The organism is Planktotalea sp., from assembly GCF_018607965.1.
Lineage (GTDB): Bacteria > Pseudomonadota > Alphaproteobacteria > Rhodobacterales > Rhodobacteraceae > Planktotalea.
In genome coordinates this window covers 1-55078 of sequence record NZ_JABBAM010000065.1, presented here as the reverse complement: position 1 = coordinate 55078, position 55078 = coordinate 1, and the positions used below count along the sequence as shown (strand labels likewise).

Annotated in this window: 62 protein-coding genes, 1 tRNA gene and 2 pseudogenes (1 of these 65 cut by a window edge); 34 read left to right on the top strand and 31 right to left on the bottom strand. The window is 52.5% G+C overall.

The genetic code is table 11. The features are described 5' to 3' along the window. Nucleotides 1–343 carry the final stretch of a glutamate-5-semialdehyde dehydrogenase gene (locus tag QZ279_RS06630; RefSeq protein WP_293449410.1) on the top strand. Its footprint begins 923 nt before the window's first position, so the window shows 343 of its 1266 coding nt (coding positions 924–1266); its start codon lies off the left edge, out of view; the stop codon is at nucleotides 341–343. A gap of 2 nt (nucleotides 344–345) precedes the next feature. Here the strand turns inward: QZ279_RS06630 and QZ279_RS06625 are convergent, their stop codons facing one another. Next, entirely contained in the window at nucleotides 346–615 is a 270-nt protein-coding gene (locus QZ279_RS06625; RefSeq protein WP_293449466.1) for a histidine phosphotransferase family protein, read from the bottom strand. Between the two features lie 54 nt (nucleotides 616–669). Beyond that, a complete protein-coding gene (locus QZ279_RS06620) occupies nucleotides 670–954 on the bottom strand; it encodes a hypothetical protein (RefSeq protein ID WP_293449409.1) in 285 nt (94 codons plus the stop codon). A 26-nt stretch (nucleotides 955–980) separates the two neighbouring features. On the opposite strand from QZ279_RS06620, the gene QZ279_RS06615 reads away from it, so the two are divergent. From QZ279_RS06615 to QZ279_RS06605, 3 genes are all read left to right on the top strand, one after another. Beyond that, nucleotides 981–1166 carry a DUF3553 domain-containing protein gene (locus QZ279_RS06615; RefSeq protein ID WP_293449407.1) on the top strand — a complete coding sequence of 62 codons (186 nt, stop codon included), beginning with the start codon at nucleotides 981–983 and terminating at the stop codon, nucleotides 1164–1166. Between the two features lie 128 nt (nucleotides 1167–1294). Continuing rightward, the gene (locus QZ279_RS06610) at nucleotides 1295–2065 is read left to right on the top strand and encodes a GNAT family N-acyltransferase (RefSeq protein WP_293449405.1); all 771 of its coding nucleotides are present in this window, start codon (nucleotides 1295–1297) and stop codon (nucleotides 2063–2065) included. Next, entirely contained in the window at nucleotides 2062–2907 is an 846-nt protein-coding gene (locus QZ279_RS06605) for a lysophospholipid acyltransferase family protein (protein WP_293449404.1), read from the top strand. Before QZ279_RS06610 ends, QZ279_RS06605 begins: the two co-directional genes overlap by 4 nt. Here the strand turns inward: QZ279_RS06605 and grxD are convergent. The 3 genes from grxD to purL all read right to left on the bottom strand — a co-directional run bounded on the left by grxD (nucleotide 2904) and on the right by purL (nucleotide 5764). After that, complete coding sequence (gene grxD, locus QZ279_RS06600) at nucleotides 2904–3266, bottom strand: Grx4 family monothiol glutaredoxin (protein ID WP_293449403.1); 363 nt, start codon at nucleotides 3264–3266, stop codon at nucleotides 2904–2906. The two genes, QZ279_RS06605 and grxD, sit on opposite strands and share 4 nt — an antisense overlap. Before the next feature lie 33 nt (nucleotides 3267–3299). Then, nucleotides 3300–3536 (bottom strand): BolA/IbaG family iron-sulfur metabolism protein, encoded by a 237-nt coding sequence (locus QZ279_RS06595; RefSeq protein ID WP_293449402.1) that lies wholly within the window; start codon nucleotides 3534–3536, stop codon nucleotides 3300–3302. 68 nt (nucleotides 3537–3604) lie between these two features. Next, nucleotides 3605–5764 (bottom strand): phosphoribosylformylglycinamidine synthase subunit PurL, encoded by a 2160-nt coding sequence (gene purL, locus QZ279_RS06590; RefSeq protein WP_293449401.1) that lies wholly within the window; start codon nucleotides 5762–5764, stop codon nucleotides 3605–3607. A 139-nt stretch (nucleotides 5765–5903) separates the two neighbouring features. Here purL and QZ279_RS06585 point away from each other — a divergent pair, with 139 nt between their 5' ends. The 13 genes from QZ279_RS06585 (at nucleotide 5904) to QZ279_RS06525 (ending at nucleotide 16154) form a co-directional block, all read left to right on the top strand. Next, nucleotides 5904–6890 carry a pyridoxal-phosphate dependent enzyme gene (locus tag QZ279_RS06585; RefSeq protein ID WP_293449400.1) on the top strand — a complete coding sequence of 329 codons (987 nt, stop codon included), beginning with the start codon at nucleotides 5904–5906 and terminating at the stop codon, nucleotides 6888–6890. Continuing rightward, nucleotides 6890–8029, top strand: coding sequence for a Xaa-Pro peptidase family protein (locus QZ279_RS06580; protein WP_293449464.1), 1140 nt, complete (start codon nucleotides 6890–6892; stop codon nucleotides 8027–8029). The genes QZ279_RS06585 and QZ279_RS06580 overlap by 1 nt, the downstream gene beginning before the upstream one ends. Then, on the top strand, nucleotides 8026–8796 hold the full coding sequence (locus QZ279_RS06575; RefSeq protein ID WP_293449399.1) for an Asp/Glu racemase: 771 nt from the start codon (nucleotides 8026–8028) through the stop codon (nucleotides 8794–8796). The genes QZ279_RS06580 and QZ279_RS06575 overlap by 4 nt, the downstream gene beginning before the upstream one ends. Continuing rightward, nucleotides 8786–9475 carry a nitroreductase family protein gene (locus tag QZ279_RS06570; RefSeq protein WP_293449398.1) on the top strand — a complete coding sequence of 230 codons (690 nt, stop codon included), beginning with the start codon at nucleotides 8786–8788 and terminating at the stop codon, nucleotides 9473–9475. Before QZ279_RS06575 ends, QZ279_RS06570 begins: the two co-directional genes overlap by 11 nt. A gap of 324 nt (nucleotides 9476–9799) precedes the next feature. Next, nucleotides 9800–10087 carry a preprotein translocase subunit YajC gene (yajC, locus tag QZ279_RS06565; RefSeq protein ID WP_293449397.1) on the top strand — a complete coding sequence of 96 codons (288 nt, stop codon included), beginning with the start codon at nucleotides 9800–9802 and terminating at the stop codon, nucleotides 10085–10087. A gap of 36 nt (nucleotides 10088–10123) precedes the next feature. Continuing rightward, complete coding sequence (gene secD / locus QZ279_RS06560) at nucleotides 10124–11785, top strand: protein translocase subunit SecD (protein WP_293449396.1); 1662 nt, start codon at nucleotides 10124–10126, stop codon at nucleotides 11783–11785. Nucleotide 11786: 1 nt separating this feature from the next. Further along, complete coding sequence (gene secF / locus QZ279_RS06555; protein ID WP_293449395.1) at nucleotides 11787–12758, top strand: protein translocase subunit SecF; 972 nt, start codon at nucleotides 11787–11789, stop codon at nucleotides 12756–12758. Nucleotides 12759–13066: 308 nt separating this feature from the next. Then, nucleotides 13067–13429: an Mth938-like domain-containing protein gene (locus tag QZ279_RS06550; protein WP_293449394.1), complete on the top strand. Its 363-nt coding sequence runs from the start codon at nucleotides 13067–13069 to the stop codon at nucleotides 13427–13429. A gap of 3 nt (nucleotides 13430–13432) precedes the next feature. Next, the gene (ccmA, locus tag QZ279_RS06545) at nucleotides 13433–14050 is read left to right on the top strand and encodes a heme ABC exporter ATP-binding protein CcmA (protein WP_293449393.1); all 618 of its coding nucleotides are present in this window, start codon (nucleotides 13433–13435) and stop codon (nucleotides 14048–14050) included. Then, nucleotides 14047–14703, top strand: coding sequence for a heme exporter protein CcmB (ccmB, locus tag QZ279_RS06540; RefSeq protein WP_293449392.1), 657 nt, complete (start codon nucleotides 14047–14049; stop codon nucleotides 14701–14703). The genes ccmA and ccmB overlap by 4 nt, the downstream gene beginning before the upstream one ends. Before the next feature lie 41 nt (nucleotides 14704–14744). Next, entirely contained in the window at nucleotides 14745–15473 is a 729-nt protein-coding gene (locus QZ279_RS06535) for a heme ABC transporter permease (RefSeq protein ID WP_293449391.1), read from the top strand. Then, the gene (ccmD, locus tag QZ279_RS06530) at nucleotides 15470–15622 is read left to right on the top strand and encodes a heme exporter protein CcmD (protein ID WP_293449390.1); all 153 of its coding nucleotides are present in this window, start codon (nucleotides 15470–15472) and stop codon (nucleotides 15620–15622) included. Before QZ279_RS06535 ends, ccmD begins: the two co-directional genes overlap by 4 nt. Then, nucleotides 15615–16154 carry a DsbE family thiol:disulfide interchange protein gene (locus QZ279_RS06525; RefSeq protein WP_293449389.1) on the top strand — a complete coding sequence of 180 codons (540 nt, stop codon included), beginning with the start codon at nucleotides 15615–15617 and terminating at the stop codon, nucleotides 16152–16154. Before ccmD ends, QZ279_RS06525 begins: the two co-directional genes overlap by 8 nt. 199 nt (nucleotides 16155–16353) lie before the next feature. On the opposite strand, the gene acnA is transcribed toward QZ279_RS06525, so the two are convergent. Next, nucleotides 16354–19038 (bottom strand): aconitate hydratase AcnA, encoded by a 2685-nt coding sequence (gene acnA, locus QZ279_RS06520; protein WP_293449388.1) that lies wholly within the window; start codon nucleotides 19036–19038, stop codon nucleotides 16354–16356. 140 nt (nucleotides 19039–19178) lie between these two features. Between acnA and QZ279_RS06515 the strand changes: the two genes are divergently transcribed. After that, a complete protein-coding gene (locus tag QZ279_RS06515; protein ID WP_293449387.1) occupies nucleotides 19179–19979 on the top strand; it encodes a thioredoxin family protein in 801 nt (266 codons plus the stop codon). A 2-nt stretch (nucleotides 19980–19981) separates the two neighbouring features. Here the strand turns inward: QZ279_RS06515 and QZ279_RS06510 are convergent, their stop codons facing one another. The 6 genes from QZ279_RS06510 to purB all read right to left on the bottom strand — a co-directional run bounded on the left by QZ279_RS06510 (nucleotide 19982) and on the right by purB (nucleotide 24658). Then, complete coding sequence (locus tag QZ279_RS06510; protein WP_293449386.1) at nucleotides 19982–20842, bottom strand: lysophospholipid acyltransferase family protein; 861 nt, start codon at nucleotides 20840–20842, stop codon at nucleotides 19982–19984. Between the two features lie 31 nt (nucleotides 20843–20873). Further along, on the bottom strand, nucleotides 20874–21515 hold the full coding sequence (gene nthA, locus QZ279_RS06505; RefSeq protein WP_293449385.1) for a nitrile hydratase subunit alpha: 642 nt from the start codon (nucleotides 21513–21515) through the stop codon (nucleotides 20874–20876). Next, nucleotides 21505–21822, bottom strand: coding sequence for an SH3-like domain-containing protein (locus QZ279_RS15710; protein WP_366513896.1), 318 nt, complete (start codon nucleotides 21820–21822; stop codon nucleotides 21505–21507). Before QZ279_RS15710 ends, nthA begins: the two co-directional genes overlap by 11 nt. After that, nucleotides 21800–22141 (bottom strand): ScnB-like protein, encoded by a 342-nt coding sequence (locus QZ279_RS15705; RefSeq protein WP_366513895.1) that lies wholly within the window; start codon nucleotides 22139–22141, stop codon nucleotides 21800–21802. The genes QZ279_RS15710 and QZ279_RS15705 overlap by 23 nt, the downstream gene beginning before the upstream one ends. Nucleotides 22142–22192: 51 nt before the next feature. Further along, nucleotides 22193–23197, bottom strand: coding sequence for a FliG C-terminal domain-containing protein (locus tag QZ279_RS06495; RefSeq protein ID WP_366513894.1), 1005 nt, complete (start codon nucleotides 23195–23197; stop codon nucleotides 22193–22195). Between the two features lie 159 nt (nucleotides 23198–23356). Continuing rightward, on the bottom strand, nucleotides 23357–24658 hold the full coding sequence (gene purB / locus QZ279_RS06490) for an adenylosuccinate lyase (protein WP_293449383.1): 1302 nt from the start codon (nucleotides 24656–24658) through the stop codon (nucleotides 23357–23359). Nucleotides 24659–24829: 171 nt separating this feature from the next. Between purB and QZ279_RS06485 the strand changes: the two genes are divergently transcribed. Together QZ279_RS06485 and QZ279_RS06480 are read left to right on the top strand one after the other, a co-directional pair. Then, nucleotides 24830–25243 carry a DUF6314 family protein gene (locus QZ279_RS06485; protein WP_293449382.1) on the top strand — a complete coding sequence of 138 codons (414 nt, stop codon included), beginning with the start codon at nucleotides 24830–24832 and terminating at the stop codon, nucleotides 25241–25243. A gap of 105 nt (nucleotides 25244–25348) precedes the next feature. Next, complete coding sequence (locus tag QZ279_RS06480; protein WP_293449380.1) at nucleotides 25349–25948, top strand: biotin transporter BioY; 600 nt, start codon at nucleotides 25349–25351, stop codon at nucleotides 25946–25948. Between the two features lie 81 nt (nucleotides 25949–26029). On the opposite strand, the gene QZ279_RS06475 is transcribed toward QZ279_RS06480, so the two are convergent. Both QZ279_RS06475 and dddP read right to left on the bottom strand, forming a co-directional pair. Further along, nucleotides 26030–27235 (bottom strand): alpha/beta fold hydrolase, encoded by a 1206-nt coding sequence (locus QZ279_RS06475; protein ID WP_293449378.1) that lies wholly within the window; start codon nucleotides 27233–27235, stop codon nucleotides 26030–26032. An 85-nt stretch (nucleotides 27236–27320) separates the two neighbouring features. Beyond that, nucleotides 27321–28661, bottom strand: a complete 1341-nt coding sequence (dddP, locus tag QZ279_RS06470; protein ID WP_293449377.1) for a dimethylsulfonioproprionate lyase DddP — start codon at nucleotides 28659–28661, stop codon at nucleotides 27321–27323. Nucleotides 28662–28820: 159 nt separating this feature from the next. Between dddP and QZ279_RS06465 the strand changes: the two genes are divergently transcribed. Further along, the gene (locus QZ279_RS06465) at nucleotides 28821–29561 is read left to right on the top strand and encodes a DUF3445 domain-containing protein (protein WP_293449376.1); all 741 of its coding nucleotides are present in this window, start codon (nucleotides 28821–28823) and stop codon (nucleotides 29559–29561) included. 70 nt (nucleotides 29562–29631) lie between these two features. Here the strand turns inward: QZ279_RS06465 and QZ279_RS06460 are convergent, their stop codons facing one another. Beyond that, nucleotides 29632–30201 (bottom strand): DUF882 domain-containing protein, encoded by a 570-nt coding sequence (locus QZ279_RS06460; protein WP_293449375.1) that lies wholly within the window; start codon nucleotides 30199–30201, stop codon nucleotides 29632–29634. A 409-nt stretch (nucleotides 30202–30610) separates the two neighbouring features. Here QZ279_RS06460 and QZ279_RS06455 point away from each other — a divergent pair, with 409 nt between their 5' ends. The 4 genes from QZ279_RS06455 (at nucleotide 30611) to QZ279_RS06440 (ending at nucleotide 34905) form a co-directional block, all read left to right on the top strand. Then, a complete protein-coding gene (locus QZ279_RS06455) occupies nucleotides 30611–32176 on the top strand; it encodes a L,D-transpeptidase family protein (RefSeq protein ID WP_293449374.1) in 1566 nt (521 codons plus the stop codon). 138 nt (nucleotides 32177–32314) lie between these two features. Next, nucleotides 32315–33406 (top strand): UDP-3-O-(3-hydroxymyristoyl)glucosamine N-acyltransferase, encoded by a 1092-nt coding sequence (gene lpxD, locus QZ279_RS06450; RefSeq protein WP_293449373.1) that lies wholly within the window; start codon nucleotides 32315–32317, stop codon nucleotides 33404–33406. Nucleotides 33407–33442: 36 nt separating this feature from the next. Beyond that, the gene (locus QZ279_RS06445; protein ID WP_293449372.1) at nucleotides 33443–33700 is read left to right on the top strand and encodes a phosphopantetheine-binding protein; all 258 of its coding nucleotides are present in this window, start codon (nucleotides 33443–33445) and stop codon (nucleotides 33698–33700) included. Further along, complete coding sequence (locus QZ279_RS06440) at nucleotides 33697–34905, top strand: beta-ketoacyl-[acyl-carrier-protein] synthase family protein (RefSeq protein WP_293449371.1); 1209 nt, start codon at nucleotides 33697–33699, stop codon at nucleotides 34903–34905. Before QZ279_RS06445 ends, QZ279_RS06440 begins: the two co-directional genes overlap by 4 nt. A gap of 60 nt (nucleotides 34906–34965) precedes the next feature. Here QZ279_RS06440 and QZ279_RS06435 read toward each other — a convergent pair whose 3' ends face one another. After that, nucleotides 34966–35574, bottom strand: a complete 609-nt coding sequence (locus QZ279_RS06435) for an invasion associated locus B family protein (RefSeq protein ID WP_293449369.1) — start codon at nucleotides 35572–35574, stop codon at nucleotides 34966–34968. Nucleotides 35575–36123: 549 nt separating this feature from the next. Here QZ279_RS06435 and QZ279_RS06430 point away from each other — a divergent pair. After that, nucleotides 36124–37665: pseudogene (locus QZ279_RS06430) on the top strand (helicase HerA-like domain-containing protein). 6 nt (nucleotides 37666–37671) lie between these two features. Then, nucleotides 37672–38693: pseudogene (locus QZ279_RS06425) on the top strand (patatin-like phospholipase family protein). Between the two features lie 2 nt (nucleotides 38694–38695). Here QZ279_RS06425 and QZ279_RS06420 read toward each other — a convergent pair. From QZ279_RS06420 to QZ279_RS06405, 4 genes are all read right to left on the bottom strand, one after another. Beyond that, nucleotides 38696–39373, bottom strand: a complete 678-nt coding sequence (locus QZ279_RS06420) for a DUF502 domain-containing protein (RefSeq protein ID WP_293449367.1) — start codon at nucleotides 39371–39373, stop codon at nucleotides 38696–38698. A 68-nt stretch (nucleotides 39374–39441) separates the two neighbouring features. Further along, the gene (locus QZ279_RS06415; RefSeq protein ID WP_293449366.1) at nucleotides 39442–40362 is read right to left on the bottom strand and encodes a pseudouridine-5'-phosphate glycosidase; all 921 of its coding nucleotides are present in this window, start codon (nucleotides 40360–40362) and stop codon (nucleotides 39442–39444) included. After that, a complete protein-coding gene (locus QZ279_RS06410; RefSeq protein ID WP_293449364.1) occupies nucleotides 40359–41252 on the bottom strand; it encodes a PfkB family carbohydrate kinase in 894 nt (297 codons plus the stop codon). Before QZ279_RS06410 ends, QZ279_RS06415 begins: the two co-directional genes overlap by 4 nt. Before the next feature lie 39 nt (nucleotides 41253–41291). Beyond that, entirely contained in the window at nucleotides 41292–42101 is an 810-nt protein-coding gene (locus tag QZ279_RS06405) for a DUF4198 domain-containing protein (protein WP_293449362.1), read from the bottom strand. Nucleotides 42102–42129: 28 nt separating this feature from the next. Between QZ279_RS06405 and QZ279_RS06400 the strand changes: the two genes are divergently transcribed. Next, nucleotides 42130–43245 (top strand): HupE/UreJ family protein, encoded by a 1116-nt coding sequence (locus QZ279_RS06400; RefSeq protein WP_293449462.1) that lies wholly within the window; start codon nucleotides 42130–42132, stop codon nucleotides 43243–43245. Here the strand turns inward: QZ279_RS06400 and QZ279_RS06395 are convergent. The 9 genes from QZ279_RS06395 to QZ279_RS06365 all read right to left on the bottom strand — a co-directional run bounded on the left by QZ279_RS06395 (nucleotide 43242) and on the right by QZ279_RS06365 (nucleotide 48203). Further along, nucleotides 43242–43874: a DUF1638 domain-containing protein gene (locus QZ279_RS06395; RefSeq protein ID WP_293449360.1), complete on the bottom strand. Its 633-nt coding sequence runs from the start codon at nucleotides 43872–43874 to the stop codon at nucleotides 43242–43244. The two genes, QZ279_RS06400 and QZ279_RS06395, sit on opposite strands and share 4 nt — an antisense overlap. Nucleotides 43875–43946: 72 nt before the next feature. Continuing rightward, the gene (locus QZ279_RS06390; protein ID WP_293449358.1) at nucleotides 43947–44648 is read right to left on the bottom strand and encodes a B12-binding domain-containing protein; all 702 of its coding nucleotides are present in this window, start codon (nucleotides 44646–44648) and stop codon (nucleotides 43947–43949) included. A 176-nt stretch (nucleotides 44649–44824) separates the two neighbouring features. Then, nucleotides 44825–45847, bottom strand: a complete 1023-nt coding sequence (gene bmt / locus QZ279_RS06385; RefSeq protein WP_293449356.1) for a betaine--homocysteine S-methyltransferase — start codon at nucleotides 45845–45847, stop codon at nucleotides 44825–44827. Nucleotides 45848–45942: 95 nt separating this feature from the next. Next, nucleotides 45943–46281: a phosphatidylglycerol lysyltransferase domain-containing protein gene (locus QZ279_RS15700; protein ID WP_366513893.1), complete on the bottom strand. Its 339-nt coding sequence runs from the start codon at nucleotides 46279–46281 to the stop codon at nucleotides 45943–45945. Between the two features lie 29 nt (nucleotides 46282–46310). Then, nucleotides 46311–46454, bottom strand: a complete 144-nt coding sequence (locus QZ279_RS06380) for a hypothetical protein (protein ID WP_293449354.1) — start codon at nucleotides 46452–46454, stop codon at nucleotides 46311–46313. Nucleotides 46455–46481: 27 nt separating this feature from the next. Continuing rightward, complete coding sequence (locus QZ279_RS15695; RefSeq protein WP_366513899.1) at nucleotides 46482–46736, bottom strand: phosphatidylglycerol lysyltransferase domain-containing protein; 255 nt, start codon at nucleotides 46734–46736, stop codon at nucleotides 46482–46484. Continuing rightward, the gene (locus tag QZ279_RS06375; protein ID WP_293449352.1) at nucleotides 46729–47118 is read right to left on the bottom strand and encodes a hypothetical protein; all 390 of its coding nucleotides are present in this window, start codon (nucleotides 47116–47118) and stop codon (nucleotides 46729–46731) included. Before QZ279_RS06375 ends, QZ279_RS15695 begins: the two co-directional genes overlap by 8 nt. Before the next feature lie 167 nt (nucleotides 47119–47285). Then, complete coding sequence (locus tag QZ279_RS06370) at nucleotides 47286–47777, bottom strand: hypothetical protein (protein WP_293449350.1); 492 nt, start codon at nucleotides 47775–47777, stop codon at nucleotides 47286–47288. 111 nt (nucleotides 47778–47888) lie between these two features. After that, nucleotides 47889–48203: a DUF1476 domain-containing protein gene (locus tag QZ279_RS06365; RefSeq protein ID WP_293449461.1), complete on the bottom strand. Its 315-nt coding sequence runs from the start codon at nucleotides 48201–48203 to the stop codon at nucleotides 47889–47891. A 203-nt stretch (nucleotides 48204–48406) separates the two neighbouring features. On the opposite strand from QZ279_RS06365, the gene purC reads away from it, so the two are divergent. The 5 genes from purC to QZ279_RS06340 all read left to right on the top strand — a co-directional run bounded on the left by purC (nucleotide 48407) and on the right by QZ279_RS06340 (nucleotide 53285). After that, nucleotides 48407–49168: a phosphoribosylaminoimidazolesuccinocarboxamide synthase gene (gene purC, locus QZ279_RS06360; protein WP_293449348.1), complete on the top strand. Its 762-nt coding sequence runs from the start codon at nucleotides 48407–48409 to the stop codon at nucleotides 49166–49168. Between the two features lie 20 nt (nucleotides 49169–49188). Next, on the top strand, nucleotides 49189–49419 hold the full coding sequence (gene purS, locus QZ279_RS06355; RefSeq protein ID WP_293449346.1) for a phosphoribosylformylglycinamidine synthase subunit PurS: 231 nt from the start codon (nucleotides 49189–49191) through the stop codon (nucleotides 49417–49419). Continuing rightward, the gene (gene purQ / locus QZ279_RS06350; protein WP_293449345.1) at nucleotides 49419–50087 is read left to right on the top strand and encodes a phosphoribosylformylglycinamidine synthase subunit PurQ; all 669 of its coding nucleotides are present in this window, start codon (nucleotides 49419–49421) and stop codon (nucleotides 50085–50087) included. The genes purS and purQ overlap by 1 nt, the downstream gene beginning before the upstream one ends. 190 nt (nucleotides 50088–50277) lie before the next feature. Then, nucleotides 50278–51945 (top strand): ATP-binding protein, encoded by a 1668-nt coding sequence (locus tag QZ279_RS06345; RefSeq protein WP_293449460.1) that lies wholly within the window; start codon nucleotides 50278–50280, stop codon nucleotides 51943–51945. Between the two features lie 5 nt (nucleotides 51946–51950). Continuing rightward, a complete protein-coding gene (locus QZ279_RS06340) occupies nucleotides 51951–53285 on the top strand; it encodes a sigma-54 dependent transcriptional regulator (protein WP_293449344.1) in 1335 nt (444 codons plus the stop codon). Between the two features lie 45 nt (nucleotides 53286–53330). Here the strand turns inward: QZ279_RS06340 and QZ279_RS06335 are convergent, their stop codons facing one another. Both QZ279_RS06335 and QZ279_RS06330 read right to left on the bottom strand, forming a co-directional pair. Next, entirely contained in the window at nucleotides 53331–53777 is a 447-nt protein-coding gene (locus QZ279_RS06335) for a disulfide bond formation protein B (protein ID WP_293449342.1), read from the bottom strand. 8 nt (nucleotides 53778–53785) lie between these two features. After that, entirely contained in the window at nucleotides 53786–54364 is a 579-nt protein-coding gene (locus tag QZ279_RS06330) for a VTT domain-containing protein (protein ID WP_293449340.1), read from the bottom strand. A 137-nt stretch (nucleotides 54365–54501) separates the two neighbouring features. Here QZ279_RS06330 and QZ279_RS06325 point away from each other — a divergent pair. Continuing rightward, nucleotides 54502–54587 (top strand) — tRNA-Leu (locus tag QZ279_RS06325). Nucleotides 54588–55078: the final 491 nt, after the last annotated feature.

Genomic DNA, 55078 nt, shown 5'->3' with positions numbered 1-55078 from the left:
CCAAGAATCTGATTTTGGTCACGAATTTCTTGATATGATCATCGCGGCGAAGGTTGTTGATGATATTGATGGCGCGATTTCCCACATTCGCGAATTCGGATCGAACCACACGGATTGTATCATGACCGAAGATGACCGCGCCGCCGCTCAGTTCTTTGCGCAGCTCGATAGTGCAATTTTGATGCGCAATGCGTCCACCCAATTTGCGGACGGGGGCGAGTTCGGCATGGGCGCTGAGATCGGGATTGCCACGGGAAAAATGCACGCGCGCGGCCCTGTTGGAGCAAGCCAATTGACCAGCTTCAAATATCTTGTTGAGGGCGATGGCACGACCCGACAGTAAGGTTACACCAGCAAGTTAACCGATGCATCGTTCTGGGAAAATGCGACACGTCGACCTTGTGCGTTGGCGTGCATTGGAAGCAAGAGAAATTGCACATGTGCGGGGATCGTGTCTGCGTGGTTTTTTTGGTCTTTTGAACCAGCTTCAAAATAGCTCCAAAGATCGGGATCGATCAAGAAGCGCTCACTCACAAGGTCTAATTGCCACCGCCCGTTTGTGTGACTGATGGTGACTTGACCACCGTAGGGCAGGGCTTGTTCGACGCATTGAATAGCAAGGAAGGTGATGAATTTCGCTGCGTGTCAGGTCTTCTAGAGGCTGCCATATCAGCGACAGGCGCGAGCCACGTGTGGTATCGCGCAAGATCGATGAACCTCAGAGCGTCCCAAAAATTGGGTTTCGCTCGGCGCGCCGTATGCGATGCGAAAGAAGCGGATGCGCGCATTAGTGGCGTCGACGCTTTCAGAAATCAATGCCATTTCGGGACTGCTGGCCATGCCTGACATGGACAGCAGCTCCATCCCATTGTTTATCGCGCCAATTGGGCTAATGAGGTCATGGCAGATACGTGACCCTACCAACGCTGCAAATTCCAAGCTATGTTCGTTCATCTGATCCTCCTGAAAGAATGAAGGCAATGACTGACATGAATGCGTTTCTTGAACCCGGAATGTTGGTGCGTAACCCAAGCGCACCAGAATGGGGCATTGGCCAAGTGCAATCCGTGATTGATGGACGCATCACGGTTAACTTTCGTGAAATGGGAAAAATGGTCATTGAGGGCTCTCGCGTTTCTTTGGATCCTGTCTTTGATGCGGGTTGAAGGTTAAGATTGTGTAAACACCTAAAAGTTGAGCTAACACACGTCAAGATAGGTGCACGCAAGTGCTTGTATTCAGACGAGGCATTGCCTAAATCTGCGGCAGCAGAGGTGAAGGATTGCTTGGGCACATGGCGCAACCAGATTTTAAAGTGATCTTTGCCAACTCCAAGGCCGATGTGCGCGTGGCGCAAACCTTGCGTTATGATGTATTTGTTGAAGAACTTGGGGCCGTTGGTACATGCGTTGATCACGCGCAACGTCTTGAACAAGATCACTGGGACCCACATTCCAAGCATCTGCTCTTGCTAGATTGCGCGCGTGGTGGCGATGTCGCGACCCAAGCTGTGGGTGTATATCGTCTGCTTGATACGGTCGGTGCTAAAGCGGCAGGGGGCTTTTACGCAACGCGTGAGTTTGATCTGACACCGTTGCTAACGACACAAGGCAGGGTGCTAGAGCTTGGCCGATCCTGCTTGCATCGTGATTATCGTGGCGGAACCGCGATGTTTCACCTTTGGTCCGCGCTCGCGGCGCATGTTTTGGATGAAAAATACGATGTGCTGTTCGGCTCTGCCAGCTTTCGTGGCACTGATATGAACGCATTATCTGCGCCTTTGTCGCTGTTACATCACCGCCATTTAGCCGTGGCGCACCTGTGTCCAACCGCGCGAATGCCGTTTATGGAAATGGGGCTGATTGCCGAGGGCGCGCTTGATCGAAAAGCCTGCATGACGCAAATCCCCGCATTGATAAAAGCCTACTTGCGGCTTGGCGGGTGCGTCGGTGCGGGGGCTTACTTGGATTTCGATTTCAATACGACGGATGTGTGTATGATTTTGGATGTCGCACAGATGAATGTGAAACAACGCAGTCTTTACACGCAGGAGCGCGCGCAATGACCCCAACGTGGCAAACGGATGACGCGGGCACAGTGGATCTAAGTCAGATTGGCGTGATGGGCTGGCTGCGCTTTGGCGCGCGCGCCGTTCCAATTATTGTGTTGATCTTTGTGTGCCTGATTGCGCTTTTGGCGTTGCGCCTGATCGAAGTCCCGTTTTTTGGGATGCGCCGTCCGGTGACGCCCTTCATTGCCCAGTTTGTGTGCCGTAACGCGTTTCGCATCATGGGCATGAAATTCACCACGAAAGGCGCGCAGATGACGCAAGCGGGCGCGGTTGTAGCCAATCACAGTTCGTGGCTTGATATCTTTTCGCTGAACGCTGCGGCACGTGTTTATTTCGTGTCCAAGTCAGAGGTCGCCAAATGGCCTGGAATTGGTCTGCTGGCGCGCGCGACGGGCACCGTTTTCATTGCGCGCGACCCACGCCAAGCGCGCGCGCAGAAAGAGGTGTTTGAAGACCGCTTGAAAGCGGGTCACAAGCTGCTGTTCTTTCCAGAGGGAACATCGACGGATGGTCAGCGCGTTCTGCCGTTCAAATCGACACTGTTTGCGGCCTTCTTCACGCCAGAGCTAAAGGAAATTCTTTGGGTTCAGCCAGTTACAGTTAACTACGTGCACCCCGACGGCGAAGAGAACCGGTTTTATGGGTGGTGGGGCGACATGGATTTTTTCCCGCATCTGATCAAAACGCTGGCTGTGCGTCGATCTGGAACGGTGGAAGTAATCTATCATCCACCATTGCGTGTGGCAGAGGCGGAAAGCCGTAAATCAATGGCCCTCGCGAGCGAGAAAATCGTGCGCAGCGGTCATCATATCGCCGCGCACGAAATTTCTGATTAAGCGTTGGATTCGCGAATTTTGTTCGCAGCATCCTTGTCATACGTCACGGCTTGTTCGTCGAACAACGTGTCCAATTCGCCTGACAAAGTCATCTCAGTGATAATATCGCAGCCGCCAACAAATTCGCCTTTGACATACAACTGTGGAACCGTTGGCCAATCAGAGAAATCTTTGATGCCTTGGCGGATGTTTTCATCAGCCAATACGTTCACGTCTTGAAAGTCCACGCCCATGTAGTTCAAAACACCAGCCACACGGGATGAAAATCCGCACTGTGGCATCTCTTTGGTGCCCTTCATGAACAACACGACAGAGTTGTCAGTGACGGTCTTTTGGATGGTTTCTTTAACGTCGCTCATTGTGATCTCCAGTTGCGCATGTGCGCGTAAAACTTAGCTAGGGGCTTTTGTCGTCAGGGCCAGCGCGTGCAATTCACCTGCGCTGCCGTCCATTTTACCCTTTAGGGCAGCATAAACAGCGCGTTGTTGTTGAACGCGGTTCTTGCCTTTGAAGGAAGCATCGATGACTTCAGCCGCGTAGTGCTGGCCGTCGTTGCCTTGCACGGTGACTTGTCCGTCGGGAAAGCCTTCGCGCAGAAGTGCTTCAATCTCTTGTGCGGTGATCGCCATGGATCGTAACCTTTCTTAATTTCGTTGCTCCGAATGTACGAGCGGGGCAGGCCGCAAGCAAGTGGTGCTTATGAAAAGAGCGTTGGAAATACGCTCTCTGACATTGCTTTCAACTCGGCCAAAGGCGCAGATGATCCACCCATCGTGACGTCCTCGCCGCCGAACTTGCCAACAAACGCCAATGTGACGCCTGCTTGACCCGCTGCAATCATCAGCGCTTCGGCTTGGTCGAAATTGCAGGCAATCAAGTAGCGCGCTTGGTCTTCGCCGAACAAGTCTGGCGTATCGCCGCTATCAAGTGTGACACCTACGTCAGCGGTTGCTGCCATTTCGTAGGCTGCCAGCGCAAGACCACCGTCAGACAAATCTGTACAGGCTTTGATCCAGTCGCGGTTGGCGCGGATGAAATCGCCGTTCTTTACTTCTGCTGCCAGATCCACATGTGGCGCGTCACCGTCAGTGCGGTTGAACACTTCGTTAAGCAAAGCGGATTGGCCAAGATGGCCCTCGGTCACACCCACAAGGATCGCAACATGACCCTCGCGTACATCTGCGTTAATCAATTCGTCTTCCGAGTTCAGCAACCCAACGGCACCAATTGTCGGCGTTGGCAAAATGCCTGTGCCATCGGTTTCATTGTAAAGCGACACGTTGCCCGACACGATAGGCATATCTAGCGCAGTTACCGCTTCGCCGATGCCTTGGATTGCGCCAACGAACTGGCCCATGATTTCTGGCTTTTCAGGATTGCCGAAATTCATATTGTCTGTTGTCGCCAAGGGCTTCGCGCCCACAGCTGTGAGGTTACGGTACGCTTCGGCAACGGCCTGTTTCCCACCCTCAACAGGGTTCGCCATCACATAGCGCGGGGTCACATCGGATGTGAATGCCAGCGCCTTAGGTGTACCGTGCACACGCACGATACCAGCGCCAGCACCGGGAATACGGATCGTGTCACCCATAACTTGCGCATCATATTGTTCGAACACCCAGCGTTTTGACGCATAGTTGGCCGTTGAAAGCAGCGCCTTCAATCCGTCAATTGGGTCAATCTGTGGGACATCTTCCAGTGGATCAGCCGCAGGTGTTGCCACCCATGGGCGATCATACTCAGGTGCGGAAGACGCGAGTTTGCTCAAGGGCAAATCAGCCTTCATTTTGCCGTTGTGCATGATGAGAAAGCGATCTTCTTCAATTGTTTCACCCACGATTGCGAAATCAAGGTCCCATTTGTCGAACACGGCTTTCGCTTCTGCTTCCAGCTCGGGTTTCAGAACCATCAACATGCGTTCCTGAGACTCAGACAGCATCATTTCATAGGCAGTCATGTTGGTTTCACGCACGGGTACGCGTTCCAGATCAAGGCGCACACCAAGGCCACCCTTGTCGCCCATTTCAACCGCAGAACAGGTCAGACCAGCCGCGCCCATGTCCTGAATAGAAATCACAGCGCCCGTTTGCATCAGCGCTAGCGTGGCTTCCATCAGGCGCTTTTCGGTGAATGGATCACCGACCTGAACAGTGGGGCGCTTTTCTTCAATCGTGTCATCAAATTCCGCAGACGCCATCGTCGCGCCGCCAACACCGTCACGACCCGTTTTCGCACCCAGATAAACAACAGGCATGCCAATACCTGAGGCCGCCGAGTAAAAAATCTTGTCCGTATCCGCGAGACCCGCCGCGAACGCGTTCACAAGGCAGTTGCCATTGTAGGCCGGATCAAAGCGCACTTCACCTCCCACCGTGGGAACACCAAAGCAGTTGCCGTAACCACCAACGCCCTCAACGACGCCGTTCACAAGCTGGCGCGTTTTGTGGTGGGATACCTCGCCAAAGCTAAGCGAATTCATCGCCGCAATTGGACGCGCGCCCATCGTGAAGACATCGCGCAAGATGCCTCCAACGCCCGTCGCCGCACCTTGATAGGGTTCGATATAAGAGGGGTGGTTGTGGCTTTCCATTTTGAAAACAACCGCTTGACCGTCGCCAATATCAACAATACCTGCGTTTTCGCCGGGGCCGCAAATGACCTGAGGGCCCTGCGTAGGAAGTGTGCGCAGCCATTTTTTGGAGGACTTATAAGAGCAATGTTCGTTCCACATGGCCGAAAAAATGCCAAGTTCTGTGTAGGATGGCTCGCGGCCAATCAGCCCTAGAATAACTTGATATTCGTCAGCGCTTAGCCCGTGCGAGGCGATCAGATCAGTGGTAATGGCAGGTTCTTGCATCCAGTTTGGTCCCCAAAACGTGAAGTTGCGCGTCTCATACTGACAAAGCGTCCTAGGGGCAATGCGACAGGATGTTCATTTCCCGCGTTGACCTGTCTTGGGTTTTGGATTGATGTGGGCGCAAATTGGGAGATTTAATATGCGCACCATCGTTAACCCTTATCGCGGCACTGGATTTAAGACTGGATTTGAAGCCGTGCCTGCGCCCTCTGTGGATGCCGCAGCGCCACGTGCCTTGTTGGATCGTTGTCCGTCGCATGGGGTCACGCCAATGGTTCAAGCGCTTGCACTGCACATCAAAGACGAACGCGGACGCATGGGTTTGGGTAGTTTCAAAGCGCTTGGCGCGGCCTATGTGATCGCGCATGAGGCACAGCTGGGTTCATTGGAAGGGCGCACATATATCACTGCGAGTGCTGGCAATCATGGGATGTCGGTCGCGGCGGGCGCTAAAGTGTTCGGCGCAAAGGCGGTGATCTATTTGGCCAAGACTGTACCGAGTGATTTCGCAGATCGACTGCGTGAAAAAGGCGCAGACGTGGTTATCGAGGGTGATGATTATGAGGCCAGCATGGCGGGTGCCCAAGCTGCGGCGGCTGCGAATGGCTGGACCTTATTGTCAGACAGTTCTTGGGATGGATATTTCGATTTGCCGCACCGTTTGATGGAGGGATACCTCGCAATGGCAGCTGAGTGCACTGAACAGATGGACGCGCCCACGCATATATTCTTGCAAGCGGGTGTTGGTGGGTTGGCTGGGGCATGCGCTGCCTTGTTCCGTGATGTTTGGGGGGATGAACCTCATATTACGGTGGTTGAACCCGAATTCGCCCCCGCGATTTTCGAGTCCATTCAGGCAGGTGGTTTTGCTGTGTCCACTGGGCCCGTCTCGGACATGGGTCGCCTTGATTGTAAAGAAGCGTCTTTGATTGCCTTGAAAGGTCTGTCTCGTGATACAGATTCCATTACGCTGATAACCGAGGAAGAAGCATTCGCGACCTTGCCGAAACTCGCAGCACTTGGCTTGGCGTCCAGCACGTCAGGGTCCGCTGGTATTACGGCTGCTTTATTGAGCGACTTACCTGAGGGCGCAAAAGTTCTCTGCATCCTCAGCGAGGGTGAATGATGTTCGAACGCTGCGAGTACCTGACGCGTATCAAAGGCGTGCAGACCCGCATGGCCGCACACGGGCTTGGCGCACTTTTGCTGACGCAAGAGGCCGACATCCGCTATCTGACGGGCTATCTGACGCGGTTCTGGGAAAGCCCGACGCGCCCTTGGTTTCTGGTGTTGCCAGCAAAGGGTCTGCCAATTGCAGTGATCCCCTCGATCGGCGCTGCTTTGATGGCGCAAACCGTGGTGGAGGATATCCGCACATGGTCTGCACCAAACTATTCTGACGATGGGGTTTCCCTTTTGACGAGCACGTTGCGTGACGTCGCTGGCAGTGATCCTATTGGCACGCCCTTCGGAATCGAGAGCCATCTGAGGATGCCTCTGGGCGATTGGATGCGGTTGTCGGGTGACGTGACGATCAGCACAGATCACGGCGTCATGCGCGCCGCGCGTATGGTGAAAAGCCCCGCAGAGGTCGACGCGATCCGCGCAGCCTGTCAGATTGCTGGCGGTGCGTTTGCGCTCTTGCCTGAAATTGCGCGCGCACGAACGCCGTTGTCGTCAGTGTTTCGCGGTTTTCAAATGTTGTGCCTTGAGGAAGGCGCAGATTGGGTGCCGTATTTGGCGGGCGGTGCGGGCGCGGATGGCTACGATGATGTGATTTCCCCAGCAAGCGACGCGCCTTTAGAAGTTGGTGACATTCTGATGCTGGATACAGGCGTTATCAAAGACGGCTATTTTAGCGACTTTGACCGCAATTTCGCAGTTGGAAAGCCAAGCGATGCCGCAACGCGCGCTTATGAAAATCTGATGATAGCTATGCAAGCAGGCGAGGGCGCTTTGAGGGCCGGTAACACGGCGTCGGATGTGTTCTATGCGATGGACAAGATCTGCACGGGCGGGGCAGGTGGCCAAAGCGCGGGGCGTTTAGGGCATGGCTTGGGTTTGCAACTGACTGAGGGCCTGTCGTTTACCGCGGATGATCACACGGTGCTGGAGGAGGGCATGGTGATCACGCTTGAACCGGGTGTGTCCGTGTCTGGTGGTGCAGGCTTGATTGTGCATGAAGATGATTATGTTGTCACCGCGACGGGCTGGGAACGGCTGTCGCCCAAACCACCAGAGCAAATGGTCAGGTTGGACGGATGAGCCTACCCTACACATTAGCCCCGCAGATTGGCACAGACGGACGCCTTGGGCTGATCGTTCTGCAATCGGACGAAACGATGGAATCTGAATTGCGTCAGGTTCTGCCAAACAAGGACGTCGCGGCCTTTGTGTCGCGCATTCCAAGCGCATCTGAGGTGTCCAATGAAAGCCTGTCCGCGATGGAGGCGGACTTGCCGCGCGCGGCAGGCTTGCTGCCAAAGACCGTAGATTTTGACGTAGTGGGCTACGGATGCACGTCTGCCTCTAGTGTCATCGGGTCTGAACGTGTGGAGCAATTGGTCAGCGGTGGATGCAAAACGGTACATGTCACGAACCCCGTCAGCGCTTTGATTGCGGCCTGCACGTCGGTTGGCATCAGCAAGCTGGCCTTGCTGACCCCCTACGCGGAAGAGGTGAGCGAGAGTTTGCGAACGGCTCTGTCAGCCAATGGGATCGACACGCCCGTGTTTGGCACGTTCAATGAACCGGTCGAGACGAAAGTCGCGCGGATTGATCCATCCTCGACCCGCGATGCGGCCATAAAGCTGGGCAAAGACACGGGCGCAGAGGCTGTGTTCATGAGTTGCACCAACCTGCGCACGTTCTCGATCTTGAAAGACGTTGAGGCGGGGTGCAACAAGCCTGCATTGTCGTCAAACCAAGCCTTCTTCTGGCATATGTTCGCGCTTGCGGGAACGAAAATGCCAATCCGCAATGAACAGCTGTGGAAAACAACGCTGAGCAAAGGAAACGAACGTGTTCGCTAAAGAAAAACTGGACTACAGCGCCGTTCAACTGCTTGATCGCGTGGAAATGTCTGCGCACGACAGCATCAAAGCAGTCGCAGCGCATTTGGAATTCATGCGTAAGCGTCATTCTGTGCGTGATTTCGCGCCTACAGCGGTTCCTCAAGTGGTCATTGATGCGGCGATTACAGCGGCAGGATCTGCACCGTCTGGTGCGAACCACCAGCCTTGGCATTTTGTTGCGATCTCTAGCGCGGATGTGAAACATCAAATTCGCCTCGCGGCTGAAGAAGAAGAGAAATTCTATGCAGGCGGGGCTGGCGATGAATGGATCAAAGCGCTTGAGCCGGTTGGCACGGACGCCAGCAAACCACATCTTGATATTGCGCCTTGGCTGATCATTATCTTTGCGCAACGGTGGGGCGAATTTGAGGATGGCACGCGAAACAAGAATTACTATGTGCCCGAAAGCGTCGGCATCGCGACGGGATTTTTGATTTCTGCGCTGCATCACGCAGGTTTGACCTGCCTCACGCATACACCAAACCCGATGAAGTTTTTGAATGGGCTTTTGGGGCGTCCCGCATCTGAAAAACCTGTGATGATTCTAGCAGTTGGACATCCTGCACCAGACGCGACTGTGCCGGGCGTTGCTAAAATGAAAAAGCCGTTGACTGAAATCATGTCGGTTTTCGATTAAAACAAAGCGAATTGGTAAAAAAAGGCCGAGCTCAGAGGCTCGGCCGAAGTCCAACAGGGAGGTTCAAGAACTAGACACTTTAGCGCCATCATCATTCGTGTGATTTTGATTTAGTACGCACGTTGCCCGCTTTCAAGGCAGATAATGCCGCAGGTGCAGCATTGCCGCTATGCAGTTTTTGCATAGCTCAAACCCGCGCTCGAAAATCAGGCAGTGATGGCCCATTGCAAAGCCGTGACGCAAATCATAGGTTCTGGCCAAATTCAGGCATGGCGTGCACCTATTTTTCAAAGGGCGGGCCGACATTTAAAAAGGATTACCCCAATGGATGCTGGCGCACTCGGCCAATTCGTTCCTCTTATTTTGATCTTCGCGATCATGTATTTTCTTTTAATCCGCCCTCAGCAGAAAAAGCTGAAAGAGCACCAGAAAATGGTCGAGGGTCTGCGTCGTGGAGATCAAGTGATCACGCAAGGCGGTCTGATCGGAAAAGTGGTTAAAGTAAAAGACGACAACGAAGTCGAAATTGAACTAGCCGAGGGCGTAAAAGTTCGTGTTGTTCAGTCCACTATCGCCAATGTGATCAACAAGACCGAGCCAGCGTCCGCTTAATCCGGACAGCAAGGCAGGCGACGAGAGGCCGGACATATGCTGCAAATTGACCTGTGGAAACGGGTAGTGATCTGGGCGCTTTGCGCGATCGGATTGCTACTGGCCGCTCCCAATGCGTTTTATTCCAAAGTCGAACAGCGCAATGATGCGGTTGCAGAGATCGAATTGTCCGGCACTTCGCCCGAACGTGATGCGATGGTTGCGCAGTGGCCCGGTTTTCTGCCCTCTGGTCTTGTTAATCTTGGCCTAGACCTGCGCGGCGGTGCGCATTTGTTGGCAGAGGTTAAAGTCACCGATGTCTACGTCGCCCGTATGAAATCGCTTTGGCCAGAAGTGCGCAATGCACTGCGTCCAGAGCGTGCGACCATTGGCACGATCCGTTTGCAGCCCTCTGCCGGGGACGAGCTTAAGGTCCGTATTTCCGAACTAGACGGCATGCCCCGCGCGATGGAAGTTGTGCGTGGCTTGGCCCAGCAGGTTGTTTCCTTGTCTGGTGTTGGGTCGTCCGATATCGAAGTCAGTGCGGACGGAGCGGTTCTTACTGTCCGTCTATCCGAGGCCGAAAGACGCGCAACGGACGAGCGCACAATGCAGCAAGCTGTGGAAATTATTCGCCGCCGTATCGACGAGGTTGGTACACGCGAACCTACAATTCAGCGCCAAGGTACGGACCGTATCCTGATCCAAGTACCCGGCATTGGATCAGCGGCAGAATTGAAAGCCATCATTGGTACCACAGCGCAGTTGACGTTCCAACCCGTTGTTGGTCGCGGATCTAACCCTGATGCGTCCCCCGGTATTGGCAATGAAATCCTTCCGTCCTTGGACGAGGACGGTACATTTTACTTGCTTGAAACAGCGCCCGTTGTGACGGGCGAGGAACTGGTCGATGCGCAGCCTGCGTTTGACCAGAATGGCCGTCCTGCGGTGAATTTCCGTTTCAACCCATCGGGTGCGCGTAAGTTCGGTGACTATACGGCGGAAAATATCGGCAATCCTTTCGCGATTGTTCTGGATAGCGAAGTGATCTCTGCCCCTGTGATCCAAAGCCATATCCCGGGCGGATCAGGCATCATCACGGGTAACTTCACGGTTGAAGAGTCCACAAACCTATCCGTGCTGTTGCGCGCGGGAGCTTTGCCTGCAGGCCTCGATTTTCTAGAAGAACGCACAATCGGTCCAGAGCTGGGTGCAGACAGCATCAAAGCGGGGCAGGTGGCCTGCGTTGTCGCATTTGCCTTGGTTCTTGTGTTTATGTTCCTGAGCTACGGAATGTTTGGCATCTTTGCTAACATTGCGCTCATCATTAACGTTGGTCTGATCTTTGGTCTGCTTAGCTTGGTCGGTGCCACGCTGACGCTGCCCGGTATCGCCGGTATCGTTCTAACAATTGGTATGGCGGTGGATGCCAACGTGCTGGTGTTCGAGCGAATTCGCGAAGAACTCAAATCAGCCAAAGGGCCGGCACGCGCAATTGATCTGGGCTACGAAAAAGCACTTAGCGCGATTATTGACGCCAACTTCACCACGTTCATTACCGCTGTGATCCTCTTCGTGATGGGCTCTGGCCCTGTACGCGGCTTTGCGATCACGCTCGGTTTCGGCATTCTCACATCGGTCTTTACTGCGATCTTCGTCACGCGTCTTATCGTTGTGATGTGGTTCGAACGTAAACGCCCCAAAACATTGGAGGTGTGAGATGCGCCTAAGACTGGTCAAGCAAAACACAGCATTCGATTTCTTTTCGAGCTCGCGCACATGGCTCGGCATATCGTTGGTTATGATGGTCATCGGCTTGGGATCGTTCCTCTATCAAGGTCTGAACTACGGTATCGATTTTAAAGGTGGTACGACTGTACGTAGCGAAAGTTCGACGCCCATTGATGTGGGGGCATATCGCGACGCGATTGTGCCTTTGGAACTGGGTGACATCACGATTTCAGAAGTCTTTGACCCGACCTTTGGCGTCGATCAACACGTCGCAATGATCCGCATACAGACCCAAGAGGGCCAAGAGGCCGTGAATTCAGACATCATCGCCAGAGTGCAAGTTGCGCTGCAAGCGATTGCGCCTGATCTCAAATTTGTGTCCGTCGAATCCGTTGGCCCCAAGGTTTCTGGCGAATTGATCCAGACAGCGGCCATTGCGGTTGTCCTCGCGATTGGGGCGGTTCTGATCTATATCTGGCTGCGCTTTGAATGGCAGTTTGCTTTGGGCGCTGTGGCCGCGCTGGTGCATGACGTTATCTTGACCATCGGTATCTTTTCCGAACTTCAGATCAAATTCGACCTCGCGATTATCGCGGCTTTGCTTACCATCGTTGGCTATTCTTTGAACGATACCGTGGTTGTGTTTGACCGCGTGCGTGAAAACCTGCGCAAGTATAAGAAGAAAGACCTGAAGGACGTTCTGAACATTTCGATCAACGAAACACTTAGCCGGACATTCATGACATCTGTGACCACCTTGCTGGCGCTGATTGCTTTGTTCGTACTTGGCGGTGACGTGATCCGTGGCTTCGTCTTTGCGATGATCTGGGGCGTGATTGTTGGTACGTATTCTTCGGTCTTCGTGGCCTCTGCGATCCTTTTGTGGTTGGGCGTGAAACGCGATTGGACCAATAGACCAGATGCGAATGCAGGGACGCAATTCGCCAATATTGATGCCTGATCTCATCACATCAGCCCTCGCAACCGATGGGCTGATGTGGATCGCCTTTATGGCGTCGGCGCTATAGCAGGCCTGTTGAGCGGATCCGTCGGACGACTGGGTCCAACGGTGATCCTGTTTTCATTGATTTCATCCTAATGGGAAATCCATAGATTAGAGGCATGCTATCAGTCTCTGGCATCATGCTTGGCGTACGACTTGGCACATGGCTCTTTCGTCTAGGGTATGAGACGTTATATAGAACGACATCTTATGTGATTATCGGGGCCTTCGCTGTGCGGGGCCTCCCAATTTGGGGGTAGTGCTGCATGCGAATGACTGAGATTGAATTTGATGATGCGCAGCCTGTAGAAGGGTATGGCCCAGGATTTTTCCGCATTGCAGGACAAGTGATTCGGGCACCGATGATTGTCACCGCAACAGGTGCGCGCCCTTGGGGTGGATACGAGGACGCGGAAACGTTGATCGCTATGGCGGATGAGATCGACGTGATCTTTATCGGGACGGGTGACGAGGTTGCCTATCTGCCCGCAGAGTTGCGCGAAAAACTTGACGAAGCAGGTCTTGGGGCTGAAACGATGAATTCCCCGGCGGCTTGCCGGACATACAACGTTCTGGTGAATGATGGACGCCGTGTCGCAGCGGCCTTGATGCCCGTGACAAAGACCTGAGACGTGCAGCTTGGCGTCCATACTCTAAGCGTTGCACGCGGTGGAATTGCGGTCCTCGAAGGGCTGTCCTTCACGATCAAGGCGGGAGGTTGTTTGATCCTGCGTGGTCCTAACGGGATTGGCAAAACAACCCTTCTGCGCACGATTTCTGGGTTGCAGCCTGCGCTGGACGGAACGATTGAAGCAGTTGAAGACAGCATTGCCTATGCGGCCCATTCCGATGGTATCAAGCAAGTCCTAACAGTGCGCGAAAATCTTGCTTTCTGGGCAGAGGTTTTTGGAACCCGCGACATTGCCCCCGCCTTGAATGCCTTCGCCCTTGAACCCCTTGCGGATCGACCTGCAGGTGCTTTGTCTGCGGGTCAAAAACGCCGCCTTGGGTTGGCGCGCCTACTTGTGACGGGCCGCCCTATCTGGGTGCTGGACGAACCTACGGTGTCTTTGGATGTAGATGCCGTCGCGATGTTTGCAGGTGCAATTCATGCGCATCTTGCAAGCGGTGGTATTGCGTTGATCGCGACACATATCGATCTTGGACTTGAGGCGGAAATCCTTGATGTGACCCCGTTCAAAGCCCTTGCACCTTTGGCCCTTGATGATGCGATGGAGGGTTTTCTGTGAAGGCGCTTCTGATCCGTGATCTGCAATTGGCTATGCGGGCAGGGGGCGGTTTTGGTCTTGGCCTCGCGTTCTTCTTGATCGTGACTGCCTTGGTTCCCTTTGGTGTCGGCCCGCAAAGTGCACTACTTTCCACAATTGCCCCCGGTATTTTATGGCTTGGCGCATTGCTCGCCTGTCTGCTGTCACTCGATCGCATTCTTGCACTGGATTGGGAGGATGGCACACTGGATCTACTTGCCTGTGCGCCGCTCCCGATGGAAGCAACTGTCAGCATCAAAGCCTTTGCGCATTGGCTGACCACGGGGCTACCACTGGTCATCGCCGCACCCTTATTCGGATTGCTGCTAAATCTGCCAAGCGCGGGTTACATCCCGCTTGTCCTCTCGCTCCTTTTGGGCACACCTGCACTCAGCGTGATCGGCACATTTGGTGCAGCACTTACAGTCGGAATCAAACGCGGTGGCTTGTTGTTGTCGCTCTTGGTGCTGCCGCTCTATGTTCCCACATTGATCTACGGTGCCGAAGCCGCCCGGCGCGGCGCCGAAGGGCTGTCCTCGACAACGCCGTTGATGATGCTTGCGGGGATCACATTTGGCACCATCGCCTTGCTTCCATTTGCATCTGCAGCAGTGCTGCGCGTAAACATTCGTTAATGTGAATTGAAGTCAACCAGCCTTAGGGATACATCAAAACCATGTCTTTATGGGAATACGCAAATCCGGTGAAATTCATGGCCCTTTCGGGTCGTGTGCTTCCTGTTGTGGCAGTGCTGTCAGGTCTTTGCCTTGTGGTCGGTCTGGTCTGGGGCTTTTTCTTTACGCCCGATGATTTTCGCCAAGGATCAACGGTCAAAATCATCTACCTTCATGTTCCTGCGGCCCTCATGGCAATCAACGTATGGCTCATGATGCTGGTGACCTCACTGGTCTGGATTATCCGGCGCCATCACGTTAGTGCCTTGGCGGCGAAAGCAGCCGCACCCATCGGCGTTGTTATGACGTTGATCGCTTTGATCACAGGTGCGATCTGGGGACAGCCCATGTGGGGCACATGGTGGGCGTGGGATCCGCGCCTGACGTCCTTCTTGATCTTGTTTCTGTTCTATCTTGGCTACATCGCACTTTGGGCGGCGATCGAAGACAACGATTCGGCTGCTGATCTCACGTCGATCCTTTGCCTTGTTGGGTCGGTGTTTGCGCTGCTGTCACGCTACGCAGTCAATTTCTGGAACCAAGGCCTGCACCAAGGCGCGTCGCTTTCATTGGATAAGGAAAAGAACGTTGCAGATGTTTTCTATCAACCGCTCTTGTTCTGCATTGCGGGCTTTGTTCTGCTTTTCATCGCGTTGCTCTTGTTGCGTACGCGCACAGAAATTCGAGTGCGCCGCACCAAATCACTCCTCGCACGGGAGCGCATGGCATGATGCCTGATCTTGGAAAATACGCTGGTTCTGTTCTTAGCGCCTATGGCGCGTCAATCGTTTTTCTCATTGCGATTGTTGTTTTGAGCGTGGTTCAGTCGCGCCGCGCGAAAGCTGCATTGAAAGATGTCGAGGATCGCCGAAATGACTAAAATTTCGCCGCTTATGATTGCACCACCTGCGATTTTCGCAGGGTTAGCGGTGATGTTCTATTTGGGCATGTACCGCGAGGGCAAAGGTGATTTGGAATCTGTCTTCATTGGCAAGCCAGCCCCTTCAATTGAGAAAGCGGCAGAGCTCTCAAGCTTTCCCCCTGTCATCCAAGCCGATCTCGCAAACGGCGACGTCACACTGGTGAACTTCTGGGCCAGCTGGTGCCCACCATGCCGTGCAGAGCATCCCACACTGCTTGAACTGGCTGAAAGCCACGCAATTATTGGTGTGAATTTTAAAGATACCGCTGGAGCGGCGACCAAATACCTTAACGATGATGGCAATCCTTTCAAAGGTGTGGCGTTTGATCCCAAAGGGCGCACAGCCATTGATTGGGGCGTCACTGCGCCGCCTGAAACCTTCATCTTGGACGGCGACGGCACGATCCTTTACCGCTTCGCAGGCCCTTTGATTGGCAGTGATTATGAACAACGGTTTTTGCCAGAGCTGGACAAAGCGTTCGGAAACTGAACTACGCGTCATCTTGGCCTTAAACTCATCCGCACTCAAATCAGTGCTAAAGCCGATATCCGCCTGAGACGCATAACACCTCGCCTATGATAAGAACGATTTTTATAAACTATACTGCGCCGAGGTTAAGCGAACCTGCAAGCACACAACGAAAAAGGGCCGCCCGAGGGCAGCCCTTTTGAGTTTTATGAAGCGTTGCTTAGGACGCTGCGAGATCACGAAGAACGTAGTGGAGAACACCGCCATGTTCGATGTATTCAATCTCGATCGCTGTATCGATGCGGCACTTCAATGCTATGGGTTTCACTGTTCCATCTTCCATTGTGATCGTGCATGGCACCTCTTGCAGCGGCTCGATTGTGTCCAGACCAGAGATAGACACAGTTTCTTCACCCGTTAGGCCAAGCGACCTGCGGCTATCACCAGCAGTAAACTCAAAAGGAATAACGCCCATGCCAACAAGATTGGAACGGTGAATACGCTCAAAGCTTTCCGCGATCACGGCCTTTACACCCAAAAGCGCTGTACCTTTGGCTGCCCAGTCACGCGAGGATCCCGCGCCGTACTGTTCACCACCAAAGATAACCAGCGGTGTGCCAGCTTCTTGATGCGCCATTGCCGCGTCAAAGATGGATGTCTGTGCGCCGTCTGGGCCTTTAGTGTAGCCGCCTTCAACGCCGTCCAGCATCTCGTTCTTTATGCGAATGTTGGCGAATGTGCCGCGCATCATGACTTCGTGGTTACCGCGACGTGATCCGTAGGAGTTGAACTCTCGTACAGGCACTTGGCGATCCACGAGATACTGACCCGCAGGTGAGCTTTCCGCAAATCCACCAGCAGGGGAAATGTGGTCGGTCGTGATCATATCACCCAATAGTGCAAGAACTTTTGCACCATCGATGTTGGTGATCACGCCAGGTTCTTGGCTCATCCCTTGGAAGTAGGGTGGGTTCTGGATGTAGGTCGACGTTGCTGGCCAGTCGTAGACTTCCTGCTGTGGCACGGACACTCCCTGCCACTTTTCATCACCCTTGAACACGTCCGCATACTTTGTCTGGAACGCTTCGCGTGTGACTGTTTGCTCGACCAATTCTGCAACTTCTTGCGTCGTGGGCCAGATGTCTTTCAAATACACATCCTTGCCATCGGGCGTCTGCGCGATGGGGTCTGTTGCAAGGTTGATATCCATTGTTCCCGCGAGCGCGTACGCAACGACAAGGGGAGGCGACGCAAGATAGTTTGCGCGCACATCAGGGCTGATACGGCCTTCAAAGTTGCGGTTTCCGGAAAGAACGGAGGTCGCAACCAGATCGCCCTCATGAATCGCTGCGGAGAGTTCTGGCTGAAGTGGGCCAGAGTTACCGATGCAAGTCGTGCAACCATAACCAACGAGGTTAAAGCCAAGCGCGTCCAGATCAACCTGAAGATTTGCAGCTTCAAGATAGGCGGTCACAACTTGGGAGCCGGGCGCGAGGGATGTTTTGACCCAAGGTTTGCGGTTCAGACCCAGTGCTGCGGCTTTGCGCGCAACAAGGCCCGCGCCGATCATCACATAGGGGTTGGATGTGTTGGTACATGAGGTGATCGACGCGATCACAACCTTGCCGGATTCCATCGTGTAGTCTTCACCCGCAACAGCGACTTCTTTGCCCATGGGACGTTTGAACGTCTCTTCCATTTCGTGTGCGAAGGCTTCTTTCGCGCCAGTCAAAGCCACGTAGTCTTGTGGGCGCTTGGGGCCGGAAATCGCAGGAACGATTGTGCCCATGTCGAGGGACAGTGTGTCCGTGTAAACAGGTGCATAGTTGTCGCCGCGCCAGAAACCGTTCTCTTTTGCGTAGGCTTCAACCAATGCGATACGGTCCTCTTCACGACCTGTTGTGCGCAGGTAACGAAGTGTTTCATTGTCGATTGGGAAGAAGCCACATGTTGCGCCATACTCTGGTGCCATGTTGGCGATTGTTGCACGATCCGCGAGCGGTAGCGTGTCGAGGCCCTTGCCGTAGAATTCTACGAACTTGCCAACAACTCCTTTGGCACGCAGCATTTCAACAACCTTAAGAACAAGGTCCGTACCAGTCGTGCCTTCCATCATCGCGCCTGTCAGCTCGAAACCGATGACTTCTGGGATCAGCATGGAAATTGGCTGACCCAGCATGGATGCTTCGGCCTCGATACCACCGACGCCCCAACCAAGAACCGCAGCACCGTTTACCATAGTAGTGTGGCTGTCTGTCCCAACAAGCGTGTCAGGGTAGGCAACTTCTTCGCCGTTTTGGTCAACGTCTGTCCACACAGTCTGAGAAAGATACTCAAGGTTCACCTGATGGCAAATACCTGTGCCCGGAGGAACAACGCGGAAGTTGGAGAACGCGGACTGGCCCCATTTCAGGAAGGTGTACCGTTCCATGTTGCGCTCATATTCGCGGTCTACGTTCATCTTGAACGCGCGTGGGTTGCCGAATTCGTCAATCATGACCGAGTGGTCGATGACCAGATCAACAGGGTTCAGCGGGTTAATCTTCTGAGGATCACCGCCAAGCGCCTTGATGCCGTCGCGCATCGCAGCCAAGTCTACAACAGCTGGAACGCCTGTGAAGTCCTGCATCAGAACGCGGGCAGGGCGGTAAGCAATCTCGCGTGGGTTCTTGCCACCGTTCGCACCCCATGTCGCGAATGCTTTGATATCGTCGACTGAAACAGTCTTGCCATCTTCAAAGCGCAGCATGTTTTCCAAAACCACTTTCAACGCAGCAGGCAGTTTGGAGAAGTCACCAAGGCCCGCTTCGGTTGCAGCTGGAATCGAGTAGTACGAAATAGAAGATCCGCCAACCTTTAGGGTTTTGCGTGTCTTGCTGGTGTCCTGACCGACTGTAATGGGCATGGGATGCCTCCTGTTGAATGGTGCAAAATTCAGTGTGGTTGCGCGCTATTTGCCCTATGTTCACGATGCAATCAAGGGGGATGCGGCAAATTGTATACCATTGCACACAATTAATGCGCGCAATTTGAAACAAGGTTTTTATGCTTTACTACTTTAACTCGCAAAAGGGTGATTGGTCATTACAACAGCTTGGGCCTATCACCGATGAAACACCAGAAATAACAACCGGACCTAGCTTGATGAAAACGCCAACACTTTGGATCACTGCCCTTTGGGTTACTTTGGTAACGAGCTGGGGCGCTGCAGTTCATGCGCAAAACCAGCCGGTTGTGATTGAGTTGTTTACGTCACAAGGATGTTCGTCGTGCCCACCTGCGGATGCGTTGATGCATAAGCTTGCAGCGCGTGGTGACGTGATCGCCCTTTCAATGCACGTGGATTACTGGGATTATATCGGTTGGAAAGATGAATTTGGGCGCCCTGAAAACGCAGCGCGCCAACGGTCCTACGCGGCGGCAGGGGGACGTCGGTCTGTTTTTACACCGCAAATGATAATCGGTGGCGTCGATTCAGTTGTTGGCACGCATCCGATGGATGTTGCTGATTTAATTGCGAAACACTCGGCCTCTCAGAAAGACGTCGCGATCAAAGTTGCACGCTCTAATGGCTTGATCACGGTTGTGGCAACAGCGCGCCGTGCTGCAAAATATGAGATCAAACTGGTAAGTTTCACCGGCAAGCGCACAACCAAGATCAAACGTGGCGAAAATGCGGGAAAAACGATCACTTACGTGAACGTTGTGTCAAATTTCCAAACGGTTAAAAAATGGGATGCCCGCACACCTTTATCAATAGCCGCAAAGGCCGGATCAGGCCCGATGGTCGTGCTCATTCAACGCGCAGGTCATGGGGCGATCGAAGCTGCAGCCGTCGTAAATTAAATTTACGTATTCTTCCAGCGCCGATGGATCCAAAACCATTGATGCATGTTCTCGCGGATAAGCGCCTCTAAGCCGTCATTCACGGCTTGGGTCATTGTTTCGGCGTCGCTATGCGGGATTTCCGCCTGAACGATGATATCGAAATCTAATCCATTGTCTTGGCGTCGCGCATAAATGGGGATCAGGGCTGCGTTGTACTTCAACGCAAGTTCTGCAGTAATCAAAGACGTGATCGCTGGCTTACCAAAGAAATTTAAATGTGTGCCGCCATGCGCATGCAAGTCGGTTAAAATTCCTAGAATGCCACCAGACTTGATGTGACGCACCATCTGCGACATGCCTTTGCGTCCTTGTTCAAACATTGGTGTGCCAATGGTGGTGATGGATTGAACATAGTGAGCGTTGAAATACGGGTTCGACATTTTCCGATATAGCGCGCCCATATTGAACCCTTTGGCAATCAGCGCCGCGCGGCTGACATCGTAATTTCCAAAATGTCCTGTAACCAAAATGACGGCGCGTCCATCTGAGCGGGCTTTTTCTAGTGCCACATATCCAGGACCTGATATTGGTGCAGCCGCAGCATGCTTTACGAATTGCTCTCCAGAATAGAGCTCGATCAAAGTTCGCCCAGCATTGTTGGGCACTGCTTTACAAAGACGCGCGATTTCAGCCACTGGCAATTCGGGTCGCACATAGGCCAGGTTTGCACGGATGCGTTTTGGGTACCCTGCAAGCGGCGATACGATGTTTTCGACAAGCCACCCCATTATTCGCACACGTTGCGCATAAGGGAGCAACAACGCCAGCCCTATAAGGCTACGTAGAAATATGTTCGTGATATACTGTGAGACTTGCTTCATTCAGCCGACTTACTGTGCATGTTGGCGAGCCTCAAGTCGAAGGATTACGCGCGACGCCTGTTCCGATCATCGAGTCGCGTGTTACCAAACTTGCGAGTTCTGCTTCGCTTAGCCCGTCAGTATCTTTCGGGCGTGCAGGGAGTACGACGTAGCGCATGTCAGCGGTGCTGTCGTGGACCCGCACCGTGACGTTTTCGCCTAGCGTGACACCGAACTCACTCAGAACTTTGCGGGGTTCTTTCACCGTTCGAGAGCGATATGCGCGCGATTTATACCAATCCGGCGGTAGGCCCAGCAAGTTGCGAGGGTAACATGAACACAGGGTACACACGATGATATTGTGGGTATCTTGTGTGTTTTCAACGGCAATCAAATGCATGGGGCCGACATCAAAACCCATCTCGAGACTGGCCGCAGATCCATCTTTTAAAAGACGTTGCTTGAAGTCCGGATCAACCCATGCTCGTGCAACTACCGCGGCGCCAATCGCGGGACTACGCGCATCCATTTTATCAATTTGCGCATTAATTTCTTCAGGCGTTGTTACATTCTTTTCAACAAGCAACTCACGCACCGCAATTTCCATCGTTTGCCAATAGCTTAAAGGCGTATCGTCATCGGCGCGGTAAGGATGGCCCGAAGGCGAAAGGTGGTCGTGATGATCATGTGGCATGGGTTGGGTCCTGCGGTTCGATCCAATGGGCGTAGACTTCAGCTTCGATAAAGTCGCGTGGGTTTTCGGCCTGATCGCCCCAAAGTTCCGTGGCAGAAAAGCGTACGCGATAGAGCATTTGTTCTGCGGCAGGCAATCCATAAGCAAGCTGTTCGGGGTTTTTAAAGGGCGCAATCACACGCTCAACGGTGCCGTGTTTGCCGCGGATGTAGGCGGGCGCGCGCACGTGGCCTGGTGGCATTAATTTGCGAATGCGAACGGGTGCACCTGCTGCGAAAAGACCGCTACCCAAGATTTGCTTCTCCATAGGTTTCGCCGCGCTTTTGGACCTGTGCCATTTTTGCACCCAACTCTTCTAACGTGTAGGTGCCACTTTCGATCAGGTTTTGATTGATTGAGGCAATCCAACGCTCATAATAACTCATGTTTTCAAAGGCATATTCCCCCATATCTTCAAGGGATCGACGCAATCCATCGACTGTGAAATAGCCCTTTGAGCTGGCCACTATCATCAGCGCGTCGACACGTTTTTCCCAAAGCGAAAAATCATGCTGGTTTTGCGGTACCGCACCAGCATCTTGCCCGCCCATATCATGCCAACGATGGCCATTTTTTTTAATGTTCATGTGAAAAGGTTAGCGAAGTCCACCACGGCTGTCTAGGCAGGCCAAGCTTGGTTAGGCATCAACACTTTCAATCAACAAAATTTCCCCGTTTTGTGCTAGTTCTCGTGCATTCGCGACGACATCCGACATCGCGTTCTCGCCACCTTCATCGCTCACGGTTCCACGTTCTTGAACGGCCTCGCGTATTTGATCGGCTATTCGACTGGACATATTCGAGAGAATGAAATCAGCAGACTCTTTTAGCGGGCTGACAGTCGCACCTGCCAAAGCAGTAATCAAAGTGGCGTTGTCTACACCGCGTAGCACAGCCGCGATATCACGCGCGTCGATGCGCGTCGCAATATGTTTAAAAGTGAAGATTGCCTTTCGAACTTTGGTCGCGAATTCCTGATCTTGGGAATCGAGCCCCTCTAAAAGATCATCGCGCGTGGCACTTCGTGAGGAATTAAAGATAGCGCCCAGTCGGTCCACTGGTGGGTTCGTAAAGGCACGCACGGGTTCGTCTCCAAGCTGGGTCGTCAGGGCAAGCCCGATTCGTTCAACAGCATCAGGCGTGACCGAGTTTGTGAGGGAGATCGCATATGTGATGCGCCGCGCACGTTCGCCGGGCATTTGTCCTAACATTTGTGCGGCTTTCTTAACATCAATTTTAAACAGTAAGACGGCTGCAACTTCGATGCTTTCTTCCTCAATAAGTGGCAATAGCTTTTCAGGTTCTAGCGTACGTAAACGTTCCCATGGATCGCCGCTTGCGCGCACACCTGTCCGTTTGCGAATTTGAACCGCAGCATTTGCACTAATTTCACCATCCATTTCACTTAAGGCACCGGCAATTCCCGCTGGAAATGTCAGGCCGGTTTGTTCAAGTTCATTCGCAAATTCCTCGACGACTTGAATAAGTGTTGTTCGATCTATGAGCCGCAGGCTTCCCATTTGCTGGGTGAGTTCTGCTTGTAGATTTTCGGGCAAGCTATCAATTGGGACATTCGCGCCCTCGGCCATCAAGAAACGTACGACAATCGCCGCTTTTTCAGCTGAATTTATTTTGCGTGCCACAGGTGCTGACGCGGCTTTTACGGGGCTAATCTGGCCTAATTGCATGGGGGTTAACTATCTTGCTGCTCGTTCCCCCAACTTATGAGCCAAAACCATGAACATTGGCTGAACAGCTTTTAAAGTTATTCAGCCAACACTCTTTTTCTCGATCTTTGGGATCTATCCAAAAACGCGCTTAAATATCGTGTCGACGTGTTTGGTGTGATAGCCAAGATCGAATTTCTCTTCGATACCCTCGGTGCCGAGCGCTTTGACAACATCCTCGTCGGCCAGCAACTCAGACTTGAAATCACATTCCGTTTCCCAGACTTTCAGAGCATTGCGTTGCACCATTTTATAGGCATCTTCACGGTTCACACCCGCTTGTGTCAGCGCCAGCAGAACCCGTTGGCTCATCACAAGGCCAGGGAACTTGTTCATGTTCGCCATCATATTGTCTGGGTAGATCAGCAACTTATCAATGACAGACGTCAAACGCGCGAGCGCGAAATCCAGTGTGATCGTCGCATCAGGGCCGATGTTACGCTCAACCGAGCTGTGCGAAATATCTCGTTCGTGCCACAGTGCTACGTTTTCCATCGCCGGTACGACAACCATCCGAACCAAACGCGCCAAACCTGTAAGGTTTTCCGTCAAAACGGGGTTCTTCTTGTGCGGCATCGCGGACGATCCCTTTTGACCCATTGAGAAAAATTCAGCCGCTTCCAGAACTTCAGTCCGCTGCATATGGCGAATTTCTGTAGAGACGTTTTCAATGGAGGAGGCGACGACACCAAGGGCTGCAAAGAACGCAGCGTGGCGATCGCGTGGAATAACCTGTGTTGAAATAGGTTCAGGGGACAGATCCAGTTGTTTGCAAACGTGCTCTTCTACCGCGGGGTCGATATTGGCAAACGTGCCGACCGCACCAGAAATCGCACCTGTTGAAATTTCGGCGCGTGCTGTTTTCAGGCGCGCGAGGTTACGATCCATTTCAGCGTAAAAACGTGCGAACGTTAGGCCCATTGTTGTGGGTTCTGCGTGGATACCATGGCTGCGACCAATGCGGATCGTGTCTTTGTGTTCAATCGCGCGACGCTTGAGCGCGGCAAGCAAACCTTTGGTGTCCTCGATCAAAATATCGGCAGCGCGCACAAGTTGGACATTGAAACATGTGTCCAAAACGTCGGAACTGGTCATGCCCTGATGCACAAAGCGGGCTTCTTCGCTGCCGACGTGCTCTGCGAGATGCGTTAGGAAGGCGATCACGTCATGTTTGGTGACGGCTTCAATTTCATCAATGCGTGCAACATCGAACTCGACGTCTTTGGCTTTCCAGACGGCTTCGGCATTCTCACGCGGGATCACGCCCAGATCAGCCATCGCGTCACAGGCATGTGCCTCAATCTCGTACCAAATGCGGAACTTTGTTTCGGGTGACCAGATGGCAACCATTTCGGGGCGAGAATAACGAGGGATCATGTGCGCCTGTCCTTTTGTGACTTTAAGCTTGTGTTGCGCTCTCTTAATCTGCGCGCGTATGTGGTTCAAGCAAGGAGCGAATATGAGTGGTGTACCTATCTTAGAAACGCTTGCGATTTTCGTTCACAATCGGGGCGGCGCGGCGCACAGGAAGCGTGGGATGGGAAGTAGATGACGGTGTCGACGTCTAATTTTCTGGGCCATTGGCAGATAGAGCGCACGATTGACGACGTGCTCAGCCAGAGTGGGGCTGTTTTTGCCGGAACAGCGTCGATTTCGCGCAATATTCCTCATTGGATTTATGCGGAAGTTGGAACGCTTACGATGGCAGGGAGCAAACCGATGATGGCGGAGCGCCAGTATTTGTGGCGACCCGACGAAAATGGGTTTGATATATTCTTCTCGGATGAACGGTTTTTTCACCGTTTGACCCTATCAGGACAAACTCAAGCCGCGCATTGGTGTGATCCTGATCAGTATGATGTGATCTACGATTTCACAGACTTCCCACAATGGAAAAGCACGTGGCGTGTGACGGGACCGCGTAAAAATTACGTTATGCACAGCATGTTTAGCAGGGCGTAAAGGCCTGTTTTCGCCGATTTGCACGCAATATTTGCAACTTTGCACTTGCACTTCGCAAATTGGCAGGAAAGATACAGGGCAACGCAATACGGCTGGAGAAACCAGATGAACCTGTCCTTAGATAACAAAGTCCTAAGCGAAGTGATCGCGCCGCAAGAGGGTACACTTTTGCTGGCAAAGAAGGCGGCCTTGGTCGTTGCTGGCATCGCTTTTCTTGCGATTGCTGCCAAAATCAAGGTGCCAATGTGGCCTGTTCCCATCACAATGGGCACGTTTGCCGTTCTGACAATGGGCGCTGCATATGGCGCACGCTTGGGTCTGATGACGATCCTGGGATACATGATCATCGGCGCACTTGGTTTTGACGTGTTTGCTGGATCTTCCGCTGAAAAATTTGGCATGACCTATATGATGGGCGGCACAGGTGGCTATCTGGTTGGTTACGTTCTTGCCATTCTTATGCTTGGAACATTGGCGCGCGCTGGATGGGACCGTTCGGTTCCCAAGATGGCTGGCGCAATGCTCCTTGGTAACGCGTTGATTTATATTCCAGGTTTGATCTGGCTTGGTATGCTGTACGGCTGGGACAAGCCGATTTTGCAGTGGGGCCTTATACCGTTCTTGATTGGCGACATTTTGAAGCTGGTTCTTGCGGCGGCGATTTTGCCAATGGCATGGAAACTTGTTGGCCGCGCACGCGGTTAAGCAAACACCTACCTGAATTTAAAAAGGGGCGTAGCAGGTGCTGCACCCCTTTTTCGTGGGTGAATTGGTGTCACTGCGGTCCTAAACAAGCACCGTTTCAATTGTGGAACTGTGCTCAATCGTTTTGTGCACAGGACATTTATCCGCAATCTCTAACACACGTTTTCGCTGACTTTCATCAAGCTTGCCCTTCAACGTAATGACACGTTTGAAACCATCGACTTTGTCCAATGTACCACTGTCTTGGGCGTGCATTTTGTCATGGTTTACATCAACTGAAATGCCGTCCAAAGGCCAGCCTTTGTAGCGTGCGTACATGCGAATTGTCATGGACGTACAAGCCCCAAGCGCGGTTGTCATGTATCCATAAGGCGTCATGCCGCGATTGGTGCCGCCATAGGCGAGGGGTTCGTCCGCCACAGTATGGTGATTAGACCCGCTATAAACGTCCTGCAGGAAGCCACGTGCATCTGCTTCGCGCACGCGCACAATCCCCTCGGGGGTCCCGATCGGTGGGGCCGCTTTGGGCAGCTTTAGATAGCGTGCACTCCATGATACAATCACGTCCGCCGCGTAGGACGCATCATCCGCATCGGTGATCAAATGGTCTGCATCATCCAAAGTCACAAAGCTTTTTGGGTGATTGACCGCCACGAAAATATTGGTAGCGTTTTCGATGCCAACGATGGAATCAAGCGGGGCGTGCATCACCAAAATCGCGGCTTTGGACGCGGCCAACGCGGGTTTTAAAGAAGCACCACTGATATCTTCGACAAACGCTTTGCCGATTGTGACAGGACGTCCGCCAAGGTTTACCGCAGCTTTGCCCGTCTTTTGGATTTCATCCAGTGCTCCGCCAAAGTTATGGGTCAAATGATCTGGATCAAACGGCGCACCAAGCGTCACAACGGCTTTGACACCTTCCAATTCGGGGGTAAGTTTCAAAACCGCAGCGCCGCCGAGTGAGTGACCAATAAGCAGGGACGGTGCCATGCCGCGTGATGCCAGCATGTCAGCCGCGGCCTTTAAGTCGTCAACGTTAGAGGTAAATGTGGTATTGGCGAATTCACCCAGCGAATGGCCAAGACCTGTGAAGTCAAACCGCAGCACCGCAATGCCTTGGTCGGCAAGGCGCTGCGCAATGCGGCGTGCCGCTGGAATGTCCTTGGAACACGTAAAGCAATGGGCAAAAAGAGCAGTTGCCAAATGTGGCCCATCAGGCAGATCAAGACGCGCAGCTAAATCATGGCCGGAGTGGCCGGGAAAAGCCAAACGTTCTGTAGGCATGGGCAGTCTCCTAGCGTTGTCCCTAGGGTGGGCCTTTTCTGCCGGAGTGTGAAGATATGTTACAGCGGAGTCGCGCGGAGGTGATCTATCGTCCCATCAACGCGTCATCGAAGGGATATTTTGTCAAATTTTCATAACCATCCTCTGTAATCAAAACCTGATCCTCTAATTTGATCGAATATTCGCCCCCGACTTCACCGCACGCGGCTTCAACACAAAGGACCATTCCTGGTTCCAAGGGATACTCGAAGGACCCGGGCACATAGTGTGATTTATGCGCAATCAAAGGCCATTCATCACACAATCCTACGCCATGCATCATGCAGCCATATTGCTGATCTCGATACTTTTTAGGGTGTTGCATACATTGATCAATCAGGTCTGTAATCATGATCCCCGGCTTCAACAATGACATGTTGTGCATGATAAAGTCATGTGAGTGCTGCATCGTTTCAATCATCTCAGGTTTGGGTTTTTGATCACCAATCCACCAAGTGCGTGAGATATCAACGCAAATGCCATAAGATCCGATCAAATCCGTATCAAAGGCGACGATCTCGTTGTTTTGAACAATCCGTGGGCCGCATTCTTGGAACCACGGGTTTGTACGTTGACCAGAGGCGAGAAGGCGGGTTTCGATCCATTCCCCACCACGCTTGATGTTTTCGCTATGAAGGACAGCCCAGATTTCGTCTTCTGATACATTTCCATTTGGTACAGCGCTGCGCGCGAAGACTTCCATCTCTGCGCAGGCGGTTTCGCACGCATGCGAAGCACAGCGCATCGCAAGAATTTCGTCAGGTCCTTTGATTGAACGGGATTTCTCGGTCACTTCTTCGCCGTCCATGATTGTCAAACCTTGGGCCTCTAGGGCGCGTAGACCGTGCAGCATGATCTTATCAACGGCAAGGCGTGTGTCACCGCTACCATGCTCGGCAAGCAAAATGCGAATTTCATTAGAGAGAACATCTGCTTGCACGTCGATCTTATCGCCACGATCGAAGTAAAACAGATCTGCCCCAGAGCGTTGTTCACGCACCAAAGGATTGAACGTGCTCAGGAAGGGTGAATTCTTGTAGTCCCAAATCACCATGTACCCATCCGCACACAACAGGACTGCGCGGAACGGGTTGTGGGTGTTCCACAGCTGCATGTTTGTGCTGTCGGTCGCATACCGAATGTTGAGCGGGTCGAACATCAACAACCCACCATACCCGCGGTCTATGATATGTTGGGTCAGACGTTTCCAGCGATATTCACGCATGTTTGCGAGGTTGGGCAGCGTCAATCCTGCAGCTTTCCATTCGCCAAAGGCAAGCTGGGTTGGTCCGATTTCAATGCGGTTATTGTCGTTCGGGCTGCCATCACCAAGGGTCGCGCCTTGAGTTGGATCAATCTTGCGGCCTTCTCGGTAATGTTGGTTCAAGTGACTGCCTCCCTTTTATATGAGAATGGGAGCGGTTTTTAGTCGGGTCATACATAGTTGCGACGTTTTTTATTGTCGTTTTTCAAGCATTCCCCCAGTTTTCCCGACCATCTTCAAGGATGCGTGACGTTATGCACAGGCTTTGCTAGGTCTGTTCTTATGAAACTGATTTGCCAGTCCGTACTACCCGAAGACATGCGCGTTGAACGAGCTTTGCCGGGTGTGCAGCCTTTGAAAATGGCTGACTGGTTACATGTGGACGATGTTTATGCGGCCCAAATGAATGAGCGATTGCGATTGATGGAAACGCGTCGCGGCGCGGTCTGTGCGCAGATGGAGTGTGCAGAAGAGGCGTGCCATGAAGCGAAAGACCTCGTTGTTGAATATGCGCGGAAAAAGGACGGGTTTTCGCATGAGCCCACAGAAATGTGGTGCCCCGACGGGCGCGTTGTCTCGCTGACAGACGATCCTTTGATCGTCATGGGCGCGCTTGTTCAAGAAGATATGTGTATTTTGCAAAAGCCAAACTGCAAGGACGAACATATCTTAAGTGCCGCGATCCTTTGTTTTCCATCGCTTTGGACCTTAAGTGAAAAGCTTGGTCACCCCATGGGGCGCATTCATGCACCAGTCGATGAATATAACGCTGACATCGCACGCCGTGTGCAGCGCCTATGTGATGGTGTGAAAGTTGGACGTCCGCTGTGGCGGTTCAATTATGGTCATGCGGGGCCTGAGTTATTTCAACCTCGCTCCGAGAAGGATTTCAGTCATGATCCCGTTCAAGGTGTCGTGAAATATCAACGCGCCGAGCGCCAAAGCCTTATTCGATTGCCAAAATCGGATGCGATATTGTTTTCGATCCACACTTACGTGGTCACGCCAGAAGCCGTTGGTTAAACATCTGATCGCACAAAAAAGCCCAGATAAAAATCCGGGCTTTCGAAAAATGGAATTTAGGAAGGGGGGGCTAGCGACCCCAAACGCGCACAGGTCCGCAATCCATGTGCACAAAGTTTGATCCAGAGTAGCGACCTACACCGCCGCCTTTGCAAGCAGACGCAGCACGTGAAACCTGGCTCACGGAGCGGGACGAGAGGCGCAAATCAGCTGCCTGTCCCTTCATGTGCAAGGAATTCTTTGCAACGCCTTTTGAGCGCGAGCGCAACATGTTGTTCGTTTTCGGGCTGCGATAGCCAGACAGCAACATGTAAGGTTCGTTTGAATCCAGCAGATTATGTGCCGCTGCCATCACGTCGATGGTGCGTAGATCGATAAACTTGACATCGTTTGTGCGCCAGTCGCGCATGAAGTGGTGCACTTCCTGAACCGCTTCTTTGATGTATTTACCTTCGATCCAATAAATCATGTCGATGCGCTCGCCCGTCCGGCCTGAGTACATCTTGATACGGCGAATATCTCCGCCACCGCGCAGAAAACCTGCGGCGTTTGCGTAGGATGGAGCTGCTACAACTGCTGTGGCTGCAAATGCACGAAGCAGGCCACGACGTGTTACGCCGGTACTAGTATCGTTTGCCATAGTAAGTTCGTCCCGTTCTTACCTGTTCGCATCTGATGTTACAGACGCTCTGCCTATTCTTCCCCGCAATGCGATTTCTATTACACATATCGAATCGCCAACCAAGCCTTGATTTTTCTGAGGCCTGTTTGACAACCAATTTCGGCATTTTTTTGCTTAAATAGATAAATATATCATTAAGCTAGGGCAATTGGCGCTAGCTGACGCACGTATTCGGTGCAGACCTGCACCACACGGTGTCTTTTGTAGCGAACATTCGTAAATGTGAGTGGACACGCGAGGGGGCGATAGAAGACTAACCACATCATGACAAAGCGTTCTGCCAGCGCGCCACATTTAGTATTTTCGGGGGACAACGATGCAAACGCTTCGCAGTCAGACAGTTTTTTCTTTTAGAGCACTTTTTGTAATGCTCGCGCTTTCCATCTTTAATCTGGGCGCTTCGCCCGCAACAGCGCAGGTCACAGCCTTTAAACAGGCCGTTGCAGAAGCCGCAGCCAAAGATAAGGGCATTGCTGCATTTTATCAGGCCAATAAATACAAATCCATCTGGACGGGTCGCGGTGCTAAAGACCGCCAGCGTCGGGACGCGCTTTTGAACGCTGTTACGAATGCAGCCGATCATGGACTTCCGGTCAGCCGCTATAACCCAAAGCAATTGAAGGCGCTCTTGAAGCAGGCCAACAATTCGCGCGCACGCGGTGCTGTAGAAGTTGAGATGAGCCGCATCTTCTTGCAATATGCCCGTGATCTTCAGACCGGTGCCTTGGTTCCTGCGAAAGTGGACAGCGAAATCGTGCGCCAAGTGCCCTACCGTGATCGCGTTTCTTATCTAACAAATTTCACCAAATCTTCGCCAAAGCGTTTCTTTAAAGCGCTTGCGCCGACCGCACCAGAATATGCACGTTTGATGAAAACCAAGCTTATGATGGAGCGTCAACTGGGTCAGGGCGGTTGGGGTCAAAAGGTCCCTTCAAAGTCTTTGAAGCCGGGTCAGTCGGGTAATTCAGTCGTAATTATGCGCAATCGTTTGCAAGCGATGAGTTTTCTCAAGCGCTCGTCTTCGCAAACCTATGATGCCGCAATGCAATCCGCTATGCAGCAATTCCAGCTGACACGCGGCTTGAACCCTGACGGCGTCGCCGGTCCAGGAACAATGGCTGAAATCAACCGTCCGATTGAGTCCCATCTACAGGCCGTTATGGTCGCGATGGAGCGGGAACGCTGGATGAACCGTCCACGTGGGGATCGCCATATTTGGGTGAACCTGACGGATTTTACAGCTGCAATCATCGACAATAGCAAAGAAACGTTCAAAACGCGCTCTGTCATTGGCAAGAACGTCTCTGATCGCCGCAGTCCTGAATTTTCTGATGTCATGGAATACATGATTATAAACCCATCTTGGTTTGTACCGCGGTCGATAACGACGAAAGAGTATTTGCCGTTGATGCAGCGCAACCCGAATGCGGTTAGTCATTTGGAAGTGATCGACAGCCGTGGTCGCAAGGTTTCGCGTTCAGCAGCGAACTTTGGGGCGTATACGGCCAAGACGTTCCCATACAGCCTGAAGCAACCTCCGAGCCGTGGAAATGCCTTGGGTCTTGTGAAGTTCATTTTTCCGAACCGTCACAACATCTACCTTCATGACACACCAGCCAAAAACCTCTTTAGCCGCGAATCCCGCGCCTATTCACATGGCTGCATTCGCTTACACCAGCCGTTCGATTTTGCCTACGCGCTGCTTGCAAAGCAGACCAATGATCCGCAGGGCTTTTTCAAAGCCAAACTGGCAACAGGTGCTGAAAGCCGCGTTAATCTAAAAGCGCCCGTGCCTGTGCATATCGTGTATCGTACAGCCTTCGTAACCGCTGATGGGCGCACGAATTTCCGTCGCGATATCTATGGCCGTGATGCCAAGATTTTCTCGGCGTTGGTAAAAGCGGGCGTTCAATTGCGCGCAATTGGTGGCTAAGTTTTAAAACAGTTATTTAGAGGGGAAGCCGGGGGAAACCTCGGCTTTTTCTGTATTGGAGCGCGTCAACGACCGGGCTGATTTGCCTAGTTGGGCGTAATCAAATACAACACGCCAAAGATTTTGCCGAGGGCAGATATGACGTATACAATTGAGCAAATTGCAAAGGCACTGGGCGCGCGCGCTGTTGGTGACACGACCCTGTCGATCAGCTCTGTCGCAGAACCTGCGATGGCGTCTGCAGATCAGCTCGCGATTGCGATGAAGCCAAGTTTTGCAGCCGCTTTACCCGAAGGTGGTGCCCAAGCCGCGATGCTATGGGAGGGGGCCGACTGGGAAAATTTTGGATTGAAAGCTGCTATTCTAACGCCGCGTCCACGCTTTGCTATGGCGGGTCTGAGCGCGATGATGGACCCTGACATTATTGCGTCTGTTGGTGTTCATCCATCCGCTGTTATTGATCCGACAGCCACGTTGGGGGACGGGGTCAGCGTTGGCCCACTAAGCGTGATCGAGGCGGGCGCACGTATTGGCGCAGATAGCCGCATTGGTGCGCAGGTTTTCATTGGGCGTGATGTGCAAATTGGTGAAAACGCGACGCTGCGCGAAGGCGTCAAGATCGGACCACGTGTACGCATCGGCGCGCACTACATCGCACAACCTGGTGTTGCGGTTGGGGGCGATGGCTTTTCCTTTGTGACGCCAGAAGAGGGCGCGGTTGAACGCGTGCGTGATAGCTTGGGCGACCAAGGCGAAACCAAAGCGCAAAGCTGGACCCGCATTCATTCGCTTGGCTCGGTTCAAATCGGTGACGATGTCGAGATGGGCGCGAATTCTTGTGTGGATCGCGGCAACGTACGCGACACGATCATCGGCAATGGGTGCAAGATCGATAACCTTGCCCAAATTGGTCACAACGTCGTCATCGGGAATGACTGCATGATTTGCGCGCAGGTGGGTATCGCGGGATCTACGCGTGTTGGCAACAACGTAGTTCTGGGGGGTCAAACAGGGGTTAGTGACAATGTGTTCATTGGCGACAATGTAATCACAGGCGGCGCAACCAAAGTGCTATCTAACGTCCCAGCAGGACGTGTCATGTTGGGCTATCCGGCAGCGAAAATGGACAAGCAGATCGAGTTGCACAAACTTTTGCGTCGCTTGCCGCGCTTATTCACTGATGTCGCAGCCATGAAAAAAGGTGTTCCCAAGGACACCAGCAACGACTAAATCAACGCATAGGCATTTGGCACAAAAGGATCGGCCATGAGCATTCGCGACAAAATCTTTGAAATTATTGCTGAACAAGCGATGTTGGACGTGTCTGACGTCAGCGGTGACAGCACCTTGGAAAGCCTTGGCATCGACAGTCTTGGGTTGGTTGAAAGCATCTTTGCGATTGAAGAAGAGTTTGATGTGACGATCCCGTTCAATGCCAACGAACCAGAAAAAAGCGACTTTGACATTTCTAGCGTCGATACCATCGTTTCTGGCATCGAAGCTTTGGTCGCTGCGAAACTGTGAGACGCGTTGTCATCACAGGGGCAGGGACGATCAACGCGCTTGGTCAATCTGTTGCTGCGACCATGGAAGCCATGCGCGAAGGCAAGTGTGGAATTGGCCCGTTAGAGTTTCGCGACGTTGAGAGGTTATCCATTCAAATTGGCGGTCTAGTTAAAGGCTTTGAGGCCGAAGGGCTCTTTAACCGCCAGCAAATGACGCTGTATGATCGCTTTACCCAGTTCACTCTTTGTGCCGCGGACGAGGCGGTCAAACAATCGGGGTTAGAGTTCACAGGTGAGTTGTCTGCGCGCTCCGGTGTGGTTCTCGGGACCGCTGGTGGTGGTGTCAGTACGTGGGATGACAATTATCGTTCCGTCTATGAGGACGGTAAGAACCGCGTGCATCCCTTTGTTGTTCCAAAGCTCATGAACAACGCGGCCTGTAGCCATGTGTCGATGCAGCATAACCTAAAAGGTCCAAGTTTTACCGTTTCAACAGCCTGCGCATCTTCAAACCATGCGATGTCACAAGCCTTTACTATGATCCGAACGGGCATGGCCGAAGTCATGGTCACGGGCGGATCCGAGAGCATGTTGTGCTTTGGTGGCGTTAAGGCATGGGAAGGATTGCGCGTCATGTCAAAAGACGCGTGTCGACCTTTTAGTGCAAATCGCAATGGCATGGTTCAGGGCGAAGGCGCGAGCGTTTTCGTATTTGAAGAGATGGAGCACGCCAAAGCGCGTGGCGCAGATATTCTATGTGAAGTCGCTGGCTTTGCCATGTCCTCAGATGCCGCTGATATCGTGATGCCCTCCAAACAAGGGGCTGCACGTGCGATTTCTGGTGCTCTTACTGATGCAAAAATTGATCGCAGCGAGGTCGGTTACATCAACGCACATGGCACAGGCACGGTGGCGAATGACAAAACCGAATGTGCGGCTGTAGCTGATGTATTTGGTCCACACGCGGATGCCCTGATGATCAGTTCCACTAAATCGATGCATGGTCATTTAATTGGCGGCACGGGTGCTGTCGAACTACTGGCCTGCATCATGGCGTTACGTGACGGTGTGATTGCACCGACAATTGGCTATGAAGAAGCGGATCCTGAATGCGCGCTGGACGTCGTGCCAAATGTTGCGCGCGAGACTAATGTAGATGTGGTTCTCAGCAATGCGTTTGCGTTTGGTGGTCTGAATGCGGTTCTAGCGCTTCGTAAAATTTAAACCGCGCGCGCATAAAAAAACGCGCCCAAAGACGCGTTTTTACAATTCGGGTTGGTAGATTTAGTTTGTTGGAGCTGTCGTCTTTTCGAAGCTGGCGGTGAACCCATTCAAAGACATTTCCAAATTTATTTTTTGATCAGCCGCGATGAAAGGAACGATCGTAACAACTGCTTTTGCACCACGTTTGAACCCGTTCAAATCACTCGCTGTCAGGCCAATACGCGCGAAACACCCGATTTGGTTACAAAGGGAGTATGGGTAGCGCTTGCTCTGCGCGCCATCAACTGCGATACGAAGCTGCGCTTGCAGGGCTGTCTCGAGCGGAACAATAACTGTCGCACCAGCCACCGCTTGGCCACCGGGGGGCAGACGGAAAAGCATAACTTCTGCGACAGAGTTTCCCTCTTGATCTTGTAGGAGTTGATACATCTGACAAGCTTCGTTCTGGGAATCTTCTGTGCGAACGCACTGGATTTCCCAGTCTTGCTCTGTTTCACGCACGTACGTCTGACCAACTTCTGGCGAGGACGTGTCTTCGCCAAGACTAAGTTGATCTGCAGCAGGTTCCGCATCTGCAGTTTCTGTTTGCGTGGCAGTTTCTTGAGCAAAGGCTGCGCTAACGAGAGCAAAATATGCGATTGTTGCGAGCGTGGACAAACGAGTAGTCATGAAAAGAGTCCTGTCTTAGTTTTTAATTTCCCAGTGCTTACCATGTGCTTGAAGAGGTGTCAGGCGCACGTGCAGCCTTTGCAGGCGAAGTTACGCTTATCTTGCTTAATCAAAAACGATTGGCAAGAGGGGTATCGTTTTGAACTTAAAGTAAGTCTGGGTAATTACGAAAAAAGGAAGACCTCTGCGGGCCTTCCTTTTCCGTATTTTCCCTGTCGGACCGGCCGACTTATTAGAATTAAAATACGACAGTGCTGATTCTGCGTCAACAGCCAAAAAGGCAGAATGTCGCAATCAGTGTCGCGTGGCTCAACTTAAGGGGTGTGGTTTTGAAATTTGGCTATCTGAGATGGTAAAAATGCTGTGTCGAAAAAAGACCGCGTCGCAAGGACGCGGTCAGTCTGACAGGGAGGAAGTCAATCCGCAGCACAAGGACAGTAGGCTGCGAACGATTGTACTCTGGCATGAATAGGTTAACTTATCCTTTCTGCGTGGCGCGTTATGGTGGCGCGCTAAGCATAGAATTTTATCAAAGTCCGGGAGCAGGCAATAGATCATCATATTTTAGTCGGCGGCGGTGGCCCAGAGTATGGCGAAAAGCAGTGGATGAGCCTGAAATATGCGAACCGCCATGGATTGATTGCGGGCGCAACGGGCACTGGAAAAACTGTAACGCTTCAGGTTTTGGCTGAGAACTTTTCGAACGCAGGTGTTCCGATCTTTTTGACGGACGTGAAGGGCGATTTGTCTGGTCTTGCTCTGTCAGGAACTGAAACGTTTAAATTGCACGAGGCGTTCACATCACGTGCTAAAACTATCGGCTTTGACGATTATGCCTACAACAGCTTTCCCGTTACGTTCTGGGATTTGTTCGGCAAGCAAGGCCATCCTGTGCGCACGACAGTTGCTGAAATGGGTCCGCTTTTGGTGTCGCGCCTGCTTGAGTTGAGCGAGCCACAGGAGGGTGTCGTCAACATCGCGTTCCGTATTGCGGACGAACAAGGCATGCCGTTGCTGGATCTTAAGGACCTTCAGGCGCTTTTGGTCTGAGTTGGTGAACATAAAGACGAACTAACGTTGCGCTATGGGAATGTGTCTGTTGGCTCCATCGGAGCGATCCAGCGTCGCTTGCTTGTGCTTGAAAACCAAGGTGGTGCAGAGCTGTTCGGTGAACCTGCTTTGGCGCTCAGCGATATTATCAGTACCGCTGCGGATGGTTGTGGACGCATCAACATTCTAGCCTCTAACAAACTGATGGGCGCCCCGCGTTTGTATGCGACGTTCTTATTGTGGTTGCTCTCAGAGTTGTTTGAAGAACTGCCAGAGGTCGGCGATCCCGATAAACCCAAGTTGGTGTTCTTCTTTGATGAAGCGCATTTGTTATTTGATGGATCCCCCAAAGCCCTTGTGGATTAAGTCGAGCAAGTCGCGCGTTTGATCCGTTCAAAAGGTGTGGGCATCTATTTCGTAACGCAGCGCCCGTCAGATGTTCCAGAGGATATTCTGGGCCAGCTTGGAAACCGTATCCAGCATGCATTGCGCGCGTTCACGGCGCGGGACCGCCGTCAGTTAAAGGAGGCCGCAGAAACCTACCGCGACAATCCTTTGTTTGACACAGGCGATGCCATTCGCGAAGTCGGCGTGGGCGAAGCGGTGACATCCATGCTGCAAAAGAAGGGCGTTCCGGGGATTGTTGAGAGGACTTTGATCCGTCCGCCAAGTTAGCAACTGGGGCCGATCACGCCATCCGAGCGTGCGCGGGTAATTGCGAGGTCGCATATCGCGGGCAAATACGAAAACAAGATTGATCGCCAATCTGCCTATGAAATTTTGCGCGGGCGTGCTGATACGGCGGAAAAAGCGGCTGCTGAGGCTGAGGAAAAAGAAGAAGAAATGGAAATGATGGAGCGCGAACATAAATCCGCGCGCCGTTATTCTGGGACGCGTGTGAAACGCTCCACTTCGCGCGGACGTGTCAAAAGTGAGAGCTTTGGCAGCGCGATGGCGCAGGTTGTGTTGAAAGAACTCAAAGGGACCACAGGGCGGCGCATTGTGCGCGGCATCCTTGGTGGTCTGTTTAAAGCGAGATAAATTGTAATGAAAAAGCTGCGTATCAACCTCGCCCTGCAAGGTGGCGGGGCGCATGGGGCGTTCACATGGGGCGCGCTGGATCGGATTCTGCAAGAACCTGACATCGAGATAGCTGCGATCTCTGGCACCTCTGCGGGGGCTTTGAATGCGGCTGCTCTGAAGTCCGGATTTTTGTCAGGCGGAGCCGAGGGCGCGCGCGAAGCCTTGACGAAGCTTTGGGAAGAGGTGGGTCGTAGTTCTGGCAATGGTATGGATCAATGGTTCGGCCAAGAACTGTTTTCGCCCTCGATTATGAGCCAGATGTTGGAAATGTCCCCGCAATATATGATGGCGGACGCGTTCAATCGTATGACGTCGCCCTATAGCTGGGGGCCGTTTTATAACCACCCGCTGCAAAAAAAATTATGGATGGTTTCGACTATGGTGATGTCTGTGCACCCGAAGGGCCTGAGATTTATATCGGTGCAACGAATATGCGCAGTGGTAAGGTAAAGGTCTTCCAATGGGCTGAAATCGGGCCTTAAGCATTGCTGGCCTCGGCCTGTTTGTAGACGTTGTTCCGCGCAGTAGAAATTGACGGCGAAGCGTATTGGGATGGGGGCTACACTGGTAATCCGCCCTTGTTCCCATTTTTCGTCGATGGCTTGCCTGGGGATATATTGGTCATCAACATCAATTCCTTAGAGCGTGATAAGGTGCCGCAAACACCTGTGGAAATTCAAAATCGTATCAATGAGATCAGCTTTAACACATCGCTTTTGCGCGAATTGCGCGCGATCTCGTTTGTGCAACGTTTGATTGGCGATGGCACAATCGAGCAGGGCAAAATGAAGCGCGTGAATGTGCATATGATTGCTGACGATGAGTTGATGAACGAACTGTCGGTTGCCACAAAAACCGTTGCGATCCCATCCATCTTAGGGGCGTTGAAGGGCGCGGGTCAAAAAGCGGCGGAAACGTTCTTGGAAAGCCACCGCAGCGATATCGGTAAACGCAGCAGCGTCGATCTGCAGGCGATGTTTAACTAAATTTAGTCCTCGGCAGGTTTACCCGGATCTTTCGTATTCGGGTAAACCAAGCCAGCGGAGATCACCAATTTAGCGGCATCTTCGACAGTCATTTCTAGTTCCATGATGTCTTCGCGCGGGAAGAATAGCAAAAATCCAGAGGTTGGGTTTGGCGTGGTTGGTACAAATACGCTGACCAAATCGCCACTGGTTGTCGCGCGTTCAGCAACTTCGCCCTTAGCAGTGGTAGAGATAAACCCAATCGCCCAGATGCCTTTGCGTGGATATTCAAACAGGCAGGCTTTCTCGAACGAGCGCTCTGATTGGGCAAACACGGTCTCTGCAATTTGTTTTACACCAGAATAGATTGACCGCACGACGGGGACGTTTTGCAAAAGACTTTCGCCAAAGCGAATGAACGTGCGACCCAGCAATCCTTTTGCAACCCAACCCACAAGAATGGTGAACAAGAGGAAGATGATAACGCCGACACCGCGCAAGTTTATGCCAATATATTGCTCTGGCTGGAACGTATAGGGCACCAAGGGCAGAACCACGCCGTCAATCCATCCAATGACGGACCAGATCAGCCAAATAGTCAGACCCACGGGGGCAATAACGACCAATCCTGTCAGAAAGCTTGCGCGCAGCGAAGCGAATAGACCAGGGCGGCGGGGTTGATCGTCAAAGGGCGTGTTCATTTGATATTCCGTACAGGTTGACGCTTAGTTAAGCACTGCGCTGCCTATGGGCAATGGCAGAGCGTGTTTCACGCAGGATTTTTGGTTAATTCACAAGCAATCTTGGCGGCGAGTGCTGCATTGTTCAGCACCAGCGCGATATTTGCGCTCAACGAACGCCCCTCAGTCAGCTCGTACACGCGTTGCAATAAGTAAGGCGTCACAGATTTAGCCGTGATTCCATGGGTGATAGCATCCTGGAGCGCGCGTTCGATCACCGGCATCATGTCTGCATTTGGGATTTCAGCGTCCTTTGGGATCGGGTTCGCGATCAACTGGCCGCCGAGCAACCCAAGCGCGCCGCGCATTTGGTGCGCGCGCGCAATTTCGGTTGCGCTATCAAGGCGCAAAGGGGCTTTATGTTTGCTCTGGGCAGACCAGAACGCGGGAACGACGTCTTGACCATATGCGATCACAGGCACGCCGAGCGTTTCTAGAACTTCCAAGGTCTTTGGCACGTCCAAGATCGCCTTTGGTCCGGCGGCAACTACTGTAACAGCAGTCTGGGCGAGTTCTTGCAGGTCTGCAGAAATGTCAAAGCTGTCTTCGGCCCCGCGATGCACACCGCCAATGCCACCCGTTGCGAATACAGAAATTCCTGCAAGGTTGGCTGCGATCATGGTTGCCGCAACCGTCGTTGCACCCGTTTTGCCGCTAGCCATGCAAACGGCCATATCTGCGCGGCTGAGTTTCGCAGCACCCTTGGTTTGTGCCAATTTTTCAAGTTGCGGATCTTCCAGACCGACCCACAGAACACCGTCCAAGACGACAATAGTGGCAGGCGTCGCACCATTTTCGCGCACGATTGCTTCGACCTTACGCGCCATTTCCAAGTTTTGTGGATAGGGCATGCCATGGGTGATAATCGTTGATTCCAGCGCAATAATAGGTGTGCCGTTATCAAAGGCTGCCTGAACGGCTGCGGAGCGGGTGAAAAGAGCGTGGGTCAATGTGCTGTCTCTCCTGAAACATATCGTGCTGCGGCTTGCAGGGCTTGTTCTAATGCGAATTGGGGCGCGTCGCCGCGCAATTCCGCGCTCATGTGGGCGGCCATGAATGTGTCGCCTGCGCCAGTGACGCGGGCGACGAGGACTTGGGGCGGCTTAGCTTGGCGCAGGCCTGTTGCATCGGCTTCGGCGGCACATTTGCCGCCATCGGTGACGAGTGCGCGCGCAGCACCGCGTTGGATAAGGGCGTTCGCTGCGTCATTCGCGGTTTCAAAAGTTTGGTGACACAGCGTTTGGGCTTCCTCAATGTTCACATAAAGCGTTGCACGGCTTTGATCGAGAAAGGGGCGCAAGCGCTCGGCTTTGCCAGGCGAAGCAGGTGCCACGCGCAAGTCTGCTCTGGCAAACAAGGGATCGCTAGCGATTTTGCTCAGCAATGACAGTGTAAGATTCCCATCAAGCGCGATCATCCCTTGGTAGGGGGCCTCAATGCTGCCGAGCGTTCCATCTTGCAATGGCGTCAAAATCTTTGCGCCAGCGGCTTCTAATGAATGTGCGTCTGCGATGGCGGCGATCAACCCATTTGTCCCCTCAACAGCCATGTAGCGATCCGTCGGCAGATCTGCAGAGCGATAGAGGTAGTCGCAGATCAAACCCAATTCGCCTGCCTCAAGGATCAGCTGATCCCCATCTGCGTCACGGCCAACCGCGCTCAACAGGGCAGGGTGCAGATCGTATCGGCGCAGGGTCATTGCGATGTTCATGGCAACGCCGCCGGGCAATTGCGTAATGCGCCCAGGCACATCACTGCCTTGGTGCATTGAACTTTTGGAGCGGCCAATCACGTCCCAAAGGACGGAGCCGATGCAAAGAATATCTGGCGTTTTACTCATACCGCCTATGTGGCGCGCTGCGTGCGCACTCGCAAGGGGTTACCTGACTTCAAATGTTAAAGCGGCCCAAAGGGTTTCCCAGACAGCACCCGTCTTTTCGGCCAATTCGGGCGAGGGTTCGCGCAGAACCACATGATCGAGCAGGTAGGTGTAGCCAGATTTTACGGGGATGTTAGCAATGCCATCTTCATCGGTTTGCAGCGTTGTTACAGCCGTTTCACCGTTTGCGTCACGTTCAAAGATTTCAACCTGCGCGTTGATGCGTGGCATTTCACGGTAAAAGACCTGAACGGGCAGAACGCTGTTCAGGTCATCCGTGTAGGGGTTTTTTAACGCGACGATTTCGACCTCTAACCCTTGCTGCGTGTCACGGCCCGCGCCGTCACCGACGGCAAACAGTCCCTTGGCAAAGCGCGTGTAGGTTTCTGTGAATTGTTCTTCGCTCAGACCGCGTTTCTGGTGCTTGCTAAGAACATCGCCAAAGGCTTTATGTTCAATAAAATTATTAAATTTTTCCCATTCTTTGTACGTTATGCGGTCTGGATTGGTCTGATAAACCAGCGTGAAAAGGCCATCTTGTTCAATGGGTTTGTCAAACACGGGCGAGTCGCCAAGGCGCGCCTCTACGGGTTTCGCCACGCCCGCATCAATCCGATCAAAGCGCGCCGCGCGTTTGGTGAAGTACGCAAGGTCTATGCCTTTGAAGTTTTGTCCGTTTTTTGTGTACGCGGCGATGTTTTCGCCAGTTTCGACTTGAAACTTTTTGCTATCGATCCAAAACTCATGGGCAAGGAGCGGCGTTGTTGCGATGCTCAAAATCATAGCGGCCACGGAGGTCTTGAGCTTCATGATGTTTGCTTTCTTTAAAGTTCGGTCAATGTTGGTACAGTTGCTGGCAGTGTCAACCCTTTTGGCGATCACGCTTGCGCCAGTGCAGGCCCATGAAGTCAGCCCGACAGTGGCTGATTTGACGGTCGCACAAGGCACTGTGACACTTGATCTGCGCATCACATTAGAGAGCTTTCTGGCAGGCATTGATCTGGATGCAGCCGAGGACACCGATGAAGTGCCCGCGGCCGCAGATTACGACGTTCTGCGCGCACTGGACGCCGCAGCCTTAGAAGCCCGCCTGCGCGATTTTGCGCCCCAATTGCTGCGCGATGTTGTTTTCAATGTTGATGGGGTGGTTGTCCCCTTGGCTATCAGTGCGGTAAATATTCCCGAAATGGGCGATATCGAACTGCCGCGCGTGTCCCAAATGATGCTAACAGGCCCTGTTCCGGCCAATGCTGCGGCGCTGCAGCTGGATTGGCCAAAGGGTTATGGCACGTTGATCCTACGCCAGATGGGACCTGAAAACGCCTACACAGGGTATATCAGCGGTGGGCAATCGACACCTGAAATTGCGGTCGCTGGCGGCGAAGCGCGTGGATTTATGTCGGTGTTGGTCGAATATATACCCGTCGGTTTTGATCATATTGTCCCCAAAGGCCTCGATCACATCCTTTTCGTCTTGGGCCTCTTCTTTTTCTCAACGGCACTGCGTCCTTTGTTGTTGCAGGTCACGGCCTTCACTTTGGCGCACACGGTGACGCTTGCGCTCGGCGCGCTTGGCATTGTGACAATCCCCGGCAGCATTGTTGAACCGATCATCGCAGCCTCTATCGTCTATGTGGCCGTTGAAAATGTGTTCGCGCGCAAGTTAAACCCGTGGCGACCTGTGATCATCTTTATCTTTGGCCTGTTGCATGGCCTTGGATTTGCGTCAGTGCTGGGCGAATTTGGCTTGCCAGCAGGGCAGTTCGTGGCGGCGTTGATTGGTTTCAATGTCGGTGTTGAGGTAGGCCAACTGACTGTCATTGCAGTCGCGTTCCTTGTCGTTGGATATTGGTTTGGTAGCAAGGATTGGTACCGCGCACGTATCGCAATCCCTGCATCGATCATCATCGCGGTTGTGGGTGCATATTGGTTCGTGGAACGGGTGTTTTTCTAAACATCCGCAAGCGATGTTTGCAGGTCACTGTAGCCTGTAAAGCGTCGCTCAAACGCAAGACCTAGGCGATCAGCACAGACCTTGGCCTTTTCTGTAAGGTCTGGGTCATCGGTTTGGGCCTGATAGACCAGCTTTTCATAGTTGCCGAAATACATGTCGCGCAGCTCTGGGTGGCGATCTAGGCCCATGGGTTTGATCACGAACGCATCGAATTGACGCACAAGGAAATCTGTTAAGTAGAAGGCGGTGAACTCGGTCTCTGAAATTTCCGCAAAAGTTTCATTGCCCTCAAAGAACGAATAACAATGTGGGCCTTCGATCATCTCGACGCCCAGTTCTGCGCATTTGGCCTGTAGAAGACCGCCCGTTCCGCAATCTGCGTAGGCGATGAAGATGCGCGCGTAATCGGAACGATGTTTCAAAACGGCGTCTTCGACGGCACCTGTGATTTTTTCGGGGTATACGTGATAGATTGCTGGCAGGCAGGTCAGATCTATGTGGTCCCAACCGTTGATGTCTTTCAACGCAAGAATTTCGCGCGCAAGGGCACCGCAGGCAATGATCAAGGACTTCCCACCGTTTTGCAGCGTTAACCCATCTTGTGCCAATACATTGTCTTCGATGTGCATCTTGTTGTCCTCAAACGAAAAAGGCTCCGAACGCTTGCGCGCTGGAGCCAATATTTTTCTCTAAATCAGCGACTAGCTTGCCATTTGATTGTGCTTACGTCCAACCCAGTCTTTCGCAGTTTCAACCGCAACAGCGGCGTCGCGGCAATATGCATCCGCGCCAATGGCCTTACCGAATTCTTCGTTCAAGGGAGCACCGCCAACGAGAACGATATAGTCATCGCGCTTGCCTTGTTCTATAAGCGTATCAATCACGACTTTCATATAGGGCATTGTGGTCGTCAGCAGGGCGGACATGCCAAGAATGTCGGGGCCTTCAGCCTCGAGCGCTTCTAAGTAAGAATCTACGGAATTATTGATGCCAAGATCGACAACTTCAAACCCAGCCCCCTCCATCATCATTGAGACGAGGTTTTTACCAATGTCGTGGATATCGCCCTTAACAGTACCGATGACCATCTTGCCAACGCGTGGCGCACCAGTTTCAGCCAAAAGCGGTTTTAGGATGAACATGCCACCCTTCATCGCATTTGCAGCCAAAAGAACCTCGGGAACGAACAGAATACCATCGCGGAAATCTGCGCCAACGATCGTCATGCCACCAACAAGCGCTTTGGTGAGCACGTCATATGGCGTCCAGTCGCGGCTAAGAAGGATATTAACACCTTCTTCAATTTCCTCTTTCAGGCCGTCGTAGAGGTCATCGAACATCTGTTGAACTAATTCTTCGTCGTCCAGTTCAGACAGGATGATGTCTTCTTCTTCGTCGGACATGAGCCGTTCCTTTTTTGAGGCGTGTTTGCCTGTTGTTTCGTCAATATTTGGTCAAGTTGTCGCAGATACACTTCATCAATTACGACATTGGTGCGTACACAACCGACCCAGATCCACTTTTTAGGCAATAAGAGTATGAAAAGACCTGTGATTTAGACACAGGTCCTTGGTTCAGACTAAGTTGCTGAAGCGCGTTTGCTGCGGCGTGTTTGACGCGCCTTTGGGGCATTTTCTTCTGTGCCGTCGCCAGCTGATGAAAACTGGCCCATTGCAGCGACAATCACATCAAGAGAAGGTACTGTTGATTTTGGAGTCTCTTCCAAAGCGCGGCGCATGGCGCTCAGGTGCTCGGGCATTGTTCCGCAGCATCCCCCAATGATCGTCGCGCCGCAATCGCGTGCCAAACATGCGTAGTGGCCCATCAATTCTGGCGTGCCATCATAATGGATGTGCCCGTCTACATATTTGGGAATGCCTGCATTGCCTTTGGCAACGATTGGTTTGGTTGTGCCTTGCGCGCCAAATCCAAGAACGGTGCGCAAGAGATCAGAGGCACCCGTACCGCAGTTTGCACCAAACCCCAAAGGCGCATGATCAAGGCTGTCGACCATTTCGGCCATAGCTGCACTTGTTAGGCCCATCATCGTGCGGCCAGCCGTATCAAAACTCATGGTGCCGACCCATGGCATGTCCGCGAGGGCGAAAGCTTCTGCCGCCGCGCGATATTCTTCTTCTGCGGAAATGGTTTCAAGCCAAAGAACATCTGCGCCACCGGCCTTCAAACCTTCGGCTTGTTCGTGGAAAATTTCAACCGCATCACGATGCGAAAGCGTGCCAACAGGCTCCATGATGTCACCCGTTGGGCCAACTGAGCCAGCAACAATGATGGGTCGTCCAGCGGCATCGGCCACCTCACGACCTATTTCGGCCGCGATGCGAGATAATTGGTGTGCACGATCTTGAGCATCGTGGAGTTTTAGACGGGACGCATTGCCGCCGAAAGAATTGGTCAAAAATAGATCACTGCCGGCGTCGACAGCAGATTTATAAAGGGCTTTGATCTTTTCTGGATGCTGTTCATTCCAAAGTTCAGGCGCATCGCCGGACATCAAGCCCATGTTAAAGAGGTTGGTGCCCGTCGCACCATCCGCCAAAATCCATTCGCGGTCGACTAACATTCTTGAAAGTGCATTTGTCATTTTGGAATCCCGATTTTTGACGTCCTTCGCACGCAGTTTATCATGAGACAAACTCATAATAGTAATAATGATGATGAATGTATGTTCGAACGTTTCTAGGCGTTTTCGTTTTGGTGTTGAATGGGGGGCGGATCTCGAACCTCTTGCCAGACATCCCAAAGCCCTAAGTAGCGTTCTGCCTTATTGGGAGCGGCCGCATATAATGGGTGCCACCGCGGTGCGAACGCGCGTTTGAATTGCTCCAAACCGTCTGTGTTTACGCTGGAACGCAAACTGAAGCGATCGATAGCTTTCAGAGCTGGAGATTCGCCAAAAATGGTGGACGCCAACGAAAAAGTGCTGAGCCCTTTGTCTTTGGCACGCTCTATCGCGAACCAAACGAGGGCATGCATGGTGCCAGCGGGTAAATTGGAACAGTTTCGCATGATATCCAAGGTCCAAACATCCGGGCTTTGGTGGCAACTTATAAATGCGACCAGCTTATCGTCGAGCAGGCACCAAACATGACTTGCGTAGCCAGATAATTAGGGCAGACGCGGCCCATCGAAAAGCCGCGCGGCGTGCCGTTATCTTTTTGCCACTCTAAATCGACATCTTCGATTTCCACTATGGAACATGAGAGCAAATTAAGGGGCTAGATTACAATGGCAGCTTTTTGTGCAGCACGAATTTTGCGCCTGAGAATTCTACGTTTGGGACTGGAAATCTGTGCAGAGCTTAAATCAATAAGTGCATCTTGTGCAATGCGAGCGACCTTAAGTCCTTGCCTGCGAAGCTGTGCCGCGGGTCGGGCGCTACATTTGTAAAACAAAGGACTTGTGGCATTCTTTTGTGCAGCATTTTTGAGCGCTGCCAAACTGGTGCTGGGGCTGAGGGCTGGATCAAACATCATCACGGTTGATTGTGTTGTGCGCAACGGCACCGATCACATGGCCCGAAGATGCAACAAGAACCCGTCCAGTTTGAAGACCAGACGCCGTTTCAGGATGCATCGCCTTTGCTAGCAATATGTTTGCTTGCCTTAGGGGGTGCGAACGAATGAATTTGACTAAATACGCCATCGCAACGCATGCGGGAAGGACGAAGTACACAATGCGAAACGCAATCAAACTTGCCAAAACCTCGTTCACATCGAAGAATTGAAGGGCCCAAAGCAACGTAATTTCAAAAGGACCAACACCCCTCAGAGTATTGCCAATCAAGGAAATGCCCAAACAAGCAAGGTAAATCGGGAAAAGTGTCGAAAACTCGATGTCGACACTACCGGGCAATAAAATCCAAAAGGCGAGCGTTGCAAAACCGGTGTCGACGGCGGCAAAAATATCAACATCGCAATGGCGCGCAGACTTGGAAGGCGTACGCGATAGCCCGCGAGTGCGATGTAGCGCTTGAGAGCTGTATAGAGGATAAGACAGAGGGCAGAAAAAAGGCTGGCCAATTAAACCAAGGGCGGTAGCGGTAGTGCATTTGGTGACATCAGGCCAGCGAGTGCAAATAAAATCAACCACGCCCCTAAAAAGCTGAGCGAAACAAGGGTTGTTACGGATCCAGCCGTCACAATTCCGATTCCGTCCAAATCACGCCAACGGGCCAAAGTGCCTGTAACCAATCCCAATCCCAAAGTTTGTGATAGCGCGACCGAGGCTGCGCCGCTTGCTTGGGCTGCGCGTCTGTCGACACCAGTGTTAAGCACGCGATGGATTGTGACGTCATATTTACCTAGTGCTGCGAAACTGCAAATTGTCGCTATAACAGCCGTGATCCATTGCAACGCAGAAATATCATGCCACGCAAATCGGACTTGTCCCCAATCAAGCGTCTCAAGAAAGGGGCGTGCAGCAAAAGCACACAGGAGAATCACAAGGCAAAGTGCCATAATTTGTGCAATTGCTTTGCGGCGAAACGGAAGAGCAGTGAGAGGTGCAAACATGCCCTCTGATTAAAGCCTTATCCCTTATCAGCGGCTTAACAAATAAAATTTGCACAAAAAACCTCCGCCAAATTCAATTGCTGGAGGTTTCAAATGCAGTTTTGAAGGTCTTTAAGTATCAAACATCAACTGGGCTTTGGCGGTTGCCAGAAACTCACCCATTTTAGCGCAAATTTCGTTTGGATTTGATTTGACACCAAGATCTGCAGCAACCTTGCGCACAACGTCCTCATGGCCAGATCCTTCGAAGTCAGCTTTGATGACTTCCTTGGCATAGGCTACGGCTTCGTCACCTGATTTACCCATCAAATCAGCAGCCCAAAGGCCTAATAATTTGTTGCGGCGTGCATCTGCTTTGAACTGCATTTCTGCATCATGGGCAAACTTGGATTCAAAAGCGTTCTCGCGATCGTCAAAAGTACTTATTCTGGCTCACATTCCTATTTGGCTACGTCTTTATTTAGAATATGCGTTGCCATGGGATGGGCTGCAAGTGTCAAGCGTCATTGAGCCACATCAAACAGTCATTGCGCGTGCTTGCCCCGACGTGCGCCATGCCCTAAAGAAGCGGCAGAATGCACACGGGCAGAGTCGCTTTTGTGTGTCACGCTGCATAGAAAGTCACTGCCATGGCGCGCGGAAAAAAAATTTACGAAGGTAAGGCTAAGACCCTGTATGAGGGCACGGAGCCGGGCACATTGATCCAGTATTTCAAGGATGATGCCACAGCCTTTAATGCGGAAAAGAAAGATGTGATCGATGGCAAAGGTGTGTTGAACAACATGCTGTCAGAGTATTTCATGACTGGTCTTGCCAGCATCGGGGTGCCCACGCATTTCATCAAGCGTCTGAACATGCGCGAACAATTGATCCGCTCGTGCGAGATTGTTCCGCTTGAAATCATCGTGCGCAACTATGCGGCTGGCACAATGTCCAAGCGCTTGGGCATTGAAGAGGGCACGCAATTGCCGCGCCCCGTCGTGGAATACTGCCTAAAGGACGACAAGCTTGGTGATCCTTTGGTGTCCGAAGAGCACATCGCAGCCTTTGGTTGGGCGTCCCATCAAGACATGGAAGACATCCTGAGCCTTGCGCTGCGGGTCAATGATTTCATGGCAGGGGTTATGTTCGGGGCTGGCATTAAGCTGGTAGATTTCAAAATCGAAGTCGGCCGCGTTTATGACGGTGATTTTCAGCGGTTGATTATTGCCGACGAGATCAGCCCAGACAGCTGCCGCCTTTGGGATATCGAAACGGGCCGCAAACTGGACAAAGACGTATTCCGTCGCGATCTAGGGTCGTTAACGGACGCATACACTGAGGTCGCGCGCCGTCTTGGAGTTATGCCAAAGAACCAGCAACCCGTTACAAAACCTACTCTGATTAATTAAGCACCAAGAAGGACTTATCCATGAAAGCTCGTGTACATGTGATGTTGAAGAACGGTGTTCTGGACCCACAGGGTGAGGCCGTGCGTCATGCGCTTGGCGCGCTTGGGTTTGATGGTGTGAACGGCGTCCGCCAGGGAAAAGTGATCGAGCTTGATTTGGCTGACGGCACAACTGAAGCGCAGGTTAACGAGATGTGCGAAAAGCTACTCGCGAACACAGTTATCGAATCCTACACGGTGGGGCTGGGCTAATGCGCGCTGCGGTAATCACGTTCCCCGGTTCTAATTGCGATCGCGATCTTGCTGTCGGTCTTGCGATGGCTGGCGCAGAGGTCAAGCGCGTTTGGCACAAAGACAGCACATTGCCAGACGGCATTGATCTTGTTGGCATCCCCGGTGGGTTTTCTTATGGCGATTATCTGCGCTGTGGCGCGATTGCTGCCAATTCGCCCATTTGCAAAGCAGTTAAGGCGCACGCTGAAAAGGGTGGCTACGTCTTTGGAGTGTGCAATGGCTTTCAGGTTTTGACCGAGACGCGTTTGTTGCCCGGTGCACTCATGCGAAATGCAGGGTTAAAATACATTTGTCGGACTGTCGGTCTTGAGGTTGGTGAAAATAGCAGCGATTTTATGAACGGATATTCTGCGGGTCAAGTGATCCAAGTTCCGATCGCGCATCACGATGGCAACTATACTGCGACGACAGAAGAACTGGATCGTCTTGAAGTCGAGGGCCGCGTTGCGTTCCGTTATAGTGACAATCCGAACGGTTCAGATCGCAACATCGCAGGGATAACATCTGCGAATGGCCGTGTTCTTGGCATGATGCCCCATCCTGAACGTGCGATGGAAGATGCGCATGGGTCTAGCGACGGCGCGCGGCTTTTTGCTGGTTTGATCGGCGCAATGGCGACTGCGTGAGCACAACATCTTGAGCGAACGCGAACAGCGCACTAGCATTGCTCCTATGAGCGAGGCGTCTGAAAACCCTGAAACCAAGACATTGCGCGCGGGGACCGCCGACAATCGACACAGTCGCAAGCGCTTAAGCACTTGGCGCGTGCGCTTCTTTTTGATTGGTTTGATCGTACTTGCGGGCGTGACGGTTACAATGACCAACTCGTTTTTGACGGATCGTTTCACAGAAAGTACGCGCAATCGTGCGGAACTGCGCCTTGCACTTTACAGCGGCAACATTCTATCTGAACTGCGTCGTAACGCCATCGTCCCTCAGCTTTTGGCGCGCGACCCTGCGTTGATCGGGGCGCTGAATTCCAGCGACTATACTAGCTCAACCCAGCGATTGATCAGCTTTGTCGAAGAGATAGGTGCCGCGTCTTTGATGTTGCTGGACCGTGACGGTCGTTCGGTCGCGGCAACAGACCGAAATAAATTGCAATCCTTGCATCGCGCAGAACCTTATTTTGTGGATGCAATCCGTTCTAATGGAACGGTTTTTTCACTCATCGCACGTGAATCAGGTGGGTATTCTTTTACGTATTCACGCCGAGTCGAAAGCAACTCTGAATTCTTGGGTGTTGTCGTGGTCGAAGTGGACCTGCAAAAGTTCGAGCGCGCGTGGGCGGGGATTTCGGATGCAGTTTTGATCACCAACAGCGAGGGTATTATTATTCTCTCGACCGAGCCCAGATGGCGTGGTTTGCAGGAACAAGAAGCTCTGCAACGCCAACCTCCCTCGGGGGCGATAAGCCGTGCAATTCAAGCGACTGTAGACTGGAGCACGGTGCCTGGTGACGTGTTCTTGCGCGGTGAAGCCGTAATGCGCACCCAAGCCCGCATTACGTTTCGTGGCTGGCAGATGGCAAGCTTCACGTCTTATGCATCTGTGCGCGAACGTGTGAACGGTGTGCTGGCACTCGAAATCATGGGATTCGCCATTCTTCTGGCGCTCGCATTTTACTTTTTGAACCGTAAAACCGCTGTGCGCATGGCGCTTTTTCAACGCGAATCGGCTGAACTTCGCCAACTTAACATTCGCTTGCAGCGAGAAGTCGCCGAGCGTGAGAAGGTCCAAGAGAACCTTGCATTCGCAGAACAGACCCTTGCGCAAAGCTCAAAATTGGCCGCCTTAGGCGAGATGTCCGCGGCGGTAAGCCATGAACTAAATCAACCCCTCGCTGCGATGCGCACCTACCTCGCGGGTGCGAAGCTTTTGGTGGGTCGTGGTCGCCCAGAAGAAGCGCTTGCCAGCTTCCAACGCATTGATGATTTGATTGGTCGTATGGGATCTATTACGCGCCAATTGAAAAGCTATGCGCGCAAAGGCGGGGACGAACTTGCCCCCGTAAATCTTGGCGATGCGCTGGCCTCTAGCCTGTCGATGATGGAACCCCAGCTGCGCCAGCGCCTAGTTCAGATCAATAAAACACTACCCCCAGAGCCAGTGATGGTGATGGCGGATCGTGTGCGCGTGGAACAGGTGATGATCAACCTTCTTCGCAACGCGCTTGACGCGACTAAATCCGTCGAGGATCCGCAAGTGGATGTTCTGCTGGCTGCGGGTGAAACAGCAATGTTAACCGTGCGCGACAACGGACAGGGGATTGAAGACCTCGATGCACTGTTTGAACCGTTCTACACGACCAAGCAACCGGGGGACGGTGTGGGGCTCGGTCTTGCCATTTCATCCGGGATCGTAAACGACCTTGGGGGACGAATGACGGCGCGCAACGCTGTTCATGGTGGGGCGGTCTTTGAAATCCGTCTGCCGATCCTAAATGAAGAAGTCGCATCACGCGTCCAACCCGCAGCGGAGTAAGTCAAATGGCCAATGCTATGAAAATCGCCATCGTCGATGATGAGAAAGACATGCGGCAATCCATTTCCCAGTGGTTGGCCTTATCGGGCTATGACACGGAAACGTTTGGATCTGCCGAAGATGCGCTTGCGGGCATCGGGTCCGATTACCCGGGGATCGTCATATCAGATATCAAGATGCCGGGCATGGATGGCATGCAGTTCCTTAAGAAACTGATGGGCACGGACAGCGCGCTTCCCGTGATTATGATTACGGGCCACGGTGATGTTCCGATGGCTGTGAATGCCATGCGGATCGGTGCCTTTGATTTTCTGGAAAAGCCGTTCAATCCGGATCGGATGTCCGAACTCGCAAAGAAAGCAGCGAATGCGCGCCGACTTACATTAGACAATCGCGCTTTGCGTCGAGAGTTGTCAGATGGTGGACAATTGATGAAGAAGCTTATCGGTGCATCACCAGTGATGGAGCGTCTAAAGGAAGACATTCTTGATCTTGGTCAAGCCGATGGACATGTCTTGATCGACGGAGAAACGGGAACGGGCAAAACGCTTGTGGCCCACGCCTTGCACGCTGTCGGGAGCCGTGCGGGCAAACGGTTTGTTCTTGTCTCTTGTGCGGCAATGGATGAGGACGCGCTCGGGCAACGCCTGTTCGGGCCTGTCGCGCCAGAGGATCCCTATCTACCCGCAATAGAAGAAGCGCGCGGTGGAACGTTGGTGTTGGAAGACATCGAGGCGTTAAGCGATGCATTGCAAGCGCGTTTGATGAGCGTGATCAATGAACAGGGCACACCCGCTGAAACGCGCATCATCGCGATCTCTAATTTGCAAGAACAGGACCGTACCTGCGAAGATGCGTTGCGCTCTGATCTGTTTTACCGCCTTGCTGCATTGCGCATTACAATTCCACCGCTGCGGTCACGCGGTGAAGATATACTTTCATTGTTTACGCGTCTGTCGGAACAATTCGCAGAAGAATATGGGTGTGATGCGCCCCAAGTCTCTGCCCAAGAGGCTGCACAGCTTTTGCAAGCGCCTTGGCCGGGGAACGTGCGTCAGTTGATCAACATCGCTGAGCGCGCTGTATTGCAAACACGGCGCGGGGCAGGGACGATTGCTTCGCTTTTGATGAATGACCACGATGAAATGGCACCTGTCATGACGACAGAGGGCAAGCCACTGAAAGAATATGTGGAAGCGTTCGAACGGATGCTGATCGACAATACGATGCGGCGCCATAAAGGGTCTATCGCGGCTGTCATGGACGAATTGTGCTTGCCGCGCAGGACCTTGAACGAGAAAATGGCAAAGTACGGATTGCAGCGTTCAGACTACTTGTAAGCCTTCGTGTTTTAGACGCGCGCCATTTGGAAATGGCGCGCAGTCTTAGCTGCGCTTCATCGCCATCACCCAAACCACGCATAGGCCAAGCGAGGCGAGCATGTTCCAGCTTGCCATCGACAGGCCTAGCATTTCCCATGCAATGTCATCACAGCGCACAAGAGGCGCAGACATTATTTGCGCCATCAAGTCATCCGCGCTTAAACCGCCCACGGATCCTGAAGTGCAAGACGTCGGGCCTTCCCACCACATGCGTTCAACGCCACTATGATATCCGCCGACAAGTGCCGTGCTGAGGGCCGCTAAAGCACCAAAGGCTGGAAAGACACGGCCCGAAAAGGCGAGAGCCAATACACCAATCACAATGGCTGCGATATGTGGATAGCGCTGCCAGTAGCACAATTTACAAGGTGGCATCTCGCCGATGTATTGAAACCCAAGGGCACCAAGCATCAAAGCCGCGGACCCGCCAGCGGAGAATAGTATGAGCATTTTACGGGTCATAAGAATTTTACCGCCGCAAAGCCCGCAACGAGCAGGGCTATAAAGAGAACGAACATCAAAGGAAGGCGCTTTTCGATGAAGTCCTTGATCGGCGCTCCGAATTTCCAAAGCAAAAGCGCGACGATGTAGAACCGCAAACCCCGCGCGATGATCGACGTAATAATGAACGTTGCCAACGGCATCCCAGTCCAGCCCGACATGATCGTGATCACTTTGAACGGGAAGGGGGTTAGACCAGCGGTTAACACGGCCCAGAAACCAAGATCATTAAAGCGTGCGCTGAAATCTGCCATTGAGTCTGCCTTGCCAAGGCTTTGCAAAATGGGCTGCCCGATTTGTTCAAACGCCAAAGCACCTATTGCGTATCCTAGAAGCCCCCCCAGAACAGATGCCGTCAGTGCGATGCCCGCGATTAGCCAAGCCCGCGACGGACGCGCAAGAATCATTGGGATCATAATAATGTCTGGTGGGATGGGAAAAAACGAACTTTCTACAAAGGAGACGATCGCCAAAATCCAAAGCGCATGGCGATGTTCGGCCCATGCCAGAGTCATGTCGTATAGTTTTCTTAGCATTTGCTTGCCTCATAGGTTATTTTCGCACTGATCACGCACAGGCTAAGGGGTCAAGAGCGGGTTAAGTCCGTTTTCTTTAAAGAACAGCATTTTGAGGTATGGACGCTGCTGAAAAGCTTGGCTAAAGAGTTCTCAGCGCCCAAGTGGCGGAATGGTAGACGCAGGGGATTCAAAATCCCCCGCCTTAACGGGCGTGCCGGTTCGAGTCCGGCCTTGGGTACCACTTGCTTTTGCAAGTTTCCGCGAAAAGAACCCTGACTAGGGGTTAAGAATCAAAAGAGCTACACGACTATCTTTTGATCGGCTTGCATCTTCGCCGAGGTGATGTGATTCTATGAAGCTTATCGAGGTCTCATTTGGTGATCGAAAACAATCATCAGGATATTAGGTCTTTTAGCGCCGATCTGGAAACATGACTACCATATTTTAGGGCGCTTTCCTGCTTAAATGTTTCGGAAAAGTAGGAAAGGTTAACTGTTTCCCAAGGCGAAATAGTTTCCGTGTTTCAAGCAATTAGCGACCAATCGCGTGGACATGGCATCAGAGTTGGCCCGTTTTGGGAGATTTCCTGCCTTATTTGCCAGGTTTATGTAACGTTACGTGATGCGAAATGTCGATTTTTCCAATGGAGCTTTGGTCCAATTAAGCTAAAAGCTCAATTAGGGTCAGGCCTCATAACCAAAAGATGACGGTTGCATCGAGAGCGATGGCAGA

What these genes read in the sequence shown, in the direction of transcription:
- lpxD (WP_293449373.1), top strand. Translation starts at nt 32,315, where the DNA reads ATGACGTATACAATTGAGCAAATTGCAAAGGCACTGGGCGCGCGCGCT.
- purL (WP_293449401.1), bottom strand. Translation starts at nt 5,764, where the DNA reads ATGCAAGAACCTGCCATTACCACTGATCTGATCGCCTCGCACGGGCTA.
- QZ279_RS06595 (WP_293449402.1), bottom strand. Translation starts at nt 3,536, where the DNA reads ATGGCGATCACCGCACAAGAGATTGAAGCACTTCTGCGCGAAGGCTTT.
- purQ (WP_293449345.1), top strand. Translation starts at nt 49,419, where the DNA reads ATGCGCGCTGCGGTAATCACGTTCCCCGGTTCTAATTGCGATCGCGAT.
- QZ279_RS06390 (WP_293449358.1), bottom strand. Translation starts at nt 44,648, where the DNA reads ATGTCCGACGAAGAAGAAGACATCATCCTGTCTGAACTGGACGACGAA.
- purC (WP_293449348.1), top strand. Translation starts at nt 48,407, where the DNA reads ATGGCGCGCGGAAAAAAAATTTACGAAGGTAAGGCTAAGACCCTGTAT.
- QZ279_RS06345 (WP_293449460.1), top strand. Translation starts at nt 50,278, where the DNA reads ATGACCAACTCGTTTTTGACGGATCGTTTCACAGAAAGTACGCGCAAT.
- secF (WP_293449395.1), top strand. Translation starts at nt 11,787, where the DNA reads ATGCGCCTAAGACTGGTCAAGCAAAACACAGCATTCGATTTCTTTTCG.
- QZ279_RS06395 (WP_293449360.1), bottom strand. Translation starts at nt 43,874, where the DNA reads ATGCACATCGAAGACAATGTATTGGCACAAGATGGGTTAACGCTGCAA.
- QZ279_RS06605 (WP_293449404.1), top strand. Translation starts at nt 2,062, where the DNA reads ATGACCCCAACGTGGCAAACGGATGACGCGGGCACAGTGGATCTAAGT.
- yajC (WP_293449397.1), top strand. Translation starts at nt 9,800, where the DNA reads ATGGATGCTGGCGCACTCGGCCAATTCGTTCCTCTTATTTTGATCTTC.
- bmt (WP_293449356.1), bottom strand. Translation starts at nt 45,847, where the DNA reads ATGACAAATGCACTTTCAAGAATGTTAGTCGACCGCGAATGGATTTTG.
- QZ279_RS06445 (WP_293449372.1), top strand. Translation starts at nt 33,443, where the DNA reads ATGAGCATTCGCGACAAAATCTTTGAAATTATTGCTGAACAAGCGATG.
- QZ279_RS06480 (WP_293449380.1), top strand. Translation starts at nt 25,349, where the DNA reads ATGAACCTGTCCTTAGATAACAAAGTCCTAAGCGAAGTGATCGCGCCG.
- acnA (WP_293449388.1), bottom strand. Translation starts at nt 19,038, where the DNA reads ATGCCCATTACAGTCGGTCAGGACACCAGCAAGACACGCAAAACCCTA.
- QZ279_RS06405 (WP_293449362.1), bottom strand. Translation starts at nt 42,101, where the DNA reads ATGAAGCTCAAGACCTCCGTGGCCGCTATGATTTTGAGCATCGCAACA.
- ccmD (WP_293449390.1), top strand. Translation starts at nt 15,470, where the DNA reads ATGATGCCTGATCTTGGAAAATACGCTGGTTCTGTTCTTAGCGCCTAT.
- QZ279_RS06615 (WP_293449407.1), top strand. Translation starts at nt 981, where the DNA reads ATGACTGACATGAATGCGTTTCTTGAACCCGGAATGTTGGTGCGTAAC.
- QZ279_RS06455 (WP_293449374.1), top strand. Translation starts at nt 30,611, where the DNA reads ATGCTCGCGCTTTCCATCTTTAATCTGGGCGCTTCGCCCGCAACAGCG.
- QZ279_RS06575 (WP_293449399.1), top strand. Translation starts at nt 8,026, where the DNA reads ATGAGCCTACCCTACACATTAGCCCCGCAGATTGGCACAGACGGACGC.
- QZ279_RS06475 (WP_293449378.1), bottom strand. Translation starts at nt 27,235, where the DNA reads ATGCCTACAGAACGTTTGGCTTTTCCCGGCCACTCCGGCCATGATTTA.
- QZ279_RS06585 (WP_293449400.1), top strand. Translation starts at nt 5,904, where the DNA reads ATGCGCACCATCGTTAACCCTTATCGCGGCACTGGATTTAAGACTGGA.
- QZ279_RS06525 (WP_293449389.1), top strand. Translation starts at nt 15,615, where the DNA reads ATGACTAAAATTTCGCCGCTTATGATTGCACCACCTGCGATTTTCGCA.
- QZ279_RS06535 (WP_293449391.1), top strand. Translation starts at nt 14,745, where the DNA reads ATGTCTTTATGGGAATACGCAAATCCGGTGAAATTCATGGCCCTTTCG.
- QZ279_RS06435 (WP_293449369.1), bottom strand. Translation starts at nt 35,574, where the DNA reads ATGACTACTCGTTTGTCCACGCTCGCAACAATCGCATATTTTGCTCTC.
- QZ279_RS06370 (WP_293449350.1), bottom strand. Translation starts at nt 47,777, where the DNA reads ATGTTTGCACCTCTCACTGCTCTTCCGTTTCGCCGCAAAGCAATTGCA.
- QZ279_RS15705 (WP_366513895.1), bottom strand. Translation starts at nt 22,141, where the DNA reads ATGAACATTAAAAAAAATGGCCATCGTTGGCATGATATGGGCGGGCAA.
- QZ279_RS06335 (WP_293449342.1), bottom strand. Translation starts at nt 53,777, where the DNA reads ATGCTCATACTATTCTCCGCTGGCGGGTCCGCGGCTTTGATGCTTGGT.
- QZ279_RS06420 (WP_293449367.1), bottom strand. Translation starts at nt 39,373, where the DNA reads ATGAACACGCCCTTTGACGATCAACCCCGCCGCCCTGGTCTATTCGCT.
- QZ279_RS06510 (WP_293449386.1), bottom strand. Translation starts at nt 20,842, where the DNA reads ATGAAGCAAGTCTCACAGTATATCACGAACATATTTCTACGTAGCCTT.
- QZ279_RS06465 (WP_293449376.1), top strand. Translation starts at nt 28,821, where the DNA reads ATGAAACTGATTTGCCAGTCCGTACTACCCGAAGACATGCGCGTTGAA.
- QZ279_RS06580 (WP_293449464.1), top strand. Translation starts at nt 6,890, where the DNA reads ATGTTCGAACGCTGCGAGTACCTGACGCGTATCAAAGGCGTGCAGACC.
- QZ279_RS06550 (WP_293449394.1), top strand. Translation starts at nt 13,067, where the DNA reads ATGCGAATGACTGAGATTGAATTTGATGATGCGCAGCCTGTAGAAGGG.
- QZ279_RS06610 (WP_293449405.1), top strand. Translation starts at nt 1,295, where the DNA reads ATGGCGCAACCAGATTTTAAAGTGATCTTTGCCAACTCCAAGGCCGAT.
- QZ279_RS06330 (WP_293449340.1), bottom strand. Translation starts at nt 54,364, where the DNA reads ATGCTAAGAAAACTATACGACATGACTCTGGCATGGGCCGAACATCGC.
- QZ279_RS06620 (WP_293449409.1), bottom strand. Translation starts at nt 954, where the DNA reads ATGAACGAACATAGCTTGGAATTTGCAGCGTTGGTAGGGTCACGTATC.
- QZ279_RS06460 (WP_293449375.1), bottom strand. Translation starts at nt 30,201, where the DNA reads ATGGCAAACGATACTAGTACCGGCGTAACACGTCGTGGCCTGCTTCGT.
- QZ279_RS15695 (WP_366513899.1), bottom strand. Translation starts at nt 46,736, where the DNA reads ATGTTTGATCCAGCCCTCAGCCCCAGCACCAGTTTGGCAGCGCTCAAA.
- QZ279_RS06485 (WP_293449382.1), top strand. Translation starts at nt 24,830, where the DNA reads ATGACGGTGTCGACGTCTAATTTTCTGGGCCATTGGCAGATAGAGCGC.
- secD (WP_293449396.1), top strand. Translation starts at nt 10,124, where the DNA reads ATGCTGCAAATTGACCTGTGGAAACGGGTAGTGATCTGGGCGCTTTGC.
- purB (WP_293449383.1), bottom strand. Translation starts at nt 24,658, where the DNA reads ATGATCCCTCGTTATTCTCGCCCCGAAATGGTTGCCATCTGGTCACCC.
- QZ279_RS15710 (WP_366513896.1), bottom strand. Translation starts at nt 21,822, where the DNA reads ATGGAGAAGCAAATCTTGGGTAGCGGTCTTTTCGCAGCAGGTGCACCC.
- purS (WP_293449346.1), top strand. Translation starts at nt 49,189, where the DNA reads ATGAAAGCTCGTGTACATGTGATGTTGAAGAACGGTGTTCTGGACCCA.
- QZ279_RS06340 (WP_293449344.1), top strand. Translation starts at nt 51,951, where the DNA reads ATGGCCAATGCTATGAAAATCGCCATCGTCGATGATGAGAAAGACATG.
- QZ279_RS06515 (WP_293449387.1), top strand. Translation starts at nt 19,179, where the DNA reads ATGCTTTACTACTTTAACTCGCAAAAGGGTGATTGGTCATTACAACAG.
- QZ279_RS06410 (WP_293449364.1), bottom strand. Translation starts at nt 41,252, where the DNA reads ATGAGTAAAACGCCAGATATTCTTTGCATCGGCTCCGTCCTTTGGGAC.
- nthA (WP_293449385.1), bottom strand. Translation starts at nt 21,515, where the DNA reads ATGCCACATGATCATCACGACCACCTTTCGCCTTCGGGCCATCCTTAC.
- QZ279_RS06400 (WP_293449462.1), top strand. Translation starts at nt 42,130, where the DNA reads ATGTTGGTACAGTTGCTGGCAGTGTCAACCCTTTTGGCGATCACGCTT.
- grxD (WP_293449403.1), bottom strand. Translation starts at nt 3,266, where the DNA reads ATGAGCGACGTTAAAGAAACCATCCAAAAGACCGTCACTGACAACTCT.